Below are 57,671 nucleotides of genomic sequence, written 5' to 3' on the forward strand. Positions count from 1 at the left end.
AGTTAACTGACATCCGCCACTGTATGTCAGAATGTTGACATGAGTCAAGTCCAACCGGGTGTCGATCTGCCGTCCTCTGCCGGCTACCTCCTGAAAAAGGCCTCCAGCGCCCTGCATTCGGCGATGGAGGCCGTTCTCCGTCCGCTCGGCATGAACATCACGCACTACTCCTGCCTGGAGCTGCTCTCCCAGCGACCGGGACTGTCGAACTCCGAGCTGGCCCGGGGGGCTTTCGTCACGAGGCAGTCGATGAACGTGCTGCTCGTGGCGCTGGAGCGCGACGGGCTCGTCACCCGCGCCCCGCAGGCCAGCACCGGGCGGGCGCTCCCGACCGAACTGACGGCGAAGGGCCGGGCCCAGCTCGCCACAGCGAGCGCCGCCGTCAGAGCCATCGAAGACAGGATGACCACGTCGTTCAGTGCCGCCGAGCGCTCGAACCTCGGCGACCTGCTGTCGCGCTGCGTGACCTCGCTCGGCGCGAAAGGTGCCGAGAACTGACAGCCCGGGCGCCGCCCAGCCGCCGTGCAGGTGCCGTGCAGGCACCGCGTTCAGCCGGGCAGCTCCCAGAGCTCGATGGGCAGCCCCTCGGGGTCGTGGATCCGCACGAACCACCCGTACTCGCTCTCCCACTCGGCCCGCCGCTCGACCAGGATGCCCGCCTCCTCCAATCGCGAGGCGAGCGCGTCGAGCTCGGTGACGCGCAGGTTGAGCATGAAGGGCTGGTCAGCGGCGAAATAGTCCGTCGACGCAGGGAACGGCGCGAAGACGGTCATCCCCGCCGACTGCTCCCACACGCTCTCAGCGCCGGCCGCGATGCCGAGGTGCTCGCGGTACCAGGCGGCCCGGGCATCCGGATCGCTGCTGCGGAAGAAGATGCCGCCGATACCCGTCACGCCCACGATCCGCCTCCTCACGAGCCTGCCCCGGACTGTTGCGCGCGCGCATCCGGCTGAGGATCATTGTCTCCCAGAAGAAGGAGAAGCGCATGCCCGGCAGCATCCACATCGACCACTTCACGACCCTCGACGGCGTGGCCCAGGCCCCCGGCGGCCCGCAGGAGGACCCGTCGGGCGGGTTCACGTTCGGCGGCTGGCAGGCACCGCTCGGCGACGAGGCGACCGGTGCCCAGATCTTCGCCGGAATCGACGCGACGGATGCCCTGCTGCTCGGCCGGCGCACCTACGACATCTTCGCCGCCTACTGGCCGAACCAGAAGGAGGGGCCCGGCCCCGACTTCTCCATCGCCCGCCGGTACAACGCGATCCCGAAGTTCGTGGCCTCGCGCAGCAGACCCGACCTCAGCTGGAGCGGATCGCAGCTGCTCGGCCCCGACCTGGCGGCGGAGATCGCCTCACTCCGCGACCGGTTCGAGCAGGTGCACGTGGTCGGCAGCATCGACTTCTCGCGCACGCTGGTCGCCGAGGGCCTGTTCGACCAGCTGAACCTGTGGGTGTACCCGATCGTGGTCGGCCGCGGCAAGCGCCTGTTCCCCGACGACGGGCCGCCCACAGCCCTCGAACTGCTCTCGGCAGAACCTGCCTCGCCGAACGGCACCGTTCTGCTGCGCTACGGGCCGACGGGCGGGCTGCCCGAGACCGGCGACATGACGTGAACCCAGCGCGCGCCGCCGGCGGCCGGAAGGAATAGTGTTGATGCGGCCCCTTCTGCGGCGACGCACGAGACCCCGGCCATCCACCGTTCCGGCGTTCAGGAGTGCACAGTGACCGAATCCGTTCCCGTCGAATCCCCCTCAACCGAGGCGTGGAAGACGCTCGCCGGCATCGCGGAAGGGTTCAACCCCGACCTCCGCGCATGGTTCGCGGCAGACCCGTCGCGCGCTTCGCGCCTCACCTTCCAGGCCGCAGACCTCACGGTCGACCTGTCGAAGTCCTTCCTCACCGACGAGATCCTCGGGGCGCTGCTGCAGCTGGCTGAGGATGCCGGCGTCGCCGGTCGCTACCGCGCCATGATCGAGGGCGAGCACATCAACGTGACGGAGAACCGCGCGGTGCTGCACACCGCCCTCCGGCGCCCGGAGAACGGCGAGGGCCTCGTGCCGCCCGCCGGCTTCGTGGTCGACGGACAGGACGTCGACGCCGACGTGCATGCCACGCTCGACAAGGTCTACGCCTTCGCAGAGAAGGTGCGCTCGGGCGAGTGGACGGGTGTGACCGGCAAGCGCATCCAGACGGTCGTCAACATCGGCATCGGCGGGTCGGATCTCGGACCGGTGATGGTCTACGAGGCCCTGAAGCCGTATGCGCAGGCCGGCCTCGAGGTGCGTTTCGTGTCGAACATCGACCCGAGCGACGTCTACGAGAAGACAGCGGATCTCGACCCGGAGACCACGCTGTTCATCGTGGCGTCGAAGACGTTCGGCACGCTCGAGACGCTGACGAACGCCCGCCTGGCCCGGCAGTGGCTCTGGGAGCGGCTCGCGACATCCGGGGCCATCGGCGACAGCGACGACGATCGCACCTCGGCCGTCGCCAAGCACTTCGTGGCCGTTTCGACCGCCCTCGACAAGGTGGCGGCGTTCGGCATCGACCCCGAGAACGCCTTCGGCTTCTGGGACTGGGTCGGCGGCCGCTACTCGGTCGACTCGGCCATCGGAACCTCGGTCGTGATCGCGATCGGGCGCGAGAACTGGCAGGGCTTCCTCGCCGGTTTCCACGCCATCGACGAGCACATGCGCACCACACCGCTCGAACGTAATGTTCCCGTGCTGATGGGGCTGCTGAACGTCTGGTACACGAACTTCCTGAAGGCGCAGAGCCACGCGGTCCTGCCGTACGCGCAGTACCTGCACCGGTTCCCCGCCTACCTCCAGCAGCTCACGATGGAGTCGAACGGCAAGAGCGTGCGATGGGACGGCTCCCCCGTTACCACAGACACAGGCGAGATCTTCTGGGGCGAGCCCGGCACGAACGGCCAGCACGCGTTCTACCAGCTGATCCACCAGGGCACCCGGCTGATCCCGGCGGACTTCATCGCCGTCGCGAACCCCGCGCACCCGCTGAAGGACCAGACCGGTGACGGCGGCGGCGTGACGCCCGGCCAGGACGTGCACGACCTCTTCATGGCCAACTTCTTCGCCCAGACCAAGGCCCTCGCGTTCGGCAAGACGGCCGACGAGGTGCGGGCGGAGGGCACCGCAGAGTCGGTCGTGCCCGCGCGCGTCTTCACCGGGAACAAGCCCACCACGAGCATCCTCGCGCCCGCACTCACCCCGAGCGTGCTCGGCCAGCTCATCGCCCTCTACGAGCACATCGTGTTCACGGAGGGCACGATCTGGGGCATCGACTCGTTCGACCAGTGGGGCGTGGAGCTCGGCAAGCAGCTCGCGCTGCAGGTCACGCCCGCGGTCGGCGGCGACGCGGCGGCGCTCGAGGCGCAGGACTCGTCGACGAAGTCGCTCATCGAGAAGTACCTGGCGCTCCGGAGCTCCGACCAGCCCGGCTAGGCCTCCGGCGCGAGCACGATGTCGAACCGTGTTCGCGTCCACGGCTCGGTGAGCTCGCGCCCATCGGGTGTGGGGGTGTCGGCGCTCTGCTCGACGAAGTCGACGACCAGGGACTCCTTCACCCCGAAGACCGAGTCGCGCTCCAGCAGTTCGTCCCCGCTCACGAAGATGTGGGTGACGAGCGTGCGGCTCCCGGGCGCCGTGACCATGAAGTGCAGGTGCGACGCGCGGTACGGCGACCGGCCGGTGGCGGCCAGCAGGCGTCCGACCGGGCCGTCGTCGGGAATCGGGTACGGCGTCGGCGTGAGCCCCCAGAACCGGAAGCTCCCATCGTCGCCGGAGAAGAGATGGGCTCGCGCCGCCACGCGGCCGTCGGCGTACTGCACGTCGTAGAGTCCGTCTTCGTCGGCCTCCCATACCTCTATCCGCGCGCCGGCGATCGGGGCGCCCGACGTGTCGCTGACGCTCCCCTCCACCCAGCACGGCTGGCCGGGCGCCCCGCCGGAGAGGTCGCCTCCGTTCTCGATCAGCGGGGCATCCTGAGTGAAGAACGGCCCGAAGACGGTCGCCTCCGTCGCGTTCCCGTACGCCACATTGTTGACGGCGACGGTCTGCATCGAGAGGCCGAGCACATCGGAGAGCAGGATGAACTCCTGCCGCCGCTCGTCGGTGATCGCTCCGGCGGCGGTGAGGAAGGCGATGGCCTCGTTCCACTCGCTCTCGGTGAGGCGCACGTCGCGCACGAAAGCATGGAGGTGCCGGGTCAGCGACTCCATGACGACCCGGAGGCGCGCGTCGGGCGTGTTCTGGAACGAGGCCACGACCGTTTCGACGAGGTCCGCCTCGCGCTGGGCCTGTTCTGCCGAGATGTTCTCTGTCATGCGACGTTCTCCCAACGGACATTCTCAGGTGGCGTTCCGGCCCGGGCGGCCCGGAGCAGGGTGACCAGGTCGGTGAGGCCGACCGGTCTGGGGTTCGACTCGGGCACGGCCGGCAGGATGATCGTGGCGGCCTCCTCGATCTGAGACTCCTCGAAACCGAGGTCGGCGAGCGCCCGGGGTGCATCGAGATCGGCCCGCAGCCGGTTCAGCCCGGCGAGCGCATCGTCGGACCCGAACGCCCGCGCGATGCGGCGACCCGCCTCCGGTGCGGCCGGCACGTTGAACGCCGTCACATACGGCAGCACGATGGCGTGCGTCGCGGCGTGCGGCAGGCCGTAGGTGCCGCCGAGCACGTGGCAGATCTTGTGGTGCAGGCCCGAACCGGCCGACGCGAAGGCGACCGCCGAGAGGTAGGCGCCGTACTGGGCCGCCTCGCGGCCGGCCAGAGCGGTCCGATCATCCGGGTCGCCGTCGCCGCCGCCGTCGGGCTCTGGGCGGGTAGCGGAACCGCCGATCAGTCGCAGTCCCCGGGCGAGGGCGGTGATGCCCTCCGCGGCCAGCGTGGCGTTGATCGGGTCGGCCCGCGGGGCCCAGAGCGAGTCGATACAGTGCGCGATGCCGTTGAGCCCGGATGCCACGGCCAACTCCCGCGACAGCCCCTCGGCCAGCGCCGCATCGTAGATCACCGAGACCGGCAGCACCCGGGCATCCACCCCGGTCTGCTTGCGGGAGTGCTCGGTGAGACCCCACACCGGAGTCGCCTCCGAACCGGCGAACGTGGTCGGCACGGCGACGATCGGAAGGCCGGTGGTGAGCGCGACGGCCTTGGCCATGCCGATCGTCGAACCGCCACCCACCGCCACGATCAGGTCGATGTCGTTCGCTGCAGCTGCCGCCCTCGCCGCTTCGGCGCGTTCGACGGGCACGTGCTGCGGGGCATCCTCCCAGCGCAGGGCGATGTCGAGCCCGTGGAGCGCAGCGCCGGAGCGCTCGGCCTGTCCGGCCGTGCAGACCAGCATCACCCGCCGGGCGCCGAGCCGCGAGATCTCGTCGCGGAGGTGCGTGCCGGCGAGGCCCGCACCGAACAGAACGCGCTGCGCCAGGGTGTCATGGCTGAAGACGAGGGGCACGGTCACTCCGTCCGGCTGAGGATCGAGGCCAACGCACGGTGGAGCTGCTCTTCGGGATCGTCGACCAGGTGCTGGGAGCGCCAGGCGACGATCTTGTCGGGCCGCACCAGGACCATCCCGTCCTCGGCCACCTCCCGCACCCGGGCCCAGTCGAAATACAGGTCGGAGTAGCGCTGGCCGGGGCCGATGACAACAGCCCCGAGGGTGAGGCCCAGTCGGGCGCCGACCCGGGGCGCGACATCCGCCCACGCACTGCCGGTGATGCCCGTGAAGAGAGTGAACTGCGTGCTCGGCGCGAGGTCGAGGGTCGACACCTTCTCGCGCGAGTCGCCCACCCAGACGTGCGGAAGCGGTGACCCGGGAACGGTCGACGCCTCGTAGTACAGTTCGGCATCCCGCGCCGGCGCCGGCTTCACCGACCCGTCGGAGAGCACCGCGCTCGAGGTGTAGAACTGGCCCATCTCGACGCCGTGGGCGTTGAACTCGTAGTTCTTCAGGTCCATCGCGGCCTGCACTGCTTCCCGCTTGCGGGCGCCGGCGGGGGTGTTGGCCTTCCGTTCGTCGATGCGCTCGATCATCTCCTCCGCCGTCTTCGCCGTCGTGATCCCGAGCGCCTCGAACAGCGCGCCGAACTCCCGCCCCGACTTGTTCGCGCGGGTGACGATCTGCCGCGCGACCGGCGCCCGCTCGCTGGTGTAGGTCTCGAGCAGCTGCTCTCCGGCCTGGCCCCGGATGACCGCCGCCAACTTCCACGCGAGGTTGTAGGCATCCTGCACCGAGGTGTTCGAGCCGAGACCGTTGCTCGGCGGGTGGCGGTGGATCGCATCCCCCGCACAGAACACGCGGCCCTTCTGCAGGCGTGTCGCGAACATCTCGTTGTTGCCCCAGATCGAGGTGCCCGTGATCGTGACCTCGAGCTCCGGCATGCCGAGGAGGTTCCGCACGATCTGTGTGGCGGCGGCGGTGTCGACCACCGGGGCCGGCTGCGAGATGTCGTACCCCCAGACGATCAGCCACTCCTTCCAGGGCCGCACCATGCGCACCAGCCCTGCACCGATACCGCCGATGTTCGACCCGGGCTGCACCACCCAGTAGAGAACCGACGGTCGGTGCCCGACGAGCTGCTCGAGGTCGGCCGTGAAGGTGATGTTCATCGAACCGGCGATGTCCATCGCGCCCTCCATCGGCAGGTCTATGTCCGCCGCGACCGCCGAGCGGGCCCCGTCGGTGCCGATCAGGTACTTCGCGCGAACCGTGTAGGGACGCCCGCTGACCCGGTCGAGTACCTCGACGGCGACACCGTCGGCATCCTGGGTGTGCGAGAGGTATTCGCTGGAGAAGCGGGTCTGCGTTCCGCGCTGGGTGGCATTCTTGACGAGGATCGGCTCGAGGTAGTTCTGCGGGATGTCGCAGTTCAGTGTCGGCGAGGCCTGCACGTAGTCGGCGTGCCGTGCCGGATGCGTACCCCAGGTGAGGATGCGGCCGATCTCCTCGCCCGCGATCGAGGTGCAGAAGACCGTGTCGCCGATCATCTCGTGCGGGGTGGACTCGGCCTTCACCTGGTCTTCGATACCCATGTCGCGGAAGAACTCCATGGCACGCTGGTTGGTGATGTGCGCGCGCGGGGTGTTCGCCGTCCACCGGTACTTCGTGATCATCATGTTCGGCACGCCGAGGGTCGAAAGGGCGAGAGCAGCGGATGCCCCGGCCGGCCCCGAGCCGACAATCAGCACGTCGGTCTGAACCACTCCGGCATCCGGCAGTGTCGTATCGGCTATGCCGTCGTGAAAAGTCGCCATCGCTGTAACTTCCTTCGAAAGGCGCCACGTCGTCGTTGGCGTCACGCCAGTATGACCACACGTCGGGCGGAAGGTGCTGTGTCTGGCGCGGATCGGCCAACCGGTGGCCGAAACAGTCAATCGGGTGGGCAGTTTGGGCCCTGAAAGGCGTGTTTTGGGGCCCAAATCGCCCACCCGATTGGTGTCAGCGTGGATCCGCGCGAGTTGCGCGCACCTGGGCGGGAGTCATGCCGAAACGGTCCCGGTAGACGCGCGTGAAGTGCGAGTGGGAGGAGAAGCCGCACGCGGCCGCCACTTCGCCGACGGTCGACAGCGTCGACGCGGGGTCGCGCAGCGTTCGGTCGGCGAGCTCCAGGCGCAGTTCGAGAAGAACCCGGGCGGGCCCTGTCCCGGTCTCGGCGAAGGCCCGGGACAACTGCCGCTCGCTGACGCCGATGTCGTCGGCGATGTGCCGCACCGACACCCGCGGGTCGCGGAGGCGACGGCCGAGAGCGGCCTGGGCGGCACTCCGAACGGCGGCCAGACCGTGCAGGTCGTCGTTCGCCAGGATCGAGCGGAGCAGGTCGATGGCACGCTGCTCGACGTCGGCGGCGGGACCGACAGCGGCAGAACCGACTGCGTCAGGAGCAGCCCTGCCCGAGACATCCACTGTCTGGGTTCTCATCGCGGACGACACCAGCGCGGCGAGCGTGTGCGCGGTGGGGCGGGCCGTCGCCCGGGACGAGAAGTCCATCGTGGCCGGCCCGCGGCCGACCGGGCCGCCACCGCCGAGGGTGTCGAGCAGGCGACGGGGCACGCGGAGCACCAACTCTTCGAGCCCGCCGGCGAAACCCCTCATGAACGGCTGGTTCACATCGCAGATGAGGAGAGTGCCCGGCCGCAGAACGTGCACGCCGTCGCGCTGGTAGAAGAACGACTCGCCCCGGAGCGTGAAGTAGAGGGCGAGACCGTCGGTTTCGCTCGTCCTGATCTCACGGGCGGTGCGCTCGACCACGTGTGGCGTCGCCGTCACCCGGGCACAGCTGAGGGAGCCGAGATCGACATTCGCTTCGGTGGCGTCGAGCGGCTCGTCGTCCAGGGTTCGACACTGCAGGCTGAGCAGGGCCCGGGCGTTGTGCTGCTCCCAGAGCGCGACGCGTTCGGTCGCGTGGACATCGCGCGTCGCGAAATGCAGGGCCACGCCCATCTCTCGGCCCTCCCGTCCCGGTCTGCGCTGACACCAGACGGCAAGTCTACGACTCGCCGCCCGGCATCGACCCGGCGCATACCCGGCGCGGGCCGCCCGGCTACTTCTCCGGCGCTCCGAGTTCTGCGAAGTCATCCACCCCGGCCGCAGCGGCCTCCGTGCGGCGCGCACGAACCGACGGGGCGACGATCGCGGCGATGATCGCCAGCACTCCCACGCCTGCCGAGGCCCAGAACCCGATCGTGAAGGCGGCGTCGGTGGGCGCACCCTGCGCGGTGACGTTACTCGAGATGAGCGCAGCGATGACGGCCGTTCCGACACTGCTGCCGACGGTGCGGATGACCGTGTTCGCGCTGATCGCCTCACCCGTCTGCGCGGCCGGCACACTCTCGACGATCGCGTTGGAGGTCGCGGCGAGCGCCATCCCGATGCCGATGCCCGTGAGGATGCCCGAGACGAGGATCTGCCACGTCTCCGCGTGACCGAGCGCGGGGATCAAGAACGCGATGGTCACCGCGATTCCGCCGACGATCATCGGGATCTTCGGCCCGATCCGGCGGATCAGGATGCCGGCGACCACACCGGAGACCACCATGGCGACGACGGTCGGCAGCAGGTAGAGACCCGCCTCGCTGACCGACTTGCCGAACCCGTAGCCGAGCACCGTCGGAAGCTGCAGCAGGGTCGGCACGAGGATGAACGTGCCGAACATCGCGAAACCGAAGGCCAGGGCGACGATGTGCGCGGTCCACACACCGCGGTGCTTGAAGAGGCGCATGTCGATCAGCGGCTCCTTGACGCGGAGCTCGACCAGCACGAACACCACGAGCGCGACCGCTCCGAGGATGAGCAGGCCGACCGTCTTGAAGTCGCCCCAGCCCCACTTCTGGCCCTCACCGATCGCCAGCAGCAGCGAAACGAGGCCGACCGAGAGGATGGCCGTGCCGATCAGATCGAGCCGGCCGGGTGTGCGCACCGGCGACTCGGGAATGCCGAAGATCGCACCGAGCAGCGCGATCGCGACAAGCACCGCCGGGAGCCAGAACAGCCAGTGCCACGACAGCGCCTCGACGATGGGCCCGGCGGCGACGATGCCGACGCCCGCCCCGATGCCGAAGATCGCGGAGAGCAGACCGATGGTGACGCTGACGCGCTCCTTCGGCAGCTCGTCACGCACGATGCCGATCGAGAGGGGCATCACCGCGCCAGCCGCTCCCTGCAGCACCCGCGCCACGATCAGCACACCCAGGTTCGGCGCGAGGGCCGCCAACACCGTTCCGACCAGCAGCAGCGCGAGAACGACGATGATGACCCGGCGCTTTCCGACCATGTCACCGAGTCGGCCGAGGATCGGAGTCAGCACGCTGGCGGAGAGCAGGTAGGCGGTCAGCACCCAGCTGGCATCGGTGGTCGCGACGCCGAGGTCGGCGCCGATCGTGCCGAGCGCGGGAGCGACGAGGGACTGCAGCACGGCGAACGAGAGGCCGCCGAGCGAGAGGAACAGGATGATCGCGGTGCCGCGCTTGCGCGGCACCTTTGCGGTCGGAATCGAACCCGTGGCCGGGTTCTGGGTCAAGACGGACATTCTTCTCCTCGTGATGTAAGCACTTGCTGACTTGACGAGTATCACCGATCGGTTGCGTCGTGTCAACAAAGGTTTACTTATCTCGCTGAGCCGGTAGCATTGCCCGCGGAAAGCGAGATATGACTACTCAGAACGAGACGACGACGTCGCGTGAGCGGCTGGGCGTCACAACCGACGCTGATGACGACCTGGTGCGGTCGGGCAGGGACTCCGCCGCCACTCGGCGAGCCCTCGTGCGCGCCGCCCGGAGACGCTTCGCAACCGACGGGTACCGCGCGGCGACGGTGCGCCAGATCGCTGCGGATGCCGGCGTGAACGTCGCCCTGATCAACCGTTACTTCGTGTCGAAGGAGGGCCTCTTCGAGGCCTGCATGCTTCGCACCTCTGACGAGCTCGACACCCAGACCCCCGCACGCACCTCCGACATCGACTGGGTCGTCGCGCGGCTCGTCGAGCACGCGGTGAACGCCCCGAACGGCGACGACCCCCTGCAACTGCTCCTGCTGCTGCGTTCCTCGGGAGACGAGAACGCGGACCGGATCCGTCGTCGCACCCTCGAACACTTCACGCGGCGGCTCGCGATGGCGGCCGGCTGGAACGCCGACGATCCCGCTTCCGCGCCCATTCTGTTGCGCGCGCAGCTCGCGATCGCGACGATGCTCGGCGTGGTGATGCTGCGCACCTCAGCGGCCGTCGAGCCGGTCGCCTCCGCGGGTGCCGCAGACCTGGCTGGCCCGCTCAGTCAGCTCTTCAGCACGCTGCTCGCGGGCAACGACGCCTAGCCCGGCTCAGCCGCCGGCCAATCGCTCCAGGCCAGCATCGTCAGGCTGAACGAGCCCAGCCGTCGTCACTTCGACGGAATTTCTTCCGCGGAGGGCGCGAGATTCGAACTCGCGAGACATTTCTGCCCACCAGTTTTCAAGACTGGCTCCATCGGCCGCTCGGACAGCCCTCCCTGCCGTCGCACGCTCAGCGCGTTTCGGCTTCCCCAGTGTAACCGAGCCCTGCGCCGAGCGAGGAAGCTCCACCGGGCCCGAACTGTTCCCTCTTGCAGTCGGCGCGTAAGCCCGACCGCAACAGGACTCTCACGCTTCGCTTCGGGCGCGGCGACGAGAGGACAGCACGAGCGCTCCGAGGCCGAGGAACGTCAGGACGGAACCCGCGAGACCCCACGGAGCCACATCATCGGCGCCGGTGCTGGCCAGCGAACCGGTGCCGTGGCCGCCCGAACCAGCCGAACCCGGGCCTGAGGAACCTGAACCCGAACCGGTGCCCGCACCCTGGCCACCCGTGCCGCCACCCGTGGTGGGTGCGGGCGTCGGAGTCGGTGTCGGGGTGACGACCGCAGCGGCAACGTCGAACGTCACCGTGCGGGCGTCGCTTCTGCCGACGCTCGACAGGGCGCGGAGCGTGAACGACGATGCGCCCGACGCGGTGGGCGTGCCTGTGAGCGCACCCGTCGAGGGGTCGAGCTTGAGCCACGCCGGGAGGTCAGGGGATGAGAACGTGATGTCGCCGACGCCGGTCGCCGTGGCCGTACCCGCGAACGCTGTCCCCACCGTCAGCGGCCCGATGGTCGAGGTGCCGATCTTGGTCTCCAGGCTGATCGACGAGATCGCATTGCCATCCTTGCTCGCAACGAGGAGCTTGTTGTCGCTCGAGATCGCCAGCGCCACCGGAGAGGAACTCACGCCCGTGACGGGTTGCGGCTTCGGATTCCCGGGAACGATCACGCTGATGGCATTGGTGCCCGAGTCGGCAACGAAGAGATTGTCAAACTCGTCGACCCGCAGCGCGACCGGGTGCGCGGCGGGCGGAAGGTTAAAGGTGCCGAGAGGCGGTGTGTTTGCCGGCTTCGACGTGTCGAACGACAGGACTGTGTCGCTGACCTCGTCCGACACCCAGAGGATCCCCTTTGGCGTGATGGCGAGACCGGTCGGACCAGCGCCCGCGCCGAGGGTCGCGTACACAGAGACGTCGCCCATCGGAGTGATCTTCGAGATCGTATTGCTGCCATGGTTGGCCGTGTAGACGTTGCCAGCAGCATCCGTGACCACTCCCCGTGGGTCGGATCCGGCCGGAAGTTTGGCGAACGCCAGGGTCACCACGTCGGCCGGAGTGATGCGCGTCACCTCGTCGTTCTTCTTCGTCACGAAGACGTCACGTGTGGAACTGATCGCCAGCGAGACGGGCACATCCGCCGCCGGCAGCGAGAAGGGTGTGATCGCGCCGGTCTTGATGTCGACCCGAGACACCGAAGGCTTGGCCCCACCGGGGTTCGCCACGTAGAGCGACCCGAACAGGTCGCTCACCATCGCACTCGACTTCGACCCGACCGGAAGCAGCGCCGTGGCCTTCGCCCCGACCTGCTGGCCGGCCGCGTTGTACTCGATCACGCTGTCGAGCCCGCTGTTGAGGGCGAAGAACCCACCGTTGGCGGCAGGCACGACCGCCGTGGGCGCCGAACCGGCCAGCGTCACCAGCGGATCGGTCACGACCGGGGTACCGGTCACAGCAGAGGCAGAAGCTCCGCCGACGAGCAACAACGCGCAGAGCGCAGGGACGGCAATAAGGGGAATCCGGTTCATGCAGGTGAGATTAGCTCATTAACTGAGCAATCCGCAATTCGGCAGAACCGACCGGTCAGTCGAGCGTCGCGAGCGCCTTCGCCAGCCCGTCATCGTCGATCGACGACGTCACCTCCGAGGCCGCAGCCTTTACGTCATCGGGTGCCTGCCCCATGGCGACAGCACGCCCTGAGACCGCAGCCCACGTCAGCATCTCGATGTCGTTGCGCCCGTCGCCGGCCACGAGCACCCGCGAGGCCGGGATGCCGAGCAACTGCCGCACGCGCTCGAGCGCTGTCGACTTGTTGACGCCGTCGGGCGCGATGTCGAGCCACGCGGTCCAGCCGACCGAGTACGAGACGCGGTGCAGGCCCATGGTCTCGACGATCGCGAGGAAGTCCTCCATGTCGTGTCCGGGCGAGATCACGACCACCCGGGTCGCCTCGACGTCGAGCAGGTCTTCGAACGAGACGGCCTCGCCGCCGATGTTCCGTGCGGCATCCGGGAACTCACCGGTGTAGCGGAAGTAGCCTTCCGCATCCTCGACCGCATACTGCCCGTTCGCCAGGTGCGAGCGGATCTGCGTCAGCACCGCACCGGGATTGAACGTCTCGACGATCTCGCGCCGATAGCCGAGCGGAGCATCCGTGTCACGCTGCAGAGTGATGGCACCGTTCGAGCAGACCACGTAGGTCGGCGTGATACCGAGCAGGTCGAGGATGGGCAGCGTCGCAGCGACCGAACGGCCGGTGGCGAGCATCACCTCGTGGCCGAGGCCGGTGAGGCGCGCGATCTGGTCGATCACGCCGTCGGAGATCGACCCGTCTTCATGCAGCACCGTGCCGTCGATGTCGAGCGCGACGAGCCAGCGGTCGACGTTCGTGGGGTTGGTCTCCGGATGACCGGCAGAACCCGGGGCGTCCTCCACCGCGTCACGGGGCAGGTCGATCTGCCCCGGGCGTGCTGCGAAATCGGCCCGCTCGGGGTGCGCGCTGGCCACGACGGTGTCGTCGACCATCGGCACATCGCCTGCTTCGACCTCGGCGGCCGCCTCGTCTGCGTCGTCGAACGGGATGTCGGGGCCGGCGCTCACGGGCGGCGCCCGTTCAGCGGTTCGATGACCTCGAGGCCGCCGAGATAGGGTCGCAGCACCTCCGGCACGCGCACGGACCCGTCCGCCTGCTGGTGCGTCTCGAGGATGGCCACGATCCACCGGGTCGTCGCGAGCGTGCCGTTCAGCGTCGCCACGGGGGCCGTCTTGCCCGATTCCGTGCGGTAACGGGTATCCAGTCGCCGCGCCTGGTACGTGGTGCAGTTCGACGTCGACGTCAGCTCGCGGAACGTGCCCTGCGTCGGCACCCACGCCTCGATGTCGTACTTGCGCGCCGCCGAGGAGCCGAGGTCGCCGGCCGCCACGTCGATGACGCGGTAGTTGAGGCCGAGCGAGGTGAGCAACTCCTCCTGGTACCCCAGCAGACGCAGATGTTCGGCCTCGGCGTCTTCGGGCAACACGTACGAAAACATCTCCAGCTTGTTGAACTGGTGAACGCGCAGGATGCCGCGGGTGTCCCTTCCGCCAGAGCCCGCCTCACGGCGGTAGCAGGTCGACCAGCCGGCGTACCGGTACGGCCCGTCGGTCAGGTCGAGGATCTCGTCGGAGTGGAATCCCGCGAGCGCCACCTCGCTGGTTCCCGTGAGGTAGAGGTCGTCGGCCGGGAGGTAGTAGATCTCGTCGGCGTGCTCGCCGAGGAAGCCGGTGCCGCGCATGATCTCGGGGCGCACCAGCGTCGGCGTGATCATGGGGGTGAAGCCCGCGTCGAGCGCCTTCTGCAGCGCCAGGTTCATCAACGCGAGTTCGAGGCGCGCACCGATGCCGGTGAGGAAGTAGAAGCGCGCTCCGCTGACCTTCGCCCCGCGGGTGAGGTCGAAGGCTCCGACCAGCTCTGCGATCTCGACGTGGTCTCGCGGTTCGAAGTCGAACGTCGGGCGTTCGCCGACCTCGCGCAGCGTGATGAAGTTCTCCTCGCCACCCGACGGTACGCCCGGCAGCACGGGGTTGGCGATGGCGCCGACGAGCTCGCTGAAGCTCAGTTCGGCATCCTGCACCCGCTGGTTCGCCTCTTTGACGCTCGCGGCAAGCGACTGCGCCTCGGCGACCAGCGCCTTCTTCTCGTCTTTGGGTGCGGCGGCGACCCGCTTGCCGAAGAGGTTCTGCGAGGCACGGAGGTTGTCGTACTCGCCGATGGCGGTGCGACGCTCGGAATCCGCGGCCAGCGCAGCGTCGACGAGCTCGACCGAATCGCCTCGGGCAGCCTGGGACTGGCGGATGAGGTCGGGATTCTCGCGCAGGAGTACTGGATCGATCACCTGCACAATCTTAGCGATGCCCTACCCTATGACTTGTGGCCGTCGCAGAGCATCCCGCAGGAGAGGCGTCGGCCGCGTCAGCAGCCAAGCGCGCGGCCGTTGTGTTCAATCCGATCAAGGTCGACGCCGCGAAGCTGCGTGAGGCTGTCGGACGTCAGGCGAAAGCCTCCGGTTGGGGCGAGACGCTCTGGTACGAGACGACTGTCGAGGATGCCGGACAGCTCGTCACCGCGACAGCGATCGCCGACGGGGCGGATGTCGTCATGGCCGCGGGCGGTGACGGCACCGTGCGCGCCGTGGCCGAGGCGCTCCGCGGATCAGGCGTTCCCCTCGCCCTCCTGCCGTCGGGCACCGGCAACCTCCTCGCGCGGAACCTCGACCTCACGATGGACTTCGACGAGGGCATCGGCCTGATGTTCACGGGCTACGACCGCAATATCGACGTGGGGGTGATCGAGATCGGCCGGCCGGGTTCCGCCGAGACATCCACTCACGTGTTCCTGGTCATCGCCGGGCTCGGGATCGACGCCAAGATGATCGCGAACACCAACTCGAAGCTCAAGAAGGCTGTCGGTTGGCTCGCTTACGTCGACGGCGGCATTCGCGCGCTCCCTGAGCTGCACTCCATCAAGATGGACGTGTCGATCGACGGCGAGGAGCCGTGGCGCTCCGTCTCGTCGCATTCGGTGATGGCCGGCAACTGCGGGCTGCTCCCCGGCGGCATCCTGCTGATGCCCGACGCGAAACCCGACGACGGGGTGCTCGACTTCATGGCGCTGCGACCGCAGGGGCCGTTCGGCTGGATCCGCGCCTGGAACAAGGTCACCCTCGAGAACGGTGTGCTGGCGAAGTCCGCGGCCGGGCGGCGGCTCATCGAGATCTCGCCCGAGGTCAAAGACGTGGTCTACGCGCAGGGCACCGACCTGCGGCTGAAACTCGAGTCGCCGCAGGAGATCCAGCTCGACGGCGACGAGTTCGGCGCGGCATCCGAGCTGCACATCCGCGTCGACCCCGGCGCCCTGAAGGTGCGGGTCTAGGCTCCGGGTTCGCCGCTCACCAGCGACCGCAGCCAGTCGCGCGCCTCGATGAACACCCCGTCGTCGTACCGGTCCACATATTCCACCTGCGCCCGGTCGGCACGCGGATACGAGCCGAGGAAGATCACACGCGGGCTGAACCGGCGAACGCCCAGCAGGGCATCCGCGACCCGCTCGTCGAGGATGTGACCGTCAGCGTCGATGATGAACCGGTAGCGCCCGAGAGCATCGCCGATCGGACGGGACTGCAGCAGGCTCAGGTTCACGCCCCGGGTCGAGAACTGTTCGAGCAGTTCGAGTAGAGCGCCCGAGCGGTCGGCCGGGAGCTCAGCGATGATGCTGGTCTTGTCCGCGCCGGTCGGCTCGGGCAGCCTGTTCGTGCGGCTGACGAGCACGAACCGGGTGACCGCGTTCTGGTTGTCGCCGATGTTCTCGGCCAGCACGTTCAGTTCGTGGTGGTCGACGATGCGGGGCGGGGCGATCGCGGCATCCGCGAGATCGTTCTCGAACAGGGCGAGCGCGCTGGCGACGTTCGAGGTCGACGGAATGTGCCCGTGCGCCGGCAGGTTCGCCTCCAGCCAGCCGCGGCACTGGGCGTAGGCGACCGGATGTGCGTTGACGACGTTCACGTCCTTCAACTCGATCCCGGGCCGGGCGACGAGCGCGAACTGCACCCTGACCAGGTATTCGCCGACGATGCGGAGGTTCGGGATGCTCGCCAGCGCGTCCTGCGTGGCGCTCACACCGCCCTCGACGGAGTTCTCGATCGCGATCATCGCGGCGACACTGCGACCTGACGTCACGTCGTCGAACGCCTCCCCCACGTTATTGACGCTCTTCCACACCTGGCCCGCGGCCTCCGGAACCTGGGCGAGAGCCGCCTCGGTGAAGGTGCCGGTGGGGCCGAGGTAGCTGTAGGTGCGTGTTGCGGGCGGGCTGTCTGGCATGTTCCGAGCCTAGTGCGCCGGGCATTTGCCTGAGATTCTGTCGAATCGGCGTAATGGAACGCGTGCGGCCCACTCTCTCCTCGTAGGAACCCGGAATCCATCCGGCACTTGCTCCCCCGTCTGGGGCACACGTTGAAAAGGAATGGCGCAATGAAGTTGGCAAAGTTGTTGGCGGGGGCGGCGGTCGCCTTGCTGCTCGGGTCCGGGGTGGTTGCGATTGGGGGCGGGATGTCGGCGTCGGCCGCGTCGCGCCAGCTGAATCATCGGCCCCTCGCCTGCAAGCGTGGAAGCGACGTGATCGGAGGGCTCCAGCCGGACTATGGCTGTGGCTACAAAGGCTCATCAGGGGGCGGCACCTCGGGCACACCCGAGGGGGGACCGACGTGGGGGTATGACCGAACGCGATACACCGACACGAAGGACATGAGCGCCTGGGAGGTGCTCAACAATCCGCTGCTGTTTCCGACGTCTGATGCCAACTACGACTGCACCCCATCCGTGAACGGATCTAACCTCTGTGCGCGGGCGACCGACAAGACTCCCGCGCCCGGCATCGCCGGCTCAACCTTGAAGCAGCTCAAGGATGAGGCTCATCGCGGAAGCGTCCTCAGCTGGACCGAGGATGACACCGTGAACTGCATGAGTGTGCTGCAGTGTTTCAAGACCACAGTTGTCTTTCCGAAATTCATCGCCGAGGCGATCTACACATACGGCAACAATGGCGAACTCAACACGCCGGACGTCTTCTGGTACAACACGGATGGCAAAGGGGCAGGCAACGGAGGCTCCTACATCGGGATGTCGCGGGGATTTCTCACGACCGAGGCCGTCAATGCGGCACTCGAACCAGCAGGCTCAGCGTCAGTGTCTTCGACGATTTCACCCGGATCGGTCGTCACGAAGGGCGGCCGGGCCGACTACACGGCTACGGTGTGGGCCGACACCGCCGGCTCCAGCGTGGTGCGTCTCCACTTGGACGGGTTGAAGGATCCTGTGGAAGGCAAAGTGCCGTCCGATTGGATCCGGTTCCCCTCCAACGACGCGTCGACGATCAACTACCTGGTGCCACACATGAATGCGGGCGACGTTCAGACTGCGACGCTGCATTTCACGATCGACGGATACCGAGGTGTCGGTGTCACTGCGACCGCCAATGACGCATCCTCCCGCTCTGAGGTGTCGGTGACCCCGGAAGCACCGGTGTGCACGACGCCGGACACGGCCGACGGCAACCCGATCGCGGTCGGCGGGTCGCAGCCCACGGTTCTCGAGGGGCTGCACTGCTCGGTCGCGTCGGACTCGACGCTCGACGTCTGGGTGCCGGCCGGGCGCGACATCAAGAAGCTCAGCGTGTCGGGCGACCAGATCCGGTACGTGCCTGCCAACGAGGCCTTCCGCGGCGAAGAGACCATCTACCTGATGGCCCGCAATGAGGGTGGCATCGCGAGCGCCCCGATCCCGATCACCGTGAACGTTGTCGACAAGGCCGCACCCGTCGACGACGAGTACACGGTGAAGATGGAGGAGCGCACGACTCTGGATGCCGCACACGGCCTCATGGCGAATGACATGTTCCCGGGCGGCGCCGCCGCATGGACCGTGGTCAGCAACGGTGTCGAGGCTGACGGCGCGATCCGGATCGGCGATCACGGGGAACTCACGATCGAGCCGGGCCGCCACTTCACGGGCGACCTCACCTTCGAGTACAAACTGGCCGCGGCTCACGGGCAGGGCACCGATACGGCAACCGTCACCATCCACGTCGTCGAGTAGCCGACAGCGCCCCGGCGGCACGGTGGTCTTCTCCTCCACAAGCGGAGGGGAAGACCACTTTTGCACAGATCAGGCAAGTGCTCGCCGGGCGGAGCCGCCGAATGCCAAGATGAAGGCATGAACGAGCGCGCCGGGCTGCAGGCCCTCCCCGAAGACCTTGTCGATGTCGATGCCCTGGTGTCGGCGTACTACGAGTTGAAGCCCGATGTGACGAACCCTGAGCAGAAGGTGATCTTCGGCACGAGCGGCCATCGCGGCTCGTCGCTCGACACGGCATTCAACGAGAACCACATCCTCGCGATCACGCAGGCGATCGTGGAGTACCGGGCGCTGCAGGGAATCACGGGGCCGCTCTTCATCGGCCGCGACACCCACGGGCTGTCGAAGCCCGCCGAAGACACCGCCCTCGAGGTACTGAACGCCAACAACGTGACGGTGTGGACGGATTCGAGGGACAGTTACACGCCGACTCCGGCGGTGTCCCACGCGATCCTGCGTTACAACAACGCCGCATCGGGGCACTCCGACCAGGCCGACGGCATCGTCATCACGCCGAGCCACAACCCGCCCCGCGACGGCGGCTTCAAATACAACCCGCCGCACGGCGGGCCGGCCGACTCGGATGCGACCGGGTGGATCGCCGCCCGCGCCAACGAGTTGATCGAGGCCGGGCTGGTCGATGTGCTCCGCGGGGAGGCGACTCCGAGCGACACGTACGACTTCCGTGAGCACTACGTCGCCGACCTGCCGAGCGTCATCGACGTCACGCGCATCGCCAAGTCGGGCATCCACATCGGCGCAGACCCGCTCGGCGGGGCGAGCGTCGAGTACTGGGAGCTCATCGGGGAGCGCTTCGGCCTGAACCTCGAGGTCGTCAATACGACGGTCGACCCGCAGTGGGCCTTCATGACGCTCGACTGGGACGGCAAGATCCGCATGGACTGCTCCTCCCCCTACGCCATGGCGTCCCTGGTGGAACGTCGGCACGACTACGACATCTCGACCGGCAACGACGCGGATGCCGACCGGCACGGTGTTGTGACGCCCGACGCCGGGATCATGAACCCGAACCACTATCTCGCCGTCGCGATCCAGTACCTCTACAGCAACCGCACCTCGTGGCGGCCCGACGCGGCGATCGGCAAGACGCTGGTGTCGTCCACAATGATCGACCGGGTCGCGTCGTCGCTCGGCCGACGTCTCTGGGAGGTGCCGGTCGGCTTCAAATGGTTCGTGCCCGGTCTCATCGACGGAAGCGTCGCGTTCGGCGGTGAAGAGTCGGCCGGAGCGTCGTTCCTCCGCTTCGACGGCACCGTCTGGACCACCGACAAAGACGGCATCATCCTCTCGCTGCTCGCGTCGGAGATCCTCGCGGTCACCGGCAAGACGCCGTCGCAGCTGTACGCCGACCTCGTCGCAGAGTTCGGTGACCCCGTCTACGAGCGCATCGACGCTGCCGCCTCGAAGGCCCAGAAGGCGCAGTTGGCGAAACTCGACGGCAACGACATCCCCGCTTCGACCCTTGCTGGCGAGGCCATTGTCGCGAAACTGAGCCGGGCACCCGGCAACGATGCAGCGGTCGGCGGGGTGAAGGTCGTCACCGCGAACGCCTGGTTCGCCGCTCGCCCCTCCGGCACCGAAGACGTGTACAAGATCTACGCCGAGTCCTTCCTCGGGGCTGAGCACCTGAAGGAGGTGCAGGCGGAGGCGAAGGTCATCGTCGACGGCGCGCTGGGCGCGTAGCGCCCGCCGCCTGCGGGCGTCGGCGGGCGTGCTTGCCACGGTGAGCAGCCGACTGGGGGCCGGGGGTCAGCCGCCGTAGTCGGGGGCGGCCGGGAGGCCGAAGAACTCCTCGAGGGTCGAGACGCCGGTGTTGTGCATCTCCGTTGCGAGGTCGACTCCGACGTAGCGGAAGTGCCAGGGCTCGTACTCGTAACCCGTCACCGCGGTCTTGTCGGCGGGGTACCGCAGGATGAAACCGAAACGGTAGGCGTTCGCCGCGAGCCACACGCCTGACGGCGCGCTGCCGAAACAGGGTGTCTCAAGGTCGCAGCCGCTGGAGGTGTCCATGATGTCCATGGCGAGTCCGGTCTGGTGCTCACTGAAGCCGGGACGCGCACTGGTCTGGTCCGCCCCGGCGACACCGAGCTGGCTGACGTAGTGACCATAGGCCCGCACCTGCACGCCGTAGTCGCGGTAGCCGCTCTGGGCGACCAGCTGCGTTCCGACCTCAGCCTTGTCCGCGACGAACATCGAGTGCAGGGCATCAGCGGCGTCGGACCGCAGCATGTACCCGAGCGGGTCGGGCATGTCGCCCGGCAGGTCGACGAGATCCGGTGGTTCGAAATTGGCGCCGTCGGCGATCGGGCGCTGCTTGTTCACGACGACCCAGATGCTGTTGGGGTCGTCGATCGAGTTCGCCGTCTTGTCGAACGCAGGCGGCGCGGGCGGAGCCGCGGGCACCGAAGGGGTGGGCGCGAGGCTCGACGTGGGCGTTGAGGAAGCCGACGGAGCAGCGCTGGCACCGGGATCCGGCGAAGTGGTCGATCCCGGCAGCGCCGCCGCTGCCGCGCCCGCCTGGAACTGGTGCGCGACCGCGCCCAACGCGATCACCGTTCCGCCCACGAACACGGCGACCACGACGACGATCAACACGGCGGCGAGGATGCGCCGCGTCCGAAGTCGGCGGCGGCGATCATCCTGAGCAGGCGGCGACTCGCGGGAGAGCGGGTACCGCGGCCGGGCCATCGAAGTAGATCGCGAAGAAGAAACCGGTGGCGCATTCCGCCGCTCGGCCCCGCGGGGCCGGCGATCGGGCGGGACATCATCGGACACCCGCCCAGTGTAGAGGGATCAGGCGGAAAGCAGCATCAGGCGATGCTGTAGAAGTGGGCCGTGCCGCCGGGGTTCTCGACCGTGATCGCGCCGTCGAAGTCGCGGTACTGGGCGTCGACGGTGTGCCCGACGAGCTTGATGGCGTTGGTTCCGTCGGGGTTCACATCCACCCGGGAGACGAGCATGGTGTGGTCCACACCGTTGTCGTTCTGCGGGTCCCAGTCGAACATCACCACGTCGCCCACCTTCACGGAGGCACGTTGCGACAGGTCGAGCCGCGTGGTGTCGGGACGCGAGTTGAGGTAGTCGTCCATCTCGTTGCCGCGGATCCAGCTGAAACTGTAGTCGCCGGTGGTCGCGTAGTTGCTGTACCAGTTCTCATCCTGCTGCCAGCCCCGCGCGAGGAGGGTCTGGTTGACGAAGTTGCCGCAGTCGTTGTCGCTGAACTTGCTCCATTCCGCCAGGTTGTAGTTCTGCCAGTAGGTGAAGGCGTACTGGAGCTGGCGATCGACAGCCGTGACGGCCTGGTAGGAGAAGGCGGTACCGGCGTCGAGGCTGGTTCCGTCTGCGAGGGCCAGGGCGATCGGGGCGGTCGCCGGCTGGTAGTCAACCGCGGCCGGTGTCACGAACGAGACCGCACCGGCCTCGTCGACGGCGAAGGATGTCGCGGCGGTGCCGCCGACGGTGACCCCGACGACGTCGGCGAGCCCCGATCCCGTGAGGCTCACAGCCGTGCCGCCCGTGAGCGGCCCGGTCGCGATGCTCGCCGCGGTGACAGTGGGTGTGACGGCCGCTGCCGCGGTCGGGGCGGATTCACCGAACGCGTTGCTGTCGGTGCAGCCGGCGAGGGCGAGGAGTCCGGAACCGGCAATCAGAGTAATAAATGTGCGTCGCGTAGTAATTGTCACCGTCTAACAACAACATACATACCTATGAATAACCTCAGGGTTGCAATTGCAAGCCCTGCCGGGGTAGAAGCTTGCCGTCTTGCAACGAAGTTTCGTCGGGTGTAACTTTGCACTCCACGCAAACTTTCTTCAGATCAGGACATCCATGTCACGCACAACCACGGCCGGCCAGGCCCGGGCCCAGTCGATCAAGGACGCTGGCGGTGTGATGACCCACCGCCAGATCCTGGTCATCATCTTCGCCCTGATGGCAGGCATGTTCCTGTCCGCACTCGACCAGACCATCGTCGGCACCTCGATGCGCACCATCGCCGACGATCTCGACGGGCTTGCGCTCCAGGCCTGGGTCACGACGGCCTACCTGATCCTGTCGACGATCAGCACGCCGATCTACGGAAAGCTCTCCGACATCTTCGGCCGTCGACCGCTGTTCATCATCGCCATCAGCATCTTCCTGATCGGATCGCTGCTGTCGGGCCTCTCGACCTCGATGTACGAGCTCGCCATCTTCCGCGGCATCCAGGGCCTCGGCGCCGGTGGACTGATGGCGCTCCCGCTGGCCATCATGGGCGACATGCTCGCCCCGCGCGAACGGGCGAAGTACCAGGGCTACTTCCTGGCGACCTTCGGAATCGCGAGCGTCATCGGCCCGCTCCTCGGTGGGCTGCTCTCCGGCGCACCCGAGATCATCTTCATCACCGGCTGGCGCTGGGTGTTCCTGATCAACATCCCGATCGGCATCGTCGCGCTCGGTGTCGTGCTGCGCTTCCTGCACCTCCCGTTCACGAAGCGCCCGGGTGTGCGCATCGACTGGTGGGGCGCAGTCACCGTCATCGTCGCCCTCGTACCGCTGCTGCTGATCGCCGAACAGGGCCGCGAATGGGGCTGGGGATCGGGTGGGGCGTGGGTCTGCTACATCCTCTCGGCCGTCGGAATCGCCGCCTTCCTCTTCGTCGAGAGCCGCATGGGCGATGATGCGCTGATCCCACTGAAGCTCTTCCGGTCATCCACCTTCTCGGTGGCAACCGTTCTGGGTGTGCTCGTCGGGTTCGGGATGTTCGGAGCCCTGCTCACGTTGCCTCTCTACCTGCAGCTCGTGAAGGGCGCGACGCCCACCGAGTCGGGCTTCCTGATGCTGCCCATGATCCTCGGGCTCATGACCGCGTCGATCGTCAGTGGCCAGCTGATAGCCCGCACCGGTCGGTACAAGAAGTTCCCGGTCATCGGCACCGCGCTGATGGCCATCGGATTCTTCATCATGACCTTCCTGCGGGTCGACACCCAGCTCTGGTACGTGATGGTCGGCATGTTCATCATCGGCCTCGGGCTCGGCCAGATGATGCAGACGCTGACCATCGCCTCGCAGAACTCGGTCGGGCCGCGTGACATCGGTGTGGCGACGAGCGCGTCGACGTTCTTCCGCCAGATCGGCGGAACGCTGGGCACCGCCGTCGTGTTCTCGTTCATCTTCACGCGCCTGCCGCAGACCGTGACGGATGCGTTCGCCCTGCCCTCGACGCAGGCCGGCATCGCTGCGGCGGCGCAGGATCCGGCCGTGATCGGCAACTCTGCCAACACGCAGATCCTCGGCTGGATCCAGACGCAGGACTTCACCGCGATCAGCAACGCGCTGAACGGCGACACCTCCTTCCTGAACGTGATCGACCCGCGCCTGGCGTTCCCGTTCCTCAGCGGGTTCTCCTACGCGATCGCCTCCGTGTTCTGGATCACCATGGCCGTCGTCACGGTCGCATTCGTGCTCGCGCTGTTCCTGAAGGCGCCTCCGCTCCGGCAGAAGTCGGCCATGCAGGAGGCGAGCGATCTGGATGCTGCGGAGGGAGTCCTGGCCGCCGAGGCACTCTCCGCCGCCAACGCCACGGGCGCGATGGTCGAGCCCGGCACGAGCGACGAAAGCGACCGGGGACCGGTGGAACCGGCATCCGGAGCCGCACAGGCAGCCGCACCCGCAGCAGCGCACGCACCGAAGCACGGGGCCTGACCCCCGGGGCGCTGCGCCCGCAAGAACGCCTGCCGGCCCGACCTCCTATTCGAAGGTCGCGGCCGGCAGGCGTTTCTGCATGACCGCGATCGCCTCGGGGTTCTGGTCGATCAGAATGAACCGCCGACCGAGCGCCGACGCCACGGCACCCGTCGTTCCGCTGCCCGCGAAGAAGTCGAGCACGAGGTCGCCCTCCCGCGACGACGCCTGCACGATGCGGCGGAGCACGCCTTCGGGCTTCTGGGTGGGGTACCCGGTCTTCTCGCGGCCGGTCGGCGACACGATCGTGTGCCACCAGACGTCCGTCGGGAGCTTTCCCCGCGCCGCACGCTCCGGGGTCACGAGCCCGGGCGCCATGTACGGCTCGCGGTCGACCGTCTCGGAGTCGAAGTAGTAGCCCTGCGGGTTCTTCACGTAGACCAGGATCGTGTCGTGCTTCGTCGGCCAGCGCGTCTTGGCCTTGGCGCCGTAGTCGTACGCCCAGATGATCTCGTTGAGAAAACTCTCCCGCCCGAAGAGCGCATCCAGAAGCACCTTCGCGTAGTGCGCCTCGCGGTAGTCGAGGTGCAGGTAGAGGGTTCCGTCGTCGGCGAGCAGGCGCCAGGCCTCGAGCAGGCGAGGTTCGAGGAACTCCCAGTAGTTCTCGAACGCGTCGTCGTAGCGCAGCAGGTCGCCCTTGATCCGGTCGTAGCTGTTGCCTTTGAAGCCGGTGATGGATCCGGTTCCGGCCGCCGATCGCACGGCGGTGGTGCCCTGTCGCCGCTGCACGCGCCCGGTGTTGAAGGGCGGATCGAGGTAGATCAGCGTCACGGATCCGCTCTCGAGCGTCGGCAGCACGTCGAGGTTGTCGGCCCGGATGACGCGGCCATCCGCCCCCGCCGCCATCGGGTTCGGGCGGGGCAGGGTGGGCATGCTCTCATTGTCGCAGTCCTTCCGCCACCCCCGGAGCGTCGAATCGAACACTCAGGGAGCCAGGCGTACTGTCGAGGAGAAATGAGCACTCAGATCCGTCACGAAGCTGACCACCACCGTTACGTTCTTGTCGTCGACGACCGTGAAGCCGCGCTTGCGGACTACCGCACGGAGGGCGACGCCATCGTGTTCACGCACACCGAGGTCGACCCGTCACGCCGCCAGAGCGGCCTCGGCGGCAATCTGGTCAAGGGTGCGCTCGACGACGTGCGCATCAACACCGGGCTGAAGGTCGTTCCCGAGTGCCCGTTCGTCGCCGAGTGGATCGATGTGCATCCGGAGTACCACGAGCTCGTGGAGCGAGGTTAGCCGCACGAGGCTGGACCCCGACAGCCCTGAGTCACTATCATCTTCGGCATGGCTACCAACAACATCTTCGTGAACCTGCCGGTGGACGACCTCGAGGCGTCGAAAGCGTTCTACACCGCTCTCGGCTACACGCTGAACCCGAACTTCTCCGACGAGAAGGCGGCCTGCGTGGTGCTTTCCGACTCGGTCTACATCATGCTGCTGGTCAAACCGTACTTCTCGACGTTCACCGACCGTGAGGTCGTCGACCCGAGGAGCCAGGTGGGTTCGCTGAACTCGCTCGGTGTCGACTCACGCGAGGAGGTCGACCGATTCGCCGAACGGGCGGTGGCGGCCGGTGGCGCCGAACTGAACGAGCCGCAGGACTTCGGGTTCATGTACTCGCGCGACATCGAAGACCCCGACGGGCACGGCTGGCAGATCATGTGGATGGACCCGGTGGCGCAGCAGAACGGCCCGCCCAGCGAGTAGCTAGGGAACGCGCTCGATCCACTCCCGGGTACCGAACTTGCTCTCGACCAGAGCGGCGGCCTTCGCGTACTCGTCGTCGGTGACGTCGCCGGGGGTGGCTCCGTAGAGCGAGGTGAAGGTGGCGATCATCCGGTCGATGATCTCCTCGCGGCTGAGGCCGGTCTGGCTGCGCAGCGGATCGACCCGCTTTGCGGCGGACTTGGTGCCCTTGTCGCTCATCTTCTCGCGACCGATGCGCAGCACCTGCACCATCTTCTCGCCGTCGATGTCGTAACTCATGGTGACGTGGTGGAGCACCGCACCGTTGCCGAGGCGCTTCTGCGCTGCCCCGCCGATCTTGCCGCTGGGGCTCGAGATGTCGTTGAGCGGAACGTAGCTGGCGTCGATTCCCAGCGATTTGAGCGCGACCAGCACCCATTCGTCGAGGAACGCGTAGGAGTCGGCAAAGTTGAGGCCCTGCACGAGGTCGGCCGGGGCGTAGATGGAGTAGGTGACGACCGATCCGGCCTCCATGAACATCGCACCTCCCCCACTGACCCGGCGCACGACGTCGAAGCCGTACTTCGCCGCGTTCTCGGGGTCGACCTCGTTCTTCAGCGACTGGAAGCTGCCGATCACGACGGCAGGCGAATCCCATTCCCAGATGCGGAGGGTCGGCGCGCGGCGGCCCTCGCCCACCTCGACGGCCAGCACCTCGTCGAGAGCCATCTGCATGACGGGCGGCACGGCTTTCGAATGGATGACCTGCCAGTCGTAGTCGCGCCAACTCGTCGCCTTGGCGAGCGACCGGCGGATCGCGACGGCGACCCCCTCGGCGCTGAAACCGAGCATGGTCACGTCCTTCGACAGGGCCGCCTTGATCGCGGCGGCGATCGCGGAGGCCTCGCTGTCGGCGGAGAGCCCGTTCACGGCCCGGTTGATGTCCTCGAGTGCGCTGTCGGGTTCGAGGAAGAAGTCGCCGGCGAGCCGGAAGTCGGCGAACACCCCGTCCCGCACCTCGAGGTCGACCACGACCAGCTTGCCGCCCGGAACCTTGTATTCACCATGCATGGCTTCAGCCTAAACCGCATGGGCGGCCAGCCAGGCGAGGAGGTCGGCGACGACCTCGTCGCGGTTGGTCTCGCGGAGCACCTCGTGGCGGGCATCCGGGTACAGGTGCACCGTGACATCGGTGAGACCGCCGCGCCGGTACGCCGCCGCGAGCTTCTGGGCGCTCTTCTCCCCGCCGAGGATGTCGTCGGTTCCCGAGAGGATCAGCACGGGCAGGTCGCTGTCGAAGTGACGTGCCGGGCGGCCGAACAGGCGGAGCCCGTCTGCCAGGCCGAACAACTTCAGCACCTTCGCTTCGAACATGAACTCGTCGGCCGCAGCTGCCGTCTGCACGGCCACGTCGCGGCTCAGCCACTCGTAGCCGTGACCCCCGCCGGGCGGGCGGTGGCGGCGGCTGAGGTCTCCGCCGTCCATGGATCCGGGCATCCGGTACGCCGAACCGACCAGCACGAGCCCGGCGTAGGGGCGCGATGAGCCGTTGACGATGATCTGCGCCATCAGTGAGCCCCAGCTCTGGCCGAGCAGGAAGAGTGGCAGGCCCGGGTTCTTGCCCGCGATGAGGGCGGTGAACTGGCGGATGCCCGCCATCGTCGCCCGCAGCCCGCCGGGGCCGAGGCGACCGAACTGGGAGCGGTCGCCGTGGTGCTGGTCGAGCCCGGTCTGGCCGTGGCCGCGGTGGTCGTTCGCATAGACGGAGTACCCCGCGGCGTTCAGCTCGCCCGCGAGCTCGACGTACCGGCCGGCGTACTCGCCGAGCCCGTGCGAGAGCTGCACCACTCCGCGCGGGTTCTCGACCAGCCAGCGGTAGTAGGCGATGCGAACGCCGTGTTCGTCGGTGAAGTGGGGCACACGCCCACCCTACCGAGACTCAGGACTCGCGCGTGATCTCGACCTTCACGAAGAGGCGCGAGCCGAACGGACCGGCGTACACCCCGCGGAGCGGTGCCACGTCGTTGTAGTCTCGGCCGCGCCCCACGGTCACGTGCCGGTCGCCGATGTCGATCGAGTTCGTCGGGTCGAAGCCGCGCCAGTCGCCGCAGAACCATTCGACCCAGGCGTGGGACTCCCCCGTGACCGTCTCGCCGATACCGGCCGACGGCTTGGGGTGCAGGTATCCCGACACGTATCGTGCCGGGATACCGACCGACCGCAGAGCCCCGAGCGCGATGTGGGTGATGTCCTGGCAGACGCCCTTCTTCTCCACCCAGGCCTCGCGCGCGTTCGTGTGCACGCCCGTCACACCCGTCATGTACTCGACCTGGTTGCCGATCTCGGCACAGATGGCAAGAGCGGCGTCGCAGACGTTGTCATGTTCGTCCGCGATTCTGCGAGCCAGCGCCGCGACCTCGGCCGGCGGTTCGGTGAGCTTCGTCTGCTTCACCTGTTCGATGGTCGACGTCACCCGCGCGGCCGCCTCGTGAAGCGACTCCCAGCTGAGGGTGTGCGGTGGATGCACGCGGGGGCGCACCTCGATCAACGAGTTCGCCGTGAGGGAGAGCTCCTTGTGCGGCGTCAGCACCTCGAACGACGACACCCGGGTGCCCCAGTAGTCGAGGTAGCTGTGGTTCGACGACAGCGGCGAGATGTCGAGGTTGGAGTACAGCACGAACTGTCCGTCGGAGGAGACGGGGAGCATCCGCGCCTCGTTGTACGACGCACCGACTTCGCCTTCGTAGCGGTAGCCGGTGACGTGCTTGATCCGGAGGCGGTTCATACGTTCTCTCCCACCCAGCTCGGTGCGGCGTTCGTCGGGAAGTACCGCTGGCGGATGGCCTCGGATGCCTCGCTCGTCGCCTCCTGCACGAGGTCCATCTGGTGCGGGAGGTCGTGCAGGATGTCCATGATCGGTCGGTACTCCAGTTGGCTGCGGATCTGGCCGAGCAGGCGCTGCGCCTGGTCGGTGACCGCGAGGCGGGTGTTGCGCGGCTCGATGTCGCGGAGGCTCTGCTCGGCGCGCGACACCGAGTAGAGGATCGAGCGCGGGAAGAGACGGTCGAGCAGCAGGAATTCGGCGGCGTTCCGCGCCGACGGCACCCCGCGGTACGTGCGGAGGTACGACTCGTAGGCCCCGCACGAGCGGAGGATGGTGGTCCACGACGGCCCCGAGGCCTCGGTGAGCGACCGGGTGGCGAGCAGCCGCGCCGTCATGTCGGCCCGTTCGAGCGACCGGCCGAGGGTGAAGAAGTGCCACGCTTCGTCTCTGGATGCTGCGGACTCCTGGATACCGACGGCCAGAGCCGAACGCTCCCTGACCCAGGCGAAGAACTCGTGCGTCTTCTCGACGGCGATTCGGCGCGGCATGCGCGCCCGGGTCGTGTTGAGGCACTCCCAGAGCTCGGTCGAGACGATCTCGCGCGCGCGGCGGGCGTTCTCCCGGGCGGCACCGAGCGAGTAGGCGATCGACGCCGGCTGGGTACGGTCGACGGCGAGGATGTCGAGCACATCCGCGCGCGTCAGCTCGTGGTCGTCCGGCGGGATGTCGGCCCCCATGACGGCGAGCAGCGAGCGGCAGGCGAGGTTCTCCTCGATCCACGGGTCTTCGAGCAGCAGCTGCAGGTGCACGTCGAGGATGCGTGCGGTGCCGTCGCTGCGTTCGATGTAGCGCCCGATCCAGAACAGGCTCTCGGCGATTCGGCTCAGCATCAGCGGTCACCCTCGTGGTCGGTGCGGGCATCCGGAGCCTGGACGACTCCCGGGAGGGGGAGCTGCAGCGGCGCGCCGAGGCGCACCTGCTGCTGCTGCTCCTGCTGGTCGTGGTGGGACCGAGGCTTGTCGTAGGGCGAATGGTCGGGCGTGTGTTTCACGATCGGGATGGCCTGGGTGTTGGCTGCCTGGTCGGCCACCAGCCCCTGGATGTTCTGCGCGACCGGCGCCGTGCCGTCGATCGGTGAGAATCCGCCGGCGAAACCGACCACCCAGGTGTCTTTCGACCCGCCGCCCTGCGACGAGTTCACCACGAGCTCACCCTCGGGCAGCGCGACGCGGGTGAGCCCGCCGGGCAGCACCCAGATGTCCTTGCCGTCGTTGACGGCGAACGGGCGGAGGTCGGCGTGCCGCGGCCGCATGCCGTCTTCGACCAGCGTCGGGATCGTGGAGAGCTGGATGACCGGCTGCGCGATCCAGCCGCGGGGATCCTTGATCAGGCGTTTGCGAAGAGCGTCGAGTTCTTTCTTCGAGGCGGCGGGCCCGACGACCAGCCCCTTTCCACCCGAACCGTCGACGGGCTTCACGACGAGTTCGTCGAGCCTGTCGAGCACCTCCTCGAGCGCTCCCGGGTCTTCGAGTCGCCAGGTGTCGACGTTCGGCAGGAGCGGTTCCTCGCTGAGGTAGTACCTGATCAGGTCGGGGAGGTAGGTGTAGACGAGCTTGTCGTCGGCCACGCCATTGCCCACCGCGTTGGCGATGGTGACGTTGCCGAGCCGGGCGGCGAGCAGGATGCCCGGGGAGCCCAGCATCGAGTCCGCGCGGAACTGCAACGGGTCGAGGAACTCGTCGTCGACGCGCCGGTAGATCACGTCGACGCGCGTCGGCCCCGCCGTCGTGCGCATCCAGACCCGGCCGCCCGAGCAGAACAGGTCGCGGCCCTCGACGAGCTCGATGCCCATCAGCCGCGCAAGCAGGGTGTGCTCGAAGTACGCCGAGTTGTAGACGCCGGGTGTCAGCACGACGACGTTCGGGTCTTCGACGCCTTCCGGAGCGGATGCCCGCAGCGCCTGCAGCAGTTTGTTGGGGTAGTCGCCGACCGGCCGTACCCGCATCGACACGAACAGCTCGGGCAGGGTCTGAGCCATGACGCGGCGGTTGGAGATCACGTAACTCACGCCGGAGGGCACGCGCACGTTGTCCTCGAGCACCCGCCAGGCGCCCTGCTCGTCGCGGATCAGGTCGATGCCCGAGACCTGGATGCGTACGCCGTTCGCGCTCACGATGCCCGCCGCCTCACGGTGGAAGTGGCTCGACGAGCTCACGAGGCCGGCGGGGATGACGCCGTCGCGCACGGCGTTCTGGGAGCCGTAGATGTCGGCAAGGAAAGCCTCGAGCGCGCGGACGCGCTGCTTGATACCCGCTTCGACGCCGACCCATTCCTTTTGTTCTATGACGCGCGGCACCGCATCGAGCGGGAACGGACGCTCCTCGCCGGCGAAGTCGAAGGTCACACCCTGGGCGAGGTATGAGCTGGCGAGTGCGTCGGTGCGACCCCGCAGTTCCTCCTGCGTCATGCGGGCGAGAGCGTTGTAGATGTCCCTGTACGCTGCGCGGGCCTCGACCGGCGACGACGAGTCGGGCTCGGGGAACATCTCGTCGTAGGCGTGCGCACCTTTGATCGGCTTGCGGGGCAGGAGTGTGGCGCCATAGCCGGCGAACAGGTCAACCATGGTGTGAGCCTAGCGTCGCGGTGTTGCCGGTGTGTTTCCGGGAAGGCCCGCTGCTCCAATACACCATTGGGGTGAGTTAGCAAAATCCGTACCCCCCGAAGTGGTTGGATACTCCGGAACATCGGTCGTCGATGTCTCACATCGAAACCGACAGTTGGGGAAGTCATGTCCAAGCACGTCAACAAGAAAAAGCGTATCGTCGCGATCGTCACCGCCGCAGTGCTGGTGCTCGGAGGAGGCGGCGCCGCCTTCGCCTACTGGACCTCGACCGGTACCGGTAACGGAACAACCACGACCGGCACGAGCGTTGCGTTCGCCGTCGCACAGACCACGACCGCCGGTGGCCCCCTCACGCCCGGCGGGCCGCAGGAGACGGTCTCCTTCACCGTCACCAACCCGGGCACAGGCAACCAGCGACTGAACGCCGTCGCCGTCACCATCGAGAACACCGACGCCACCGCGTTCTCCGTGACCGTGGGCGGCAACCCCGCCTGCACCGCAGCGGACTACACGATCGGGACCATCACCGTGCCGACCGGCGACATTGCGCCCGGCGCACTCGTCACCGGCACCGTGGCGATCACCATGAACAACCTGGGGACCAACCAGGACTCCTGCAAGCTCGCGGTCGTCCCCCTGCACTACGTCGCCAGCTAGCTCACCGACCGCGTGACATCCGCTTCGCAGTACCGGATGCCCCGCCCTTCAGAAACAGGTCGAACGGCGAGCTGAACCATGAGCGCCGCACCACCCCGTCACGGCAGGCGTACCCACAGATCATCGTGGGTGCGCCTGCCGTTCGGCGTGCGTGCACGCTCGCAGTCGTGGCTGAGCGGGATGCTTGTGCTGCTCCTGCTCGCCGTCGGAACCCTCGCCGTCGGAGTGACGGCTGACGCCTTCTGGCGGAGCACCGGGCAGACTGCCGGGTCGGCGACCACGGGAACCCTGAACCCGCCGACCGCCGTCACCGCGTCGGCCACCGCCGGCACCTCCACTGTGAGCGTCGGCTGGACAGCGTCGACGGGCCTCACGACGCCGACGGGGTACTACGTCACGCGCACCTCGGGCGGAACGACGACAGCAGCCTGCGGCAGTTCGGCCACGACCCTTCTCTCCGCGACATCCTGCACCGACTCAGGCGTTCCCGACGGGAGCTACACCTACACCGTCACGGCGGTCTTCCGCACGTGGAGCGCGCCGAGTGCCCCGAGCGGCTCGGTCACGATCCTCGTGGCGACGAAGCTCGCGTTCGGCACCCAGCCGAGCACCACGGTGGCGGGAACGACCATCACCCCCGCGGTGACCGTCGCACTGCAGAGCGTTTCTGGCACTGCGGTGCAGATCGCCAACGTCGCAGTGACGATCGCACTCGGCACGAACCCGGCAACCGGCACGCTCTCGGGAACCCTCACCGCGAACACGAACGCGAGCGGTGTGGCGACCTTCTCGTCGCTCTCGATCAACAGGTCCGGCGTCGGCTACACGCTCGTGGCGACGAGCTCCGGCCTGACAGCGGCGACGAGCTCGGCCTTCACCGTCACGCCGGCCGCGGCGACGAAGCTCGTCTTCACGTCAGCGACCCGCTCCGCTACCGCCTCGGCCACCACGAACGGCAGCGCCATCACCGTTCAACGCCAGGACGCGCTCGGCAACCCGGCGCCGGTGGCCGGCGCGACCACGCTGACCCTGTCGTCGAACTCGGCGGGCACGGCGGTGTTCGCGCCGACGAGCGGTGCGGCATCCAGCACCGTCAGCTTCGCCGCCCTGTCAAGCACCGCCACGTTCTACTACGGCGACACCGCGGCAGGCTCACCCACCATCACCGCCGCGATCGCCGGGCTCACTTCGGCGACGCAGACCGAGACCGTCACCCCCGCTGCCGCCTCGAAACTCGTCTTCACGTCGGCGAGCAGCAGTGCGATCGCCTCGGCGACGACCAACGGCAGCGCCCTCACGGTGCAGCAGCAGGATGCGTTCGGCAACCCGGTCGTCTTCGCTTCCCTCACGACTCTCGGGCTGACCTCGAGCACCACGGGCACGGCGGTGTTCGCGCCGACGAGCGGTGCGGCATCCGGAACCGTCAGCTTCGCCGCCGGAGCGAGCACGGCGACCTTCTACTATGGCGACACCGTGGCGGGCACACCGACGGTCACCGCTGCTGTCGCGGGTCTCACCTCGGCGACGCAGAACGAGACCATCACCGCGGCGGTCGCCTCGAAGCTCGTCTTCACCTCGGCAGCACTCACGTCGAGCGCATCGGCGACGACCAACGGCACCGCGATCACCGTTCAGCGGCAGGATTCCTTCGGCAACCCCGTCGTCTTCGCCTCCGCGACGACACTCGGGCTGGCATCGACGACGACGGGTACGGCGGTCTTCGCCCCCACCTTCGGTGCTGCGGCCACGACGGTGACCTTCGCGGCCGGTTCCAGTACAGCGACGTTTCACTACGGCGACACCAGGGCGGGCAGCCCCACGATCACGGCGACGGTTGCCGGTCTGACCTCCGCGACGCAGGCCGAGACCATCACGGCGGCAACAGGGTCCACGCTGGTCATCACCTCCGCGCCGAGCAGCCAGGTCGCCTCCGCGACCACGAACGGCAGCGCGATCACCGTGCAGCGGCAGGACGCGTTCGGCAACGCAGCGCCGTTCGGGTCGGCCACCACGCTCGGGCTGACCTCGAACTCCACGGGCACAGCGGTGTTCGCGCCGACGAGCGGTGCGGCATCCACGGCCGTCACCTTCGCCGCGGGTTCGAGCACCGCCACCTTCTACTACGGCGACACCAAGGCCGGCAGCCCCACGATCACAGCCGCCGTGGCGGGGCTCACATCCGCCACCCAGACCGAGACCGTGACGGCGGCGACCGCGACGAAACTCGTGTTCACGTCGACCGCTGCCAGCCAGGCTGCCTCGGCGACGACGACGGGCAGCGCGATAACCGTGCAGCGCCAGGATGCCTTCGGGAACCCCTCGGCCGTGGTCGGGGCGACGACACTCACGCTCACCTCGAACTCGGCCGGGACGGCCGTGTTCGCGCCGACGAGTGGTGCAGCATCCACGGCCGTCAGCTTCGCCGCGGGTTCGAGCACCGCCACCTTCTACTACGGCGACACCAGGGCCGGCACACCGACCATCACCGCGACGCTCTCGGGGCTCACCTCGGCGACCCAGGCGCAGACCGTGACGGCTGCGGCAGCATCGAAGCTCGTGTTCACGACGACCGCCAGCAGCCAGGCGGCCTCGGCGACCACGAACGGCAGCGCGATCACCGTGCAGCGCCAGGACACGTTCGGGAACCCCTCGGCCGTCGGCGGGGTGACGACGCTCACTCTCACGTCGAACTCGACCGGCACCGCGATCTTCGCGCCCACCAGCGGGGCGTCCGCAACGGCCGTGACCTTCGCGGCGGGCTCCAGCACAGCGACGTTCTACTACGGCGACACCCGGGCCGGCACACCGACCATCACAGCCGCTCTGGCGGGGCTCAGCTCGGCGACGCAGAACGAGACGATCACCGCCCTCGCCGCGTCGAAGCTAGGCTTCACCTCGGCTCCGTTCACGGCCAGCGCATCGACGACCACGAACAGCGGCGCGATCACCGTGCAGAGGCAGGACGCGTTCGGCAACGCGATCACGTCGGGCACCGCGACCACGCTGACCCTCACGTCGAATTCCACCGGGACCGCGTTCTTCGCCCCTACCAGTGGCGCCAACGCCACGGCGACCGTGACGATCCCGGCCCTCTCCGACACGGGGACGTTCTTCTGCGCCGACACGAAGTCGGGCACTCCGGTGATCACCGCGGCCACCTCCGGCCTCACCTCGGCCACCCAGACCGAGACGATCACGGCCGCGAGCGCGACGAAGCTGGTGTTCACGTCGGTAGCCTCGTCGGCCATCGCGTCGGCGACCACGAACAGTTCCGCGATCACGGTGCAGCGCCAGGACCAGTTCAGCAACCCGGCAGCCGTCGCCTCGGCCACCACGCTGACCCTGGCCTCGAACTCCACCGGCACCGCGATCTTCGCCCCGACCAACGGCACCGGCGGATCGGCTGTGACCTTCGCTGCCACCTCGGACAGCGCGACCTTCTACTACGGCGACACCAAGGCGGGCACGCCGACGATCACGGCATCGCTGTCAGGCCTCACCTCTGCGACGCAGGCCGAGACGATCACCGTCGCGGCCGCTGCGAAACTGGCGTTCACCTCGGCTGCGTTCAGCGCTGTCGCCTCGACGACGACCAACAGCAGCGCGATCACCGTGCAGCGCCAGGATACCTTCGGCAACGCAGTGATCGCCGCGGCGGCAGCGACCCTGACACTCACCTCGGACTCCACGGGACAGACGATCTTCGCCCCGGCGACTCTGGCGACCAGCACGGCCGCCGTCGCGATCCCGGCGAACGCCAGCACCGCCACGTTCTACTACGCAGACCGCAAAGCGGGCACACCCACCATCACTGCAGCCCTGTCGGGACTGACATCGGCAACGCAAGCCGGGACCATCACCGCCGCGGCCACTGCGACGCTGAGCTTCGACCAGGGTCCACCGGCCACCATCGCATCGGGTGTGGCCTTCTCGGCACTCCGGGTCCTGTCTGTCGACGCCTTCGGCAACCCGACGACGACCACGGTGACCCTGACCATCGAGAACAATCCGTCTCTGGCGGGACTCGGCCGCCTGTACAACGCCGCGAACCAGTCGACGGTGCCGATCACCGTGACCACGGACAGCGTGACGGGTCTCGGTAGTTATGTGGGTGTCAAGATCGCCGGCGCGCTCCTGTCGCTCGGCGCCGGAGGTTCTCCTTACACTCTGCGGGCGGCGTCAGGCTCCGTGTTCGTCATCAGCAGCGGCTTCGCCGTGACCGGGCTCTGATGCGGGCCTCGAACGGGGTGAGCGCGTGACCGGCGCCGCGAGCTGCGAACTGTCGAACACCGGGCTGCCCGTCGCCGCGTTCGTGATCGTCGGGCTAATTTTCCTGCTCGCCGGGGTGGCCGCATTCGTGGTGTTCGGCGCGCGGGGCCGGCGGGCCCGCGCTGGCGGTGCGCTGGTGCTGCTTCTCGTCGTGGCCGGGACTCTCGGGGTTGCCGGCGGAGCGCCTTCCGCGCAGGCCGCGTCGGTGGGCGCAGCCGTCACGACAGCTGACGACTGTCCCGACGGCGGCGGCGCCAGCGGCGGCGGAGGCGGCGGCGGCGCGGACAACACGCTCACGATCATCCAGACCTCGGTGAACACCGGGATCGTGCCGGGCTCGACGCCTACGACGCTGGCCGGAACCATCACCAACTATGGCACCGCGAGCGCCCCCATCACCACCGTGACCGTGTCGATCGAGAGCGTCTCGAAGGCGCCCGGGGCGGTCGACGGGCCGTGCGACGCTAGCGACTACGTGCTGCGGGACGCCGCGATGCCGGTCGGACGCACGCTGGCACCCGAGGAGGCGGCCGGGTTCAGCGGAGCATCCATCGGGTTCAGTGAGAAGGGCACGAACCAGGACGCCTGCAAGAGCGCCACCCTGCACCTGCTCTACGTGAGCTCGTGACGGAACGGGCGGGCTAGCGGAGGAACGCCGCCGCGACCCCGGCGTCGACCGGGATGTGGAGGCCCGTGGTGTGGCTGAGGTCGGCGCTGCAGAGTACGAACACCGCGTTGGCGACGTTCTCGGGCAGCACCTCGCGCTTCAGCAGGGTGCGCTGGGCGTAGTACAGGCCGAGCTCCTCCTCCGGTACGCCGTAGGTCGCGGCGCGCTTGGCGCCCCAGCCTCCCGAGAAGATGCCCGATCCGCGCACGACGCCATCGGGGTTGATGCCGTTGACCTTGACGCCGTAGCCTCCGAGCTCGGCGGCCAGCAGGCGCACCTGGTGGGACTGGTCGGCCTTCGTCGAGGAGTAGCCGATGTTGTCGGGCCCCGCGAAGATCGAGTTCTTCGATGAGATGTAGACGATGTCCCCGCCGAGTTTCTGGTCGATGAGCACGCGCGCGGCGGCCTTCGAGACGAAGAACGATCCCTTCGACATGACGTCGTGCTGGATGTCCCAGTCCGCCTCCGAGGTTTCGAGCAGCGAGCGCGCCAGCACCAGGCCGGCGTTGTTCACGACGAGGTCGAGCCCGCCGAATGCCAGCACGGCGGCGTGCACCGACGCGATGACCTCCGCCTCGCTGGTGACGTCGGCCTTGACGCCGATCGCGACATCCGTGTTCCCGATCTCGGCGGCTGCGGCCTGCGCCTTCGCGAGGTCGAGGTCGGCGATGACGACACATGCGCCTTCCGCCGCGAGGCGGTGCGCGATGGCCTTGCCGATACCGGATGCCGCTCCGGTCACGAGGGCGATGCGGGTGGCGAGCGGCTTGGGCTTCGGCATCCGCGCGAGCTTCGCCTCCTCGAGCGCCCAGTACTCGATGCGGAACTTCTCGGCCTCGGAGATCGGCGCGTACGTCGACAGCGCCTCGGCGCCGCGCATCGCGTTGATCGCGTTGACGAAGTACTCGCCGGCGACCCGGGCGGTCTGCTTGTTGGCGCCCCAGCTGAACATGCCGACGCCCGGGATCATGACGATCGCCGGGTCAGCACCGCGAATCGCGGGCGAGTCGGCGGTGGCGTTGCGGTCGTAGTAGGCCTGGTAGTCGACGCGGTACTGCTCGCCGAGCTCGGCAAGACGAGCGACCGACTCCTCGACCGTCGCGGTGGCCGGCAGGTCGAGCACGAGCGGCTTGACCTTGGTGCGGAGGAAGTGGTCGGGGCAGCTGGTGCCCAGGTCGGCGAGCCGCGGGTGCTCGGTGCTGCTGAGGAAGTCGAGCACCTCGGGGCTGTCGGTGAAGTGGCCGACCTGCACCTTGTCGGTCGAGACGAGGGCACGGATGTGCGGCGCCAGCAGCGCCGCCTTCGCGCGCCGTTCCTCCTCGGGGAGGGCCTCGTAACCCGCAAGCACGGGGCCGAACGGCTCGGCCCTGCCGTGTTCGGCGATGTACGCCTCGGCGGTGTCGACGATCCAGAGCGAGTTCGCCTCGGCCTCGTCGCTCGTGTCGCCCCAGGCGGTGATGCCGTGTCCGCCGAGGATCGCGCCGATCGTGCCGGGGTTCTCCGCCTTGATACGGGCCATGTCGAGGCCGAGCTGGAAGCCGGGGCGACGCCAGTCGACCCACGCGACCCTGTCGCCGAAGATCGTCTTCGTGAGCGCTTCGCCGTCGGCCGACGTCGCGACGGCGATGCCCGAGTCGGGGTGGAGGTGATCGACATGCGCTGCGTCCACGAGAGCGTGCATGCTCGTGTCGATCGACGGGGCGGCCCCGCCCTTGCCGAACAGCACGTACGGGAAGGCCTCGATCATCTCGTCTTCGCGCTCGACGCCGGGGTAGACATCCACCAGGTCGCGGAAGCGGTCGAGGCGGAGCACGGAGAGACCGGATTCGGTCAGTGTTCCGAGGTCCCCACCCGACCCCTTCACCCAGAGCAGCTCGACCGGCTTGCCGGAGGCGGGGTCGATCTCGGTGCCCTTCGCTGAGGTGTTCCCGCCGGCGTAATTCGTGACCCGTGGGTCGGAGCCGAGCCGATTCGACCGTGCGATGAGGTCGGCTTTCGGGGTGGATGTCATGACGGGAGTCCTTCGACGATGGAGGGTGTGGGGGGCGGGGCCAATCTACGAGCACGAGGTGGACCTGTCAAGCGAATCGCTTCGCTTCGAAAGTCGTTTCTCTTTCGTAACCTTTCAATCGTTGACGCAATGTTTACTTTCGGATAGGTTCACTCCAACGACGAAAGGTACCCGCTTTCGACCGGTCACCACTCTTCGCCACTGCAGCCGAACGGAGCAACGATGTCTGAGAACTACGACTTCGTGCGTGAAGAGGTCATCCTTCACGAGCTCACCCTGACCGGGCGGGTCATGGTCAACGACCTCGCCCGCACGCTCGGCGTCTCGACGGTCACGGTTCGGAAAGACCTCGACTCCCTCGAGAAGCGCTCGCTGCTCCGCCGGGTGCGGGGCGGCGCCGTCGCCCCCTCGACCGGTGAAGAGGGCGCTTTCAGCGAACGGATGCGCCGCGACTCGACCGCGAAGAGCCTGCTCGCGAAAGAGGTTGCGAAACTCGTCGACGACGGCGACGTCATCGCGATCGACTCCTCCACCACCTCCTACTACCTCGCGCAGGAGCTGCTCGAGCACCGCGACCTGATCGTCATCACCTACGGCCTCCGCGTGACGATGCTGTTCATGGACCACTCGAACGCGACCGTGGTGGTTCCGGGCGGCGTGCTGCGGCGGGCATCCGGTTCCCTCGTCGGCGCGTTCTCCGACGTGCTGAAGGGCCGCGGCCGCATCGACAAGGGCTTCTTCGGCCTGGCCGCCGCCTCGACCGAACTCGGCATGCTCGAACTGGTCGCCGAGGAGGCCACCTCCAAGCGCAGCCTGATGGCCTCCTGCGACGAGATCTACGTCACCATGCCGTCGTCGAAGATCAACGGTTTCGGCCTGCACTCGTGGGGCACCCCGGCCGAGATCACCCGGCTGTTCACCGACGAGCGCGCCACAGACGAGTTCGTCGCCGCCTGGACCGAGGCCGGCTCCCCCGTCACCCGCGTCGAGGGCACGGGCGCCTCGCTCGACAACGGCGAGCGCTCGATCGACGCCGTCACCTCCCGCGCCCTCCGGGCGGTCGACGAGTGACCGGCCTCACGGTGGCCGCCGTCGACCTCGGTGCGGAGAGCGGGCGCGTCGCCGCAGCCCGCTTCGACGGCAGCCGCATCGACCTCGAGATCGTGCACCGGTTCGCGAACACGCCCCGGGAGACCGGCGGCTGGCTGCGTTGGAACGCGGATGCCCTGTGGGACGACATCGCGGAGGGCCTCGGCATGCTGGGCGGGCGCGAGAGCGTCGCATCCGTGGGCGTCGACACCTGGGGCATCGACTACGGGCTCTACCGTGACGGCGTGCTGCTCGACGACCCCGTCACCTACCGCGACGCGCACCACGTCGAAGCGTTCGAACGGGCTGTCGCCGAGTTCGGCAGTGACCGGCTGTACAGCGCCACGGGCATCCAGCTCATCGAGATCACGGCCCTGTTCGGGATGCTCGCCGATGCCCGCGAGCGCCCGGAGCTCCTGCAGGCCGCCGACCTGATGCTGATGATGCCCGACGTCTTCCACAACAGATTGAGTGGCAGCCGCGTCACCGAGTTCTCGGTCGCGTCGACCACCGGACTCTACGACCTCGCCTCGGGGGGCTGGGCCCTCGGCCTGTTCGACGAACTCGGGCTCCCGTCGCACTTCCTCCCCACCGTGGTTCCCGCGGGCACCGATGTCGGCCGGATCATCGGCGACCTGGCCGTGGCCGGCCTGTCGAAGACCCGGGTCATCCTGCCCTCGGCGCACGACACCTCGAGCGCCGTGCTCTCGATCCCGAACGCCGGCGCAGACACGCTCTTCATCTCCTCGGGCACGTGGTCGCTCGTCGGCGTCGTGCTCGACGAGCCGATCGTGACGCGGGAGTCCCGCCTGCTGAACCTCACGAACGAGGGCGGCTACGACGGCCGCGTGCGGTTCCTCCGGAACGTGATGGGCCTCTGGGTGCTGCAGGAGTGCCGGCGCCAGTGGCAGCGCGAAGGTGTCGACGTGAGCTACGAACGGCTCGTCGAACTGGCGGATGCCCAGGCCCCCCTTGTGAGCGTCATCGACCTCAACGCGACCGAGTTCCTCGCCCCGGGCGACATGCCGGCGCGCATCCGGGCGTACTGCGCCAGCCGGTCGATCGTCGTGCCCGCCACCATGGGCGAGATCGCCCGCGCCATCTTCGACTCTCTCGCCCTCAGCTACCGCCTGGTGCTCGAGGACATCGAACAGCTGACGGGCGTCCCCATCACCTCCATCGCTGTCGTCGGCGGGGGCGGCCTGAACGCACTGCTGCAGCAGGCCACCGCCTCGGCCACCGGCCGCCCGGTCGTCTGCTGGGCGAAGGAGGCGACCGCCCTCGGCAACGCCGCGGCCCAGCTGCGGTCGCTCGGCGAACTCGACTCGGTCGAACAGATCTGGGGGGTGGCAGCCGCGAGCACCCGCACGCGCTCGTTCCAGCCACAGCCCGACAGCCGCTGGGATGACGCGGCCCACAGACTTCGGAACCTCGAACGCGCAGAGACTGCGCGCCGGGGGCTCGGGGATTCCTACCAGGAACTCACACTCCACCACGAGGCAGGTCGCACAGTCGCGCCTGCCCGCACAACAAGAGAGGCAACACAGTGATCAGCAAAAAGAAAGTCATCGCCGTCGGTGCGATCGCACTCGCCGCCGTTCTGACCGTCTCGGGCTGCACCAGCCGCACCGATTCATCGTCAGGCAGCAGCACCTCCTCGGCTGCGGCCGGTGGCAAGATCACCGTCGCATTCGTCCCGAAGCTGCAGGGCATCCCGTACTTCGAAGCGATGAACGCCGGTGGCAAGAAGGCCGCAGAAGACCTCGGCATCACCTGGCTCTATCAGGGCCCGACCACCGCCGACGCAGCAGCGCAGGCCGACATCGTGCGGTCGTACATCCAGCAGAACGTCTCCGCACTCATCGTGGCCCCCAACGACCCCGACTCGATGGCCCCCCTTCTCAAAGAGGCCGCCGACAAGGGCATCAAGGTGCTGACCGCTGACACCGACGCGCCCGACTCCGTGCGCGAGGTGTTCGTCAACCAGGCCTCCGTCGAAGGTATCGGCGAGGCCCTGACCGACCAGCTGATGACCGCGATGGGCGGCAAGGGCAAGTACGCGATCGTCTCCTGTGGCGAGACCGCGGCCAACCTGAACGCGTGGATCGCCGTGCAGAAGGCGTACACCGCCTCGAAGTACCCGGACGCGACGCTCGTGAACGTCGTCTACGCCGGTGAAGACCAGGCTGCTGCGACCTCGATGGCAACCGACCTGATGAACGCCAACCCCGACCTCACCGGTCTCGTCGGCGAGTGCACCTCGTCCGCTCCCGGCGTGGCACAGGCTGTCAAGGATGCCGGCAAGATCGGTACCGTCTTCACCGACGGCCTCGGCACGCCCCAGTCGATGGCTCCGTACCTGAAGGACGGCTCGTCCAGCGCCTCGATCCTCTGGGACGTGCAGAACCTCGGCTACCTCGCCGCCTGGACCGGCAACGAGCTGGCGACCGGCAAGACCCTGGCTGCCTCGAACGACGTCAACGCCGACCTGAAGGGTGTCGCCTACGACTCCGCTTCGAAGGTGCTCCTGCTGGGTGACCCGCTGGTCATCACCAAGGACAACGTCGACACGTTCAGCTACTAAGCACCACCCCTGGGGGTGCGGATGCTCGTCACGGGCATCCGCACCCCACCCCCACTTCTTCTTCTCCCCCGACCATTCCCCCCTAAGGAACAGCTGCCCATGAGCGCAGATACTCCGGTCGCGACAGCGACCTACCGTCTCGAGCTGCAGGACATCGCCAAGAGCTACGGTGGCGTGCGCGCCATCCGGCACGCCGACTTCGCCCTGAAGCCGGGCACGGTGCACGCCCTGGTGGGTGAGAACGGTGCCGGCAAGTCGACGTTGATCAAGATCATCGCGGGCGCCGAGATCCCCGACGCCGGCACGATCGCGTTCGACGGCAGCGCCAAGACGATCTCCTCCACCTCCGACTCGATCGCCCTCGGCGTGCAGACGGTCTACCAGGAGCCGCAGCTGTTTCCCGAACTCAGTGTCGCCGAGAACGTCTTCGTCGGCCGCGAGCTGAAGAAGGGCGGCCGGGTCGACTGGAAGGCCGAGGCCGACCAGATCCAGGGCCTCCTCGACACCGTCGGGCTGCCGGCCCGCATCGCCACCGTGCCCGTCGGCACCCTGTCGATCGCCGAGCAGCAGCAGGTCTCCATCGCGAAGGCCCTGGCCGGGAAGGCCTCGGTGCTCATCCTCGACGAGCCGTCGGCCATCCTGACGGACTCCGAGATCGAGGTGCTCTTCACGGTCATCCGTCGTCTCACCGCCACCGGCGTCTCCGTCATCTACATCTCGCACCGGCTCGACGAGCTGTTCGTCATCGCCGACGAGGTCACGGTCATGCGTGACGGTGAGACCATCACCACGCGGCCGATCGGCGACCTCTCCGTTCGCGAGATCGCCGAGCTCATGGTCGGAGGCGTTCTGGCCGAGGCGCGGCCGAAAGGATCGGGTACCTCGGGCGAAACCGTTCTCGAACTGGCGAACCTGTCGCGCACGGGCAAGTTCGAGAACGTCAGTCTCACGGTGCGCTCCGGCGAGATCGTCGGGCTCTACGGACTCGTCGGCTCGGGTGCCGGCGACATCGCCGGCGTCATCTACGGGATGGACAAGGCCACCTCGGGCACCATGCGGCTCTCCGGCAGCGAGGTCGTCGTCAAGCGGCCCTCGCAGGCGAAGAAGATCGGGATCCGGCTGCTCCCCGCGAACCGTTCCGCGCAGGGCTCCTTCAGCTTCCAGAGCATCTCGCTGAACATCGTGATCGGCGAGCTCGGCAAGCTCAGCCGCGTACCCGGCTGGGTGAGCGGCCGCGTGCAGCGCGACATCGCCCGCGACTTCATCAGACGCCTCGCCGTGAAGACCCCGTCGGAGAAGCAGCCGATCAGCGCTATGTCCGGCGGCAACGCCCAGAAGGTGGTGCTCGCCCGACAGCTCGTGCAGACGCCGAAGCTCCTCGTGCTCGCCGAGCCGACCCAGGGCGTCGACGTCGGGGCGAAAGAGGAGATCCACCGCATCATCTCGAACCTCGCAGACGACGGATCCGCCGTGCTCGTGGTGACCAGCGACCTCGGTGAGGTGCTGCGCATCTCCGACCGCATCCTGGTCATCAGGGCCGGGGAAGTCGCCGCCGAATTCACCCCCCAAGCCACGCAGGTCGAGATCCTCGCCGCGGCGGCCGGAGACCAGACAACGGAAGAACACTCATGACCCTCGACGAGCGCACGAAGCCTGCGCCCCAGTCCGGCCGGCCCGCAGCCGCCGCCACCGCGAAGCGCATCCTGCCCCTGCCGGTCACCGGCCAGGAGTTCGTGCTCATCGGCGTGCTGATCGTGCTGTGGATCCTGCTCGGCATCTTCACGCCGGCGTTCCTGACGCCCAACTCGATCCAGCCGCTGCTGGTGTCGGTCGCCCCGATCGCCCTGATCGGCATCGGCATGACGTTCATCATCATCACGGCCGGCATCGACGTCTCTGTCGGCGGAGCGATCATGCTCTGCGCGGTGATCGTCGCGAAGACCCTGGTGAGCGCCGACATCCCCCTGATCGGTGCGGTCGCGCTGGCGGTCGCCGTCGGGCTCGTGCTCGGTCTGGTCAACGGTTTCCTCATCGCCTACGGCCGCGTCGCCGCGATCATCATCACGTTCGGTACCGCGAACATCTTCCAGTTCCTCGCGCTCCGCGTCTTCGGCTCGTCGACGGTCAACGGGATCCCGTCGACCCTCGAGGTGTTCGGCCGCGGCGAGGCCGGTCGCACGCTCGGCGTACCGAACAGCTTCGCGATCATGATCATCATCGCTGCGGTCGCGTGGTGGTACCTCCGGCACGCGTCGGGTGGGCGTCACCTGTTCGCAATCGGCGGGAACGCGAACGCCGCTCGCCTCGTGGGTATCAAGGTGCAGCCGCGGGTGCTCATCGCCTACGCTCTCACCGGCGCCCTCGTCGGACTCGGTGCGTGCTTCATCCTCGCGTCGGGAACCGCGACGCTCGACCAGTCGGTCGGATCCGGTAAGGAGCTGCAGGTCATCGCCGCGGTCGTGATCGGCGGAACGTCCATCCTCGGTGGTCGCGGGTCGGTCATCGGAACGGTGCTCGGCGCGATCCTGGTTCAGACCGTGACCTCGGGTGTCACCCAGCTCGGGTGGCCCAGCCAGCTCGCGAACCTGTTCGTGGGAATCTTCATCATCATTGCTGTCGGCACTGACCTGCTGCGTGAGCGCGCAAGGAGAAAAGCATGACACTCGTCAACGAGACCACGCACATCCAGGTCCCGAAGAACCCGAAGAAGCGCGGTGGCCGATCCGTTCTCTCCCGCGGCGTCGAAGCCCTGCTGACGAACCGTGTCGTGCTGCTCGCCGTGCTCATCGTCGTGGTGCTCGTCGTCATGACGATCCTCGACTCGGCCGGCCAGCTGAGCGGTGCGTACAACGCCGACTACCTCGCCTCCTCGCTGATCAGCGCCGTTCCGCTGGCAATGCTCGGCATGGCGCAGCTGCTCGTGATCCTGTCGGGCAAGGGCGGAATCGATCTCTCCGTCGGCTCGATCGTGTCGCTAACGGGCATCCTGTTCGGTTTCGCGTACGGCCCGGGCGGCTGGGACTTCGTTCCCGCGCTGATCCTCGCCGTCGTCGCCGGTGGCGTGTTCGGTGCCGTCAACGGCGTCCTGATCGCGTACATCGGCTTCCCGCCCCTGATCGCGACGCTCGCGACGTACTACGCCTACCGTTCGCTCGCCCTCGTGATCTCGAACCAGAAGCCCGTCTCGTCCGAGTCGATCCAGAACTTCTACTCGGCCGCCCAGTCGGTCGAGATCCCGGTCATCGGTGCGACGATCCCGCTGATCCCGCTCGGCATCTTCACGTTCCTGATCCCCACGATCATCGTCGTCTGGATCGTGCTCAACAAGACGACCTTCGGCCGTCGCCTCTACGCGATCGGCACGAACGACGTCGCCGCACAGTGGTCGGGCATCAACGTACGACCGAACCGGATGGCCGTCTACGCCATCTCGGGGGTGATCTCCGGTCTCGTGTCGGTCGTCACGGTCGCGCAGTTCGCCTCGGCCCGGCCCGACGCCGGAACCTCGGGCAACGGCATGGCGCTCCCCGCGATCACGATCGCGGTCCTCGGCGGTGTCGCCATCACCGGTGGAATCGGCCGGGTCAGCGGAATCGTGCTCGCCACGCTGCTCATCGTCTGGCTGAACGCGGGCATCCTGCTCGCCCTGCCCGGCAACGACGGATCGCAGTTCCAGCTTCTGGCCCTCGGCCTCGTGCTGGTCTTCGCCTCGCTGCTCAACGGACTCACCAAACGCAAATACGGAGGAATCTAATGGCCACGAACTGGCTGCCCGAACTCGTCAGCGACGAGCTGGTCGCCCTGACCCGCTCGCTCGGCGAGCCGGCCAAAGACCTGGTCATCCTGGCGGAGGGCAACGTCTCCCAGCGCCTCGCCGACGGTCGCATCGCGATCAAGACGTCAGGTTCCTACATGGCGCGCTCCGACGCCTCGCAGTTCGTGGTCGTGGATGTCGAACCCCTCGTCGAGCTGATGATGGCTGAAGACACCACCCAGGCCGAACTGACCGCGATGCTCGATGCCGGCGAGCACGACGGCATCCGTCGGCGCGGATCGATCGAGACGCTGGTACATGCCGCTGTACAGTCGATCCAGCCCACCGCGTTCGTGGCGCACACCCACCCGACGGCGATCGTCTCGCTGCTGGCCAGCGTGCACGCGGCGACGGCGTTCGACGAGTGGGTCTACTCCGATGAGGCCGTCGTGATCGGCAAACCCCTGTTCGTGCCCTACGCCGAGCCGGGCATCCAGCTCGGCCGGCTGTACCTGACCAAGCTCCGCGAGTACTTCGAAGCGAACGGCGAACTGCCGTCGCTCGTGCTGCTCGGCAACCACGGCATGGTCGCGATCGGCGGCAGCGCGGAGGCCGCGGAGGCCATCACGCTGATGGCGGTCAAGGGTGCGCGCGTGCGCCTCGAGGCGCTGTCGGTCGGCGGCGTGCGGGGACTCGGCGGCGACACGGTCTCGCACTACTTCGAACGCGAAGACATGGCTGAGCGCCGGAAGGCGCTGGCCGGCACCAACTGATGGCTGCAGCTCCTTCCATCCAGGCGGTCTTCTGCGACGTCGGCGGGCCGATCTACGACGACGAGAACTTCGTCGCCGCGGTGCTGCGGGCGGCCGACGAGCTGCGCGCAGCCGACGGCCTCGGGCCTGTCGACCGCCCCCGGTTCCGGTCGATCTACGACGGGGTGCGGGCCGAGCAGGGCGGAGTGTCGCTCCGGGCGTCCATCGCGCGGGAGTTCCTCGGCTCTGAGTCGCGCAAGCGCGAGCTGCACGATCTGACGCGCGACTACTGGGCGCACCCCGCCGGCACGCTCTACGCCGACGTGATGCCGTTCTTCTCCGCCCTCGCGGGCCGGGTGAAGATCGGGATTCTGGCGAACCAGGAGGAGTCGGTCATCCGCTCGCTCGAACGGGACGGCCTCGCGCCGTACATCGACGTGTGGGGAGTGTCGGCGGTGGTGGGCTTCGAGAAACCGTCGCCCGAGCTGTTCACGTGGGCGCTCCGGGCGGCCGGGGTGGCTGCGTCCGAGGCCGTGCACATCGGCAACCGGCTCGACACCGACGTGCGCCCTGCCGCCGCCCTCGGCCTGTCGACGGTGTGGGTGCTGCGCGGCGAGGCGCCCACCTCGCCCACCGCCGCCCAGCTCGCCGAGCCGGACATTGCGGTGTGGACGCTCGACGGCCTCGCCGATCGCATCTTCACGGAACTCCCCGCCGCGCGCACTGCTTCGGCGGTGGCCTCGTGAGCGCGCCCGCGCGCGCCACCGCCCCCGCGCGCCCCACCCCCGCGCGCCCTGCCGCCGCCGCGCGCCCTGCCGCCCCCGCGCGCCCCGCCACCACCGGCGAAGGGACGCAAACTGCTCCAAAGCTCGCGTCCCAGAGCGTTTTGGGTCCCTTCGCGCACGTGTCGCGCCGGGCACGCCGGGCACGCCGTGCGTGCGGGGCGGTGACCTCGTGAGCGTCGTGCTCGGCGTCGACCTCGCCACCGGCGACGCACGGGTGCTGGCGGTCGACGCGGAGACAGGCGCGCACCTCGCCGAGCGGTCGACCGCGCTGCCGACGGTGAGCACCGCAGGCACCCGTGAGCAGCCCGCGGTCTACGCCGAGGCCGTCTTCGCGATGATCGCCGCGATCACCGACGCTCTCGGATCGCGCGCCTCCGACATCGCTGCGCTGTCGATCACGGGCACCTCGGGCACCGTCGTGCCGGCCGACCTCCTCGGGCGTCCGGTCGGCAACGCGCTGCTCTACAACGATCCGCGCGGCTCCGAGGAGCTTTCCGCCCTCGCCGCGGCGGGTCTCGGCGTGCGTCCCTCGGGTGCGCTGGCCCGCGCGGCGTGGATGCACGCCCACACCCCCGCGCCCCTCTACCTGTTCACGCCCGACGTGGTCGCGGCCGCCCTCGCCGGCACGGTGCTCGCCAGCGACACGTCGCACGCGCTGAAGAGCGGCATCGACGCGGTCACCGCCACGTGGGACGCTACGGCGCTCGACGTGCTCGGCCTCCCTGCGTCCACGCTGCCCGCGCTTGTCGCGCCTGCCCGCGCCATCGGTGTCGTCTCGGCCTCGGTCGCCCCGTCTCTCGGCCTGCCGCAGGGCGTGCTCATCGTCTCCGGCATGACCGACGGCAGCACCGCGCAACTCGCCACCGGAGCGGTACGCCCCGGCGACACCGTGGGAGTGCTCGGCACGACGCTGGTGCTCAAGGCGGCGTCGCGCACGATGCTGACGGATGGGGCATCCGGGATCTACTCGCACGTCGCGCCCGACGGAACCTTCTGGGCCGGCGGAGCGTCGAACACCGGCGCGGGCGTGCTGCGGCACGGAGTGACGGCGGGGCTCGACGTTCGCGAGGCCGACCGGGCTGCGGTGGCACTCGGGGCGTCGCCGGTGGTCGCGTATCCGCTCGCCGGGCGCGGGGAGCGGTTTCCGGTGGTGGATGCCGCGTTCGACGGCTTCGCGGTGGATCTGTCGGGCGTTCCGCACGTGGGCACCGACCCTGTCGTACGGTTCCGTTCCGTGCTCGAGGGCGTGGCATTTGTGGAGCGGCTCGGGATCGAGCGGCTGCAGGCGCTTGCGGGGCCGGGCACCGGGCACCACCACCTCGGCGGCGGTGCTTCGGGCAGCGTGGTGTGGAACACCATCCGCGCGTCGGCCCTCGGGCGGCCCGTCGTCGTGCCGGGTAACCGGTCGAGCGCGTTCGGCGCGGCCATGCTGGCCGCCGCCGGGCTCCCGGGCGAGACATTCCAGGGTGTCATCGACCGGCTCGCCTCCCCCGGGCGCTTCGTCGAACCCGACCCGCAGCTCGTCGCTGCGCTCGAAGACCGGTACGCCGTCTTCACGGAGATGCTGGCGGTGAGGGTCTGATGGCGGGTCTGATGGCGAGTCTGCAGCGTGTCTGTTTCCAGTTGCAGGTCGACCCGGCGAAGCTCGACGAGTACCGGCGCCGGCACGCTGACGTCTGGCCCGAGTTCCTGGTCGAGCTGCGGCGCACCGGGTGGCAGAACTACTCACTGTTCCTCCGCGACGACGGGCTGCTGATCGGGTACTTCGAGACGCCCGACCTCGCTCTGGCCCAGGCGGGCATGGCGGCGACCGCCGTGAACGAACGGTGGCAGGCAGAGATGGCGGAGTTCTTCGAGGGGCTGGAAGGCACTCCCGACCAGGGTTTCCTGCAGCTGACCGAGATCTTCAACCTCGACGACCAGCTCGGTCGTGCCGACGCCGCGACCGGCTCCGCGACCGGCACCGCCACCACCTCCGCGACCGGCACCGCAACCACCTCCGCCGCCTCCGAGACCGCCTCCGCGACCGGCTCCGCCACCGCCTCGCCCCACCCCACCGACATCCACCCGACCACCCCACCCGCCACCACCGCGGGCTGATACCCTGATTGAATCGTTTCAAAACACGTTCCACCCGCAGATTACGGAGAATTCCAATGGTGCAGTTCAGCGACATCGCCGCCGACCTCGAGGCTCAGGCCATCGAGCTCCCCTCCTGGGCGTTCGGCAACTCAGGTACCCGCTTCAAGGTGTTCGGAACACCCGGAACCCCGCGCACGCCCGAAGAGAAGATCGCCGACGCGGCACAGGTGAACAAGCACACCGGGCTGTCGCCGAAGGTCGCGATCCACATCCCCTGGGACAAGGTCGACGACTTCGGTGCGCTCGGCCGCTATGCGAACGACCTCGGGGTCTCGCTCGGTACCGTCAACTCGAACACCTTCCAGGACGACGACTACAAGTTCGGCAGCCTGACGCACATCGACCCGGTCATCCGCCAGAAGGCCATCGACCACCACTACGAGTGCATCGACATCATGAGCGAGATCGGCTCCAAGGACCTCAAGGTCTGGCTCGCCGACGGCACCAACTACCCGGGCCAGGGCGACCTGCGCGGCCGGCAGGATCGGCTCGCGACATCCCTCGCCGCCATCTACGACCGCATCGGCGAAGGCCAGCGCCTCGTGCTGGAGTACAAGTTCTTCGAGCCGGCGTTCTACCACACCGATGTTCCCGACTGGGGAACCTCCTACACGCAGGTGGCCGCGCTCGGCGACCGCGCGATGGTCTGCCTCGACACCGGACACCACGCGCCCGGCACGAACATCGAGTTCATTGTGATGCAGCTCCTCCGCCTCGGCAAGCTCGGTTCGTTCGACTTCAACTCGCGCTTCTACGCCGACGACGACCTGATCGTGGGGGCTGCGGACCCGTTCCAGCTGTTCCGGATCCTCGTGGAGGTCGTGCGGGGCGGCGGCTACGGCCCCTCCTCGCCGGTCGCGTTCATGCTCGACCAGTGCCACAACGTGGAGGACAAGATCCCCGGGCAGATCCGCTCGGTGCTGAATGTGCAGGAGATGACGGCCCGTGCGCTGCTCGTTGACCGACCCGCCCTCGAGGCCGCTCAGGCCGCGGGTGACGTTCTCGGCGCGAACGGCATCCTGATGGATGCGTTCTACACCGACGTGCGCCCCTCCCTCGCCGCGTGGCGCGAGTCGCGCGGCCTGCCCGCCGACCCCATGGCGGCCTACGCCGCCTCCGGCTACCAGGCCACCATCGCCGCGGCCCGCGCCGGCGGCACCCAGGCCGGCTGGGGAGCCTGAGCGGCCGCCACCTCTGCCCGCCCCCTACCTCGAGTGGGCAGTTTGGGCCCCAAAAGTCCCACCTTGGGGCCCAAACTGCCCACTCGAGCATCAGGTAGCCACGCACCCGCACCCGCACGCACCCGCACCGCACCGCCGAACCAGGAAGAGCACCATGACGAATCCCGCAGCCGCCGAGCTGATCGGCCGGTCGAACCGGCTCGGCTCCGACCCGAAGAACACGAACTACGCGGGCGGCAACACGTCGGCGAAGGGCCTCGAACGCGACCCCGTGACCGGTGAGGATGTCGAACTGCTTTGGGTCAAGGGCTCCGGCGGCGACCTCGGCACCCTGAAGGAGCAGGGCCTCGCGGTGCTGCGCCTCGACCGGCTCCGCGCCCTGAAAGGCGTCTACCGCGGAATCGAACACGAAGACGAGATGGTCGCAGCCTTCGACCACACGTTGTTCGGCAAGGGCGGGGCGACACCGTCCATCGACACCGCGATGCACGGGCTGGTGGATGCCGCCCACGTCGATCACCTGCACCCCGATTCCGGCATCTCCATCGCAACAGCGGCCGACGGCGAAGCCCTCACCGCGACGATCTTCGGCGGTCGCGTGGCCTGGGTCGACTGGCGGCGTCCGGGCTTCCAGCTGGGCCTCGACATCGCCGCGATCAAGGAGTCGACCCCCGACGCGATCGGCGTGATCCTCGGCGGACACGGCATCACCGCCTGGGGCGACACGAGCGACGAGGCCGAGGCGAACTCGCTCTGGATCATCGACACCGCCGCCGCGTACATCGCCGAACACGGCACGGCGGAACCCTTCGGGCCCGCCCTCGACGGGTACGCCGCGCTGCCGGAGGCCGAACGGCGGGCCAAAGCGGCAGCGCTCGCCCCGAGCATCCGGGGCCTCGCCTCGACCGACCGCGTCCAGGTCGGTTCCTTCACCGATGCGGAGGTCGTGCTCGACTTCCTCGCGAGCTCCGAACACCCCCGGCTCGGGGCTCTCGGCACCAGCTGCCCCGACCATTTCCTCCGCACCAAGGTGAAGCCGCTCATCCTCGACCTGCCGGCGACGGCCACCGTCGAGGAGTCGATCGCGCGACTGAAGGAGCTGCACGAGGCTTACCGCGCGGACTATGCGGCCTACTATGACAGGCACGCAACCGCAGACTCCCCCGCGATGCGCGGCGCAGACCCGGCGATCGTGCTGATCCCGGGCGTCGGCATGTTCTCGTACGGCGCCACCGCTCAGACCGCCCGTGTTGCCGGCGAGTTCTACATCAACGCGATCAACGTGATGCGCGGCGCCGAGGCGCTGTCGACGTACGCGCCGATCGAGGAGTCCGAGAAGTTCCGCATCGAGTACTGGGCCCTCGAGGAAGCCAAGCTGCAGCGCCTCCCCAAGCCCGCCTCGCATGCCACCCGCATCGCGCTGGTGACCGGTGCGGCATCCGGAATCGGCAAAGCCATCGCAACCCGTCTCGCCGCCGAGGGTGCGTGCGTCGTCATCGCCGACCTCGACCTGGAGAAGGCGGTTGCGGCCGCCGCCGAGCTGGGGTCGACGGATGTGGCCATCGGCGTGCAGGCGAACGTGACGTCGGCTGTCGAGATCCAGGCAGCGGTGGATGCCGCACTGCTCGCCTTCGGAGGCCTCGACCTCATCGTGAACAACGCCGGCCTCTCGCTCTCGAAGTCGCTGCTCGACACCACCGACGCCGACTGGGACCTGCAGCACAACGTCATGGCGAAGGGCTCGTTCATGGTCTCGCGCGCCGCGGCCCGCGTGCTCATCGACCAGGGACTCGGCGGGGACATCGTCTACATCTCGTCGAAGAACTCGGTGTTCGCCGGACCCAACAACATCGCCTATTCGGCGACGAAAGCCGACCAGGCGCACCAGGTGCGGTTGCTCGCGGCGGAGCTCGGCGAATTCGGGGTGCGCGTGAACGGCATCAACCCCGACGGCGTGGTGCGCGGCTCGGGCATCTTCGCGGGCGGCTGGGGCGCCAAGCGCGCGGCCGTCTACGGGGTGCCCGAGGAGGATCTCGGCGCGTACTACGCCCAGCGCACGCTGCTGAAGCGCGAGGTTTTGCCCGAGAACGTGGCGAACGCGGTCGCGGTGCTGACCGGCGACGACCTGTCGCACACAACGGGACTGCACATCCCGGTGGACGCTGGCGTGGCCGCGGCGTTCCTGCGATGAGCGCGGCGGCGGGTGGCGCGTCTTGCGCCAGCGCGGGCGGCACGGCTGCGGAGAACGGCGCGTCCGGTGCGGCGGGTGCGGCTGCCGGCGCGGGCGGCGTCGTCGCCGCGATCGATCTCGGCGCCACGAGCGGACGCGTCATGCTCGGCTACGTCGGCCCCAACGGTATCCGCCTCGAGCCGGTCGCACGCTTCCCGAACGTCCCCGTGCGCACCATCGACGGCCTGCACTGGAACATCCTCGAGCTCTACCGCAACGTCATCGCCGGCCTTGCCGAGGCCGTGCGGCGGGAGCCCGGTCTGGCCAGTATCGCCGTCGATTCGTGGGCCGTCGACTACGCCCTGCTCCGCGGTGACCGGATGCTCGGCAACCCGTTCCACTACCGCGACGAGCGCACCGCGCGAGGCGTCGAGGCCGTCCACGCCGCCGTACCCTTCGCGGAGCTGTACCGCACGAGCGGCCTGCAGTTCCTCACGATCAACACCGTCTACCAGCTCGGCGCCGAGCCCCGCGACATCCTCGACCACGCGGATGCCCTGCTGCTCATCCCCGACCTCATCGACTTCTGGTTGACAGGCGTACGCCGCGCCGAACGTACGAACGCGTCGACGACGGGGCTGCTCAATGTGCACACGCGCGAATGGGATGACGCTCTCATCGCCTCGCTCGGGCTCCCTCGCGCGCTCTTCCCCGCGCTGATCGAACCCGGCGAGACCGTCGGACAGCTGCTGCCCGCCGTCGCCGAGGAGATCGGCGCCGCCCACCTCGCCACGCCCCTGCCGGTGACCGCGATCGGGTCGCACGACACCGCCTCCGCCGTGATGGCGGTGCCCGCGGTGGGCGACGACTTCGCGTACATCTCCAGCGGAACCTGGTCCCTCGTGGGGGTCGAGCTCGAGCATCCGGTGGTCAGCGACGAGAGCCGCGCCGCCAACTTCACGAACGAGGGCGGGGTGGATGGCCGGGTCAGGTTCCTGCAGAACGTCTCCGGGCTCTGGCTGCTCTCCGAATCGGTGCGCACCTGGGAACGGTCGGGCGAGGTCATCGACCTGCCCGCACTGCTGGCGGAGGCCGCGGCCGTGGCCGAGCCGGTCGCCGTGTTCGAGGTGGGCGATGCCGGCTTCGTCGCGCCGGGCGACATGCCGTCGCGCATTGCCAAATGGTGCGCCGACCACGGTCAGCCGGTGCCGCAGTCGCGCGCCGAGTTCGTGCGGAGCATCCTCGAAAGCCTCGCCGAAGCGTATGCCGTCTCGCTCGCTGCAGCACAACACCTGTCGGGAAAAGTCGTGAGCACGATCCACATCGTCGGTGGCGGGTCGCAGAACGCGCTCCTCTGCCAGCTGACGGCGGACCGCACCGGCCTCCCCGTGCTCGCGGGGCCGGTCGAGGCGACCGCGATCGGCAACGTGCTGGTGCAGGCGCGGGCCGCGGGCCTCGTAACGGGTGACCTCGCGGCGCTGCGGGCGCTCGTGGCGGAATCGTTCCCGCCGGTGCGGTACAGGCCCGCGGGCTGAGCCGCGCCCCCGCGCGCGACGGCGCCCGCGCCCGCGCGCCACCTGCACCCCGCGAGTCTGGCTCGCGCTCCCGCGCATCCGCCCGTGCCACCTACACCCGGCGACGCTGGCTCGCGCCCGCGCATCCGTCTGCGCGCACCCGCTCGCGCACGCGCCACCTCCACCCCGCGATCCCGGGGCCGATGCTGCTGGGGCGCACCGAAAGCCACGCGAAAGGACGCTAACTGCTCCACAGAACCGTGAGAGGAGCAGTTAGCGTCCTTTCGACGCTACGATCCGGCAGGTGCCAGGCCGTCCGGCGTACGGTGGGGGGCAGTGCGGTGGGGTGCGGGCAGTGCAGTGGGGTGCGGTGAGGGGCAGTGCAGCGGGGTGGCGTGCGGCGGGGCGGAGCGGCGGCGTCAGGCGGGCTGGCGTGCAGCGCGGCGGCGTCAGGCGGGCTGGGCCCCGAGCCAGGCGACGGAGCGGGCCGCCGCGGCGCTGGCCGCCGACATCGCGGCCGCGCGATCGTCGCCGGCAGCGAGCCTCGCCGCGAGCGTGCCGCAGTAGGTGTCGCCCGCTCCCGTCGTGTCGGCGACGTCGGCGACACGGGTCGAAGCGACCTCGACGTCGCCCCAGCGAGATCCCTCTGAGCCGAGCGTCACGAGCAGGGAGCCGGGTTCGGCACCGGATGCCCGGAGCTCCTCCGCCTCGTGCTCGTTGACGATCACGGGGTCGGCGAGCGCCAGCACCTCGGGCGCGAGCACGGCGAACGGGGCGAGGTTCAGCACGACACGCGCGCCGGCCGCCGAGGCGATCCGCACCGCCTCGGAGATGACGTCGACGTGCAGTTCGAGGGAGACCAGGAGAACATCGCTCTCTGTGATGCCCGACGGTTCGGAGTCGTACACGGTGTCCGTAGTCTCGAGGCCCCCCGTGCCGCGCAGCACCTCGAGGTCAGCGACTGTGACCCGAGCGTTCGCTCCGGGCGAGACGATGATCGTGTTCTCGCCGCTGGCCGCCACCGCGATCATCGCGTGGCCGGTGGTCACGCTGCGGGTGATCCGCAGCGGGCGCACGTCGATGGATCGCGAAGCCAGTCGCGTGCGGTACTCGGCACCCTTCGGATCGTCGCCGACCCGACCGACGAAGACGACGTCGGCTCCGGCCTCCGCCGCCGCAACGGCCTGGTTCGCTCCCTTGCCGCCCCAGAACGTGGTGACGTCCCCGCCCATCAGGGTCTCCCCGGGTGAGGGGTGGCGTTCCACGCGCACCACAGAATCGACATTCAACGAACCGACAACGAACACGCGACCCACGGGCGACACCCTTCACTTCGAAGCCGCCAGCCTATCCGGAGCGGGCTGGGAGCTGCAGGGTGACCTTGCCCTCGGGGAAGGGATCGCCCGCGAGCGGCGCTGGTGCGGGCATCTCCGTCTGGGCGACCCAGATGAGGTCGGCCTGGTGTGCCCCGGGGTGGAAGATCTCGTCGGCGATGCCGATCATCCCGGCAGTCGGGGTGCGCTTGCGTTGTTCCCGCTCCGAGCGCACCATTAACGGAATTCCCACGAGCGCGACCGCGATGGCAACGACCATCGCCACGCAATCGTGTGGTTGCACTAACGAACGCCAGGGGCGCCTCGCTCATCTTGACGAGAGGCACCCCTGGCATCAGTCGGCGCAGGTTGTCAGTTGGCGCAAACGATCTGGGTCTGCGAGGAGGTGAGTGCGCAACCACCACCCTTTGCTGAGTTGAAGTAGTCCACCGCTCCCTGGGTGACCGGAGTTCCCGCGCTCGTCGGGCTGTAGAAATACACACCGTAGGCCATGCCGTCGAACATCCAACCAGAAACGGGAACGCTTCCGGGGCTGCCAGCGGTGTAGCTGCCACCCCCTCCGGGAGTTCCGAGGCTTCCCACATAACCACCACCGCTGCTTTCGATGTCCGCCTGCGTTGGGGGGTCAGTCATTTCGGCGTGAGCCGCCTCGGCAGCGCCCGCCGAGAAGAGGAGGGCCAAGCCCACGGTTGCCGTGACGGCGGTCTTCCGAAGAAACCGAGTTGTGTTCATGCTGTTTCCTTTGCGAGTCTGGACAGAAGCCTTTTCTTCTGTCCCACTAAGAAGATGGAGCGAAGGCCGGTCTCTTACGTCGATTCAGGAAATGCCAGCGAATATTCAGGTCTGTAGGCAGATATGCAGCCATCTGCCACGGGGTAGGTCTAATTTGTGGCAGCCTCGCTGGTCAGGTCGTAGAGGGTGGTGCCGTCGACGGTGGTGGCCGTGAAGGTCGAGGCGACCCAGCTGGCGATTTCGGACGAGGCCGAGCTGCCGCCGTTGGACGCACCGATCGATCCCGCCGAGATGAAGTAGTGGATCTTGCCCGAGGCCACGTAGGCCTTGAACTCGTCGAGGGTGGGAGACGGGTCGCTGCCGTTGAAACCGCCG

49 protein-coding genes and 1 tRNA gene (1 of these 50 running past the window's edge) are annotated in these 57,671 nt (G+C 68.3%); 26 read left to right on the plus strand and 24 right to left on the minus strand.

Going from position 1 to position 57,671, the window contains the following annotated elements; genetic code table 11:
• Window positions 1–39 precede the first annotated feature (39 nt).
• Window positions 40–498, plus strand: a complete 459-nt coding sequence (locus FB464_RS13880) for a MarR family winged helix-turn-helix transcriptional regulator (protein ID WP_116413327.1) — start codon at window positions 40–42, stop codon at window positions 496–498.
• Between the two features lie 50 nt (window positions 499–548).
• On the opposite strand, the gene FB464_RS13885 is transcribed toward FB464_RS13880, so the two are convergent.
• Complete coding sequence (locus FB464_RS13885; protein ID WP_116413326.1) at window positions 549–899, minus strand: VOC family protein; 351 nt, start codon at window positions 897–899, stop codon at window positions 549–551.
• 86 nt (window positions 900–985) lie between these two features.
• Here FB464_RS13885 and FB464_RS13890 point away from each other — a divergent pair, with 86 nt between their 5' ends.
• Window positions 986–1,612 (plus strand): dihydrofolate reductase family protein, encoded by a 627-nt coding sequence (locus FB464_RS13890; protein WP_116413325.1) that lies wholly within the window; start codon window positions 986–988, stop codon window positions 1,610–1,612.
• 108 nt (window positions 1,613–1,720) lie between these two features.
• On the plus strand, window positions 1,721–3,463 hold the full coding sequence (gene pgi, locus FB464_RS13895) for a glucose-6-phosphate isomerase (RefSeq protein WP_116413324.1): 1,743 nt from the start codon (window positions 1,721–1,723) through the stop codon (window positions 3,461–3,463).
• On the opposite strand, the gene FB464_RS13900 is transcribed toward pgi, so the two are convergent.
• From FB464_RS13900 to FB464_RS13920, 5 genes are all read right to left on the minus strand, one after another.
• Entirely contained in the window at window positions 3,460–4,344 is an 885-nt protein-coding gene (locus tag FB464_RS13900; protein ID WP_116413323.1) for a dioxygenase family protein, read from the minus strand. The genes pgi and FB464_RS13900 overlap by 4 nt on opposite strands.
• Window positions 4,341–5,474: a maleylacetate reductase gene (locus FB464_RS13905; RefSeq protein ID WP_116413322.1), complete on the minus strand. Its 1,134-nt coding sequence runs from the start codon at window positions 5,472–5,474 to the stop codon at window positions 4,341–4,343. The genes FB464_RS13900 and FB464_RS13905 overlap by 4 nt, the downstream gene beginning before the upstream one ends.
• Window positions 5,475–5,476: 2 nt before the next feature.
• The gene (locus FB464_RS13910; RefSeq protein ID WP_116413321.1) at window positions 5,477–7,273 is read right to left on the minus strand and encodes an FAD-dependent oxidoreductase; all 1,797 of its coding nucleotides are present in this window, start codon (window positions 7,271–7,273) and stop codon (window positions 5,477–5,479) included.
• A 184-nt stretch (window positions 7,274–7,457) separates the two neighbouring features.
• Window positions 7,458–8,453 (minus strand): helix-turn-helix domain-containing protein, encoded by a 996-nt coding sequence (locus FB464_RS13915; protein WP_170151827.1) that lies wholly within the window; start codon window positions 8,451–8,453, stop codon window positions 7,458–7,460.
• A 106-nt stretch (window positions 8,454–8,559) separates the two neighbouring features.
• Window positions 8,560–10,044 carry an MFS transporter gene (locus tag FB464_RS13920; RefSeq protein ID WP_116413319.1) on the minus strand — a complete coding sequence of 495 codons (1,485 nt, stop codon included), beginning with the start codon at window positions 10,042–10,044 and terminating at the stop codon, window positions 8,560–8,562.
• Window positions 10,045–10,163: 119 nt separating this feature from the next.
• Here FB464_RS13920 and FB464_RS20470 point away from each other — a divergent pair, with 119 nt between their 5' ends.
• A complete protein-coding gene (locus FB464_RS20470) occupies window positions 10,164–10,826 on the plus strand; it encodes a TetR/AcrR family transcriptional regulator (RefSeq protein ID WP_116413318.1) in 663 nt (220 codons plus the stop codon).
• A gap of 88 nt (window positions 10,827–10,914) precedes the next feature.
• Here FB464_RS20470 and FB464_RS13930 read toward each other — a convergent pair.
• The 4 genes from FB464_RS13930 to serS all read right to left on the minus strand — a co-directional run bounded on the left by FB464_RS13930 (window position 10,915) and on the right by serS (window position 14,978).
• A tRNA-Ser gene (locus tag FB464_RS13930) sits at window positions 10,915–10,999 on the minus strand.
• Window positions 11,000–11,129: 130 nt separating this feature from the next.
• On the minus strand, window positions 11,130–12,632 hold the full coding sequence (locus tag FB464_RS13935) for a putative Ig domain-containing protein (RefSeq protein ID WP_116413317.1): 1,503 nt from the start codon (window positions 12,630–12,632) through the stop codon (window positions 11,130–11,132).
• Between the two features lie 55 nt (window positions 12,633–12,687).
• On the minus strand, window positions 12,688–13,704 hold the full coding sequence (locus FB464_RS13940; RefSeq protein WP_342780719.1) for an HAD family hydrolase: 1,017 nt from the start codon (window positions 13,702–13,704) through the stop codon (window positions 12,688–12,690).
• Window positions 13,701–14,978, minus strand: a complete 1,278-nt coding sequence (gene serS, locus FB464_RS13945) for a serine--tRNA ligase (RefSeq protein ID WP_116413316.1) — start codon at window positions 14,976–14,978, stop codon at window positions 13,701–13,703. Before serS ends, FB464_RS13940 begins: the two co-directional genes overlap by 4 nt.
• A 35-nt stretch (window positions 14,979–15,013) precedes the next feature.
• Here serS and FB464_RS13950 point away from each other — a divergent pair, with 35 nt between their 5' ends.
• The gene (locus tag FB464_RS13950; protein ID WP_116413315.1) at window positions 15,014–16,015 is read left to right on the plus strand and encodes a diacylglycerol/lipid kinase family protein; all 1,002 of its coding nucleotides are present in this window, start codon (window positions 15,014–15,016) and stop codon (window positions 16,013–16,015) included.
• On the opposite strand, the gene pheA is transcribed toward FB464_RS13950, so the two are convergent.
• Window positions 16,012–16,962, minus strand: a complete 951-nt coding sequence (gene pheA, locus FB464_RS13955; protein ID WP_116413314.1) for a prephenate dehydratase — start codon at window positions 16,960–16,962, stop codon at window positions 16,012–16,014. The genes FB464_RS13950 and pheA overlap by 4 nt on opposite strands.
• A gap of 423 nt (window positions 16,963–17,385) precedes the next feature.
• Between pheA and FB464_RS13960 the strand changes: the two genes are divergently transcribed.
• Both FB464_RS13960 and pgm read left to right on the plus strand, forming a co-directional pair.
• Window positions 17,386–18,735, plus strand: a complete 1,350-nt coding sequence (locus FB464_RS13960) for an Ig-like domain-containing protein (protein WP_116413313.1) — start codon at window positions 17,386–17,388, stop codon at window positions 18,733–18,735.
• Window positions 18,736–18,852: 117 nt separating this feature from the next.
• The gene (gene pgm, locus FB464_RS13965; RefSeq protein WP_116413312.1) at window positions 18,853–20,478 is read left to right on the plus strand and encodes a phosphoglucomutase (alpha-D-glucose-1,6-bisphosphate-dependent); all 1,626 of its coding nucleotides are present in this window, start codon (window positions 18,853–18,855) and stop codon (window positions 20,476–20,478) included.
• A gap of 66 nt (window positions 20,479–20,544) precedes the next feature.
• Here pgm and FB464_RS13970 read toward each other — a convergent pair whose 3' ends face one another.
• Window positions 20,545–21,483, minus strand: coding sequence for a M15 family metallopeptidase (locus FB464_RS13970; RefSeq protein WP_116413311.1), 939 nt, complete (start codon window positions 21,481–21,483; stop codon window positions 20,545–20,547).
• Between the two features lie 122 nt (window positions 21,484–21,605).
• Window positions 21,606–22,478: an amidase domain-containing protein gene (locus FB464_RS13975; protein WP_116413310.1), complete on the minus strand. Its 873-nt coding sequence runs from the start codon at window positions 22,476–22,478 to the stop codon at window positions 21,606–21,608.
• 145 nt (window positions 22,479–22,623) lie between these two features.
• Here FB464_RS13975 and FB464_RS13980 point away from each other — a divergent pair, with 145 nt between their 5' ends.
• On the plus strand, window positions 22,624–24,477 hold the full coding sequence (locus FB464_RS13980; RefSeq protein ID WP_425472425.1) for an MDR family MFS transporter: 1,854 nt from the start codon (window positions 22,624–22,626) through the stop codon (window positions 24,475–24,477).
• A 45-nt stretch (window positions 24,478–24,522) separates the two neighbouring features.
• On the opposite strand, the gene FB464_RS13985 is transcribed toward FB464_RS13980, so the two are convergent.
• Window positions 24,523–25,389 carry a DNA-methyltransferase gene (locus FB464_RS13985; protein ID WP_116416393.1) on the minus strand — a complete coding sequence of 289 codons (867 nt, stop codon included), beginning with the start codon at window positions 25,387–25,389 and terminating at the stop codon, window positions 24,523–24,525.
• Window positions 25,390–25,470: 81 nt separating this feature from the next.
• On the opposite strand from FB464_RS13985, the gene FB464_RS13990 reads away from it, so the two are divergent.
• Window positions 25,471–25,758, plus strand: coding sequence for a GNAT family N-acetyltransferase (locus tag FB464_RS13990; protein WP_116413309.1), 288 nt, complete (start codon window positions 25,471–25,473; stop codon window positions 25,756–25,758).
• Between the two features lie 48 nt (window positions 25,759–25,806).
• Complete coding sequence (locus tag FB464_RS13995; protein ID WP_116413308.1) at window positions 25,807–26,229, plus strand: VOC family protein; 423 nt, start codon at window positions 25,807–25,809, stop codon at window positions 26,227–26,229.
• On the opposite strand, the gene lplAB is transcribed toward FB464_RS13995, so the two are convergent.
• Genes lplAB through FB464_RS14020 form a run of 5 tightly spaced genes read right to left on the minus strand, consistent with a single transcriptional unit; the run spans window position 26,230 to window position 31,655 of the window.
• Window positions 26,230–27,279: a lipoate-protein ligase LplAB gene (gene lplAB, locus FB464_RS14000; RefSeq protein WP_116413307.1), complete on the minus strand. Its 1,050-nt coding sequence runs from the start codon at window positions 27,277–27,279 to the stop codon at window positions 26,230–26,232.
• Window positions 27,280–27,288: 9 nt separating this feature from the next.
• Entirely contained in the window at window positions 27,289–28,128 is an 840-nt protein-coding gene (locus FB464_RS14005) for an alpha/beta hydrolase (RefSeq protein ID WP_116413306.1), read from the minus strand.
• Window positions 28,129–28,147: 19 nt separating this feature from the next.
• Window positions 28,148–28,993, minus strand: coding sequence for a transglutaminase family protein (locus FB464_RS14010; protein WP_116413305.1), 846 nt, complete (start codon window positions 28,991–28,993; stop codon window positions 28,148–28,150).
• Complete coding sequence (locus FB464_RS14015; protein ID WP_116281361.1) at window positions 28,990–29,922, minus strand: alpha-E domain-containing protein; 933 nt, start codon at window positions 29,920–29,922, stop codon at window positions 28,990–28,992. Before FB464_RS14015 ends, FB464_RS14010 begins: the two co-directional genes overlap by 4 nt.
• Window positions 29,922–31,655 carry a circularly permuted type 2 ATP-grasp protein gene (locus tag FB464_RS14020; protein WP_116413304.1) on the minus strand — a complete coding sequence of 578 codons (1,734 nt, stop codon included), beginning with the start codon at window positions 31,653–31,655 and terminating at the stop codon, window positions 29,922–29,924. The genes FB464_RS14015 and FB464_RS14020 overlap by 1 nt, the downstream gene beginning before the upstream one ends.
• A gap of 165 nt (window positions 31,656–31,820) precedes the next feature.
• Between FB464_RS14020 and FB464_RS14025 the strand changes: the two genes are divergently transcribed.
• The 3 genes from FB464_RS14025 to FB464_RS14035 all read left to right on the plus strand — a co-directional run bounded on the left by FB464_RS14025 (window position 31,821) and on the right by FB464_RS14035 (window position 37,209).
• Window positions 31,821–32,312 (plus strand): hypothetical protein, encoded by a 492-nt coding sequence (locus FB464_RS14025; protein WP_116413303.1) that lies wholly within the window; start codon window positions 31,821–31,823, stop codon window positions 32,310–32,312.
• A 78-nt stretch (window positions 32,313–32,390) separates the two neighbouring features.
• Window positions 32,391–36,542, plus strand: coding sequence for a beta strand repeat-containing protein (locus FB464_RS14030; protein WP_142206715.1), 4,152 nt, complete (start codon window positions 32,391–32,393; stop codon window positions 36,540–36,542).
• 25 nt (window positions 36,543–36,567) lie between these two features.
• The gene (locus FB464_RS14035) at window positions 36,568–37,209 is read left to right on the plus strand and encodes a hypothetical protein (RefSeq protein ID WP_116413301.1); all 642 of its coding nucleotides are present in this window, start codon (window positions 36,568–36,570) and stop codon (window positions 37,207–37,209) included.
• 13 nt (window positions 37,210–37,222) lie between these two features.
• Here FB464_RS14035 and FB464_RS14040 read toward each other — a convergent pair whose 3' ends face one another.
• Entirely contained in the window at window positions 37,223–39,259 is a 2,037-nt protein-coding gene (locus FB464_RS14040; RefSeq protein WP_116413300.1) for a bifunctional aldolase/short-chain dehydrogenase, read from the minus strand.
• Between the two features lie 222 nt (window positions 39,260–39,481).
• On the opposite strand from FB464_RS14040, the gene FB464_RS14045 reads away from it, so the two are divergent.
• From FB464_RS14045 to FB464_RS14110, 13 genes are all read left to right on the plus strand, one after another.
• Window positions 39,482–40,330: a DeoR/GlpR family DNA-binding transcription regulator gene (locus tag FB464_RS14045; protein WP_116413299.1), complete on the plus strand. Its 849-nt coding sequence runs from the start codon at window positions 39,482–39,484 to the stop codon at window positions 40,328–40,330.
• A complete protein-coding gene (locus FB464_RS14050) occupies window positions 40,327–41,898 on the plus strand; it encodes a rhamnulokinase (protein ID WP_142206716.1) in 1,572 nt (523 codons plus the stop codon). Before FB464_RS14045 ends, FB464_RS14050 begins: the two co-directional genes overlap by 4 nt.
• Window positions 41,895–42,932 (plus strand): autoinducer 2 ABC transporter substrate-binding protein, encoded by a 1,038-nt coding sequence (locus tag FB464_RS14055; RefSeq protein WP_170151826.1) that lies wholly within the window; start codon window positions 41,895–41,897, stop codon window positions 42,930–42,932. Before FB464_RS14050 ends, FB464_RS14055 begins: the two co-directional genes overlap by 4 nt.
• A gap of 99 nt (window positions 42,933–43,031) precedes the next feature.
• Window positions 43,032–44,564 carry a sugar ABC transporter ATP-binding protein gene (locus tag FB464_RS14060; protein WP_116413297.1) on the plus strand — a complete coding sequence of 511 codons (1,533 nt, stop codon included), beginning with the start codon at window positions 43,032–43,034 and terminating at the stop codon, window positions 44,562–44,564.
• Entirely contained in the window at window positions 44,561–45,592 is a 1,032-nt protein-coding gene (locus tag FB464_RS14065) for an ABC transporter permease (RefSeq protein ID WP_116413296.1), read from the plus strand. The genes FB464_RS14060 and FB464_RS14065 overlap by 4 nt, the downstream gene beginning before the upstream one ends.
• Window positions 45,589–46,686: an ABC transporter permease gene (locus tag FB464_RS14070; protein ID WP_116413295.1), complete on the plus strand. Its 1,098-nt coding sequence runs from the start codon at window positions 45,589–45,591 to the stop codon at window positions 46,684–46,686. Before FB464_RS14065 ends, FB464_RS14070 begins: the two co-directional genes overlap by 4 nt.
• Window positions 46,686–47,459 carry a class II aldolase/adducin family protein gene (locus tag FB464_RS14075; protein WP_116413294.1) on the plus strand — a complete coding sequence of 258 codons (774 nt, stop codon included), beginning with the start codon at window positions 46,686–46,688 and terminating at the stop codon, window positions 47,457–47,459. The genes FB464_RS14070 and FB464_RS14075 overlap by 1 nt, the downstream gene beginning before the upstream one ends.
• Window positions 47,459–48,184, plus strand: coding sequence for an HAD family hydrolase (locus tag FB464_RS14080; RefSeq protein WP_116413293.1), 726 nt, complete (start codon window positions 47,459–47,461; stop codon window positions 48,182–48,184). The genes FB464_RS14075 and FB464_RS14080 overlap by 1 nt, the downstream gene beginning before the upstream one ends.
• 208 nt (window positions 48,185–48,392) lie before the next feature.
• Window positions 48,393–49,805 carry a xylulokinase gene (locus FB464_RS14090; protein ID WP_170151825.1) on the plus strand — a complete coding sequence of 471 codons (1,413 nt, stop codon included), beginning with the start codon at window positions 48,393–48,395 and terminating at the stop codon, window positions 49,803–49,805.
• 11 nt (window positions 49,806–49,816) lie between these two features.
• Window positions 49,817–50,323 (plus strand): L-rhamnose mutarotase, encoded by a 507-nt coding sequence (locus FB464_RS14095; protein ID WP_211327266.1) that lies wholly within the window; start codon window positions 49,817–49,819, stop codon window positions 50,321–50,323.
• Between the two features lie 56 nt (window positions 50,324–50,379).
• Window positions 50,380–51,546, plus strand: a complete 1,167-nt coding sequence (gene rhaI / locus FB464_RS14100) for an L-rhamnose isomerase (protein ID WP_116413291.1) — start codon at window positions 50,380–50,382, stop codon at window positions 51,544–51,546.
• A 154-nt stretch (window positions 51,547–51,700) separates the two neighbouring features.
• The gene (locus tag FB464_RS14105; protein ID WP_116413290.1) at window positions 51,701–53,737 is read left to right on the plus strand and encodes a bifunctional aldolase/short-chain dehydrogenase; all 2,037 of its coding nucleotides are present in this window, start codon (window positions 51,701–51,703) and stop codon (window positions 53,735–53,737) included.
• Window positions 53,734–55,251, plus strand: coding sequence for a rhamnulokinase (locus FB464_RS14110; protein ID WP_116413289.1), 1,518 nt, complete (start codon window positions 53,734–53,736; stop codon window positions 55,249–55,251). The genes FB464_RS14105 and FB464_RS14110 overlap by 4 nt, the downstream gene beginning before the upstream one ends.
• 428 nt (window positions 55,252–55,679) lie before the next feature.
• Here FB464_RS14110 and FB464_RS14115 read toward each other — a convergent pair whose 3' ends face one another.
• The 4 genes from FB464_RS14115 to FB464_RS14130 all read right to left on the minus strand — a co-directional run.
• Window positions 55,680–56,546: a ribokinase gene (locus tag FB464_RS14115; protein ID WP_116413288.1), complete on the minus strand. Its 867-nt coding sequence runs from the start codon at window positions 56,544–56,546 to the stop codon at window positions 55,680–55,682.
• A gap of 31 nt (window positions 56,547–56,577) precedes the next feature.
• Window positions 56,578–56,823, minus strand: coding sequence for a hypothetical protein (locus FB464_RS14120; RefSeq protein WP_116413287.1), 246 nt, complete (start codon window positions 56,821–56,823; stop codon window positions 56,578–56,580).
• Window positions 56,824–56,915: 92 nt separating this feature from the next.
• Window positions 56,916–57,296 (minus strand): hypothetical protein, encoded by a 381-nt coding sequence (locus tag FB464_RS14125; RefSeq protein ID WP_142206717.1) that lies wholly within the window; start codon window positions 57,294–57,296, stop codon window positions 56,916–56,918.
• A 149-nt stretch (window positions 57,297–57,445) separates the two neighbouring features.
• Window positions 57,446–57,671 carry the final stretch of a glycosyltransferase family 39 protein gene (locus FB464_RS14130; protein WP_116413286.1) on the minus strand. Its footprint extends 1,919 nt past the window's final position, so 226 of the gene's 2,145 nt are visible here — the last part of the coding sequence; its start codon lies beyond the right edge, outside the window — the gene reads right to left on this strand; the stop codon is at window positions 57,446–57,448.

Source organism: Subtercola boreus (assembly GCF_006716115.1).
Classification (GTDB): Bacteria; Actinomycetota; Actinomycetes; order Actinomycetales; family Microbacteriaceae; genus Subtercola; species Subtercola boreus.

What these genes read in the sequence shown, in the direction of transcription:
- FB464_RS13880 (WP_116413327.1), top strand. Translation starts at nt 40, where the DNA reads ATGAGTCAAGTCCAACCGGGTGTCGATCTGCCGTCCTCTGCCGGCTAC.
- FB464_RS13890 (WP_116413325.1), top strand. Translation starts at nt 986, where the DNA reads ATGCCCGGCAGCATCCACATCGACCACTTCACGACCCTCGACGGCGTG.
- FB464_RS13900 (WP_116413323.1), bottom strand. Translation starts at nt 4,344, where the DNA reads ATGACAGAGAACATCTCGGCAGAACAGGCCCAGCGCGAGGCGGACCTC.
- FB464_RS13910 (WP_116413321.1), bottom strand. Translation starts at nt 7,273, where the DNA reads ATGGCGACTTTTCACGACGGCATAGCCGATACGACACTGCCGGATGCC.
- FB464_RS13920 (WP_116413319.1), bottom strand. Translation starts at nt 10,044, where the DNA reads ATGTCCGTCTTGACCCAGAACCCGGCCACGGGTTCGATTCCGACCGCA.
- FB464_RS20470 (WP_116413318.1), top strand. Translation starts at nt 10,164, where the DNA reads ATGACTACTCAGAACGAGACGACGACGTCGCGTGAGCGGCTGGGCGTC.
- FB464_RS13935 (WP_116413317.1), bottom strand. Translation starts at nt 12,632, where the DNA reads ATGAACCGGATTCCCCTTATTGCCGTCCCTGCGCTCTGCGCGTTGTTG.
- pheA (WP_116413314.1), bottom strand. Translation starts at nt 16,962, where the DNA reads ATGCCAGACAGCCCGCCCGCAACACGCACCTACAGCTACCTCGGCCCC.
- FB464_RS13960 (WP_116413313.1), top strand. Translation starts at nt 17,386, where the DNA reads ATGAGCGCCTGGGAGGTGCTCAACAATCCGCTGCTGTTTCCGACGTCT.
- pgm (WP_116413312.1), top strand. Translation starts at nt 18,853, where the DNA reads ATGAACGAGCGCGCCGGGCTGCAGGCCCTCCCCGAAGACCTTGTCGAT.
- FB464_RS13970 (WP_116413311.1), bottom strand. Translation starts at nt 21,483, where the DNA reads ATGGCCCGGCCGCGGTACCCGCTCTCCCGCGAGTCGCCGCCTGCTCAG.
- FB464_RS13980 (WP_425472425.1), top strand. Translation starts at nt 22,624, where the DNA reads ATGTCACGCACAACCACGGCCGGCCAGGCCCGGGCCCAGTCGATCAAG.
- FB464_RS13985 (WP_116416393.1), bottom strand. Translation starts at nt 25,389, where the DNA reads ATGCCCACCCTGCCCCGCCCGAACCCGATGGCGGCGGGGGCGGATGGC.
- FB464_RS13990 (WP_116413309.1), top strand. Translation starts at nt 25,471, where the DNA reads ATGAGCACTCAGATCCGTCACGAAGCTGACCACCACCGTTACGTTCTT.
- FB464_RS13995 (WP_116413308.1), top strand. Translation starts at nt 25,807, where the DNA reads ATGGCTACCAACAACATCTTCGTGAACCTGCCGGTGGACGACCTCGAG.
- lplAB (WP_116413307.1), bottom strand. Translation starts at nt 27,279, where the DNA reads ATGCATGGTGAATACAAGGTTCCGGGCGGCAAGCTGGTCGTGGTCGAC.
- FB464_RS14010 (WP_116413305.1), bottom strand. Translation starts at nt 28,993, where the DNA reads ATGAACCGCCTCCGGATCAAGCACGTCACCGGCTACCGCTACGAAGGC.
- FB464_RS14015 (WP_116281361.1), bottom strand. Translation starts at nt 29,922, where the DNA reads ATGCTGAGCCGAATCGCCGAGAGCCTGTTCTGGATCGGGCGCTACATC.
- FB464_RS14020 (WP_116413304.1), bottom strand. Translation starts at nt 31,655, where the DNA reads ATGGTTGACCTGTTCGCCGGCTATGGCGCCACACTCCTGCCCCGCAAG.
- FB464_RS14025 (WP_116413303.1), top strand. Translation starts at nt 31,821, where the DNA reads ATGTCCAAGCACGTCAACAAGAAAAAGCGTATCGTCGCGATCGTCACC.
- FB464_RS14030 (WP_142206715.1), top strand. Translation starts at nt 32,391, where the DNA reads ATGAGCGCCGCACCACCCCGTCACGGCAGGCGTACCCACAGATCATCG.
- FB464_RS14040 (WP_116413300.1), bottom strand. Translation starts at nt 39,259, where the DNA reads ATGACATCCACCCCGAAAGCCGACCTCATCGCACGGTCGAATCGGCTC.
- FB464_RS14045 (WP_116413299.1), top strand. Translation starts at nt 39,482, where the DNA reads ATGTCTGAGAACTACGACTTCGTGCGTGAAGAGGTCATCCTTCACGAG.
- FB464_RS14060 (WP_116413297.1), top strand. Translation starts at nt 43,032, where the DNA reads ATGAGCGCAGATACTCCGGTCGCGACAGCGACCTACCGTCTCGAGCTG.
- FB464_RS14065 (WP_116413296.1), top strand. Translation starts at nt 44,561, where the DNA reads ATGACCCTCGACGAGCGCACGAAGCCTGCGCCCCAGTCCGGCCGGCCC.
- FB464_RS14070 (WP_116413295.1), top strand. Translation starts at nt 45,589, where the DNA reads ATGACACTCGTCAACGAGACCACGCACATCCAGGTCCCGAAGAACCCG.
- FB464_RS14075 (WP_116413294.1), top strand. Translation starts at nt 46,686, where the DNA reads ATGGCCACGAACTGGCTGCCCGAACTCGTCAGCGACGAGCTGGTCGCC.
- FB464_RS14080 (WP_116413293.1), top strand. Translation starts at nt 47,459, where the DNA reads ATGGCTGCAGCTCCTTCCATCCAGGCGGTCTTCTGCGACGTCGGCGGG.
- FB464_RS14095 (WP_211327266.1), top strand. Translation starts at nt 49,817, where the DNA reads ATGGCGAGTCTGCAGCGTGTCTGTTTCCAGTTGCAGGTCGACCCGGCG.
- rhaI (WP_116413291.1), top strand. Translation starts at nt 50,380, where the DNA reads ATGGTGCAGTTCAGCGACATCGCCGCCGACCTCGAGGCTCAGGCCATC.
- FB464_RS14105 (WP_116413290.1), top strand. Translation starts at nt 51,701, where the DNA reads ATGACGAATCCCGCAGCCGCCGAGCTGATCGGCCGGTCGAACCGGCTC.
- FB464_RS14110 (WP_116413289.1), top strand. Translation starts at nt 53,734, where the DNA reads ATGAGCGCGGCGGCGGGTGGCGCGTCTTGCGCCAGCGCGGGCGGCACG.
- FB464_RS14120 (WP_116413287.1), bottom strand. Translation starts at nt 56,823, where the DNA reads ATGGTCGTTGCCATCGCGGTCGCGCTCGTGGGAATTCCGTTAATGGTG.
- FB464_RS14125 (WP_142206717.1), bottom strand. Translation starts at nt 57,296, where the DNA reads ATGAACACAACTCGGTTTCTTCGGAAGACCGCCGTCACGGCAACCGTG.